Source organism: Anaerotignum sp. (assembly GCF_051877975.1).
Taxonomy (GTDB): domain Bacteria; phylum Bacillota; class Clostridia; order Lachnospirales; family Anaerotignaceae; genus Anaerotignum_A.
Window position 1 is genome coordinate 1 of the sequence record NZ_JBJEJK010000057.1, and the last position, 57,671, is coordinate 57,671.

Genomic DNA, 57,671 nt, shown 5'->3' on the forward strand with positions numbered 1-57,671 from the left:
TGAATAAGGCAAAGCCTTACGAATCCTTTTCACCCAAGGTGATATCTTCTTGAGCAGGATTGGTGATGCATCTTCCATGAAAATCGAAACGAGAGCCATGGCAAGGACAATCCCAGCTTTTTTCATCGGGATTCCATTCTAGCTGACAGCCCAGGTGAGGACAGCGGATATCAACCAAATGCAGTGTGCCATTTTCTTCTTTGTATACACCGATTTTATCACCGTCCAGTTCAACGATTCCTCCATGCCCCACGGGCAGTTCTTTCGCTGTGGCTTCGGGCAGCTTGAATAGGCGTTTCGCAAAGGTTTTCACAGCCTGCCTGCTTTCACAGGCAATTCCGCCGGCGGCTTCGGCGGAAAAACGTTGAGGAGCGAATACAGCGGCATAGGGATTTTCTTTGCCACAGACAATGTCTCTGATAATCATGGCAGAAACCATAGAGGTGGTCATGCCCCATTTTTGGAAGCCGGTCGCCACATACCAATAGGGCTTTCCGCTGGCGTATTGTCCGATATAGGGAATACCATCGGCAGGGATACAGTCCTGGGCAGACCAATGGGCAGCCTCGAGGGATTGGGGAAACAGCTCTTTTGCTTTTTTCCGCAGAGCATCATATTTCCCTCCTTGGCGATTTTCCCCGGTACGGTGGCCTTCGCCGCCAAACAGAAGATATTTGTCGTAAATGCGGAAGGAATAGGCATTTTCGCCATCACCAATGAACATACCCTCTGCCAAAGAGGCGTTTTCTAATGCCAGCACATAGGAGCGTTCCTGGTGCATGCGGGCGAAATAAAGGCCGGGAAAATTTATAAAAGGGTAATGGGTGGCAAAAACAATATGCTCCGCTGTAACCGTTGCTTTTGGCGTGTGCAGTACATGCTCGTCTACTGTGCGGACAGGGGTTTTTTCGTAGATTTCCAATTTTTCTGCCAAAGTCTTGATAAATTTCAGGGGATGGAATTGGGCCTGCCCATCGAAACGCAGGGCGGGAGAAACACCGCCGGGAAAGGCCATATGGCTCAGAAAGGATGCCTGTATTCCGAGGGATGCAGCAGTATTTGTCTCCTGCATCAGTTTTTCTATATCCTGAGAATAGACATAGGCAGAAGTTTCCTGAAAATCGCAGTGGATGTTTTCTTCCTTGATCATACGGCGATATTCTGCAATTGCCGCTTCATTTGCCATGGCATATTGACGGGCTTTTTCTTCTCCTTGGGTTTGTATCAAATTGGTATAGATCAAATCATGCTGGGATGTGATTTTTGCTGTAGTATTTTTGGTCTGCCCGCTGGCAATGCGGTCTGCTTCTAATAGAACAACTTGCTTTCCTACTTTTTGCAGCTGATAAGCAATGAGAATGCCTGCCATGCCTGCGCCGATGACGGCGACTTCTGTTTTGATATCTTTCCGCAGAGGTTCCCTTTTGGGGATGCTGCAGGTTTTTGTCCAAATTGATTCCATAGATGCCTCCTGATGTGTTTTTTCTTAACATATCAGGATTTTTTTGTTTTTTGTGTGGAAAATGCAGGAATGAAAAAACAATTTTGCAGGAAACTAGGAAAAATGAGAGGAGGAAAAATATGAATCATTTGCAATATGAAAAATCACCTTATCTGCTGCAGCATAAAAATAACCCTGTGGATTGGTTTGCATGGAAGGAAGAGGCTTTTGAGAAAGCAAAACGGGAGGATAAGCCTATATTTCTGAGTATTGGCTATTCCACCTGCCATTGGTGCCATGTAATGGAGGGGGAATCCTTTGAAGATGAAGAAGTGGCGGAAATTTTGAACAGAGGATTCATTGCCATCAAGGTAGACCGGGAGGAGAGACCGGATATCGACTCTGTTTACATGGGCGTTTGCCAGATGATGACAGGCTCCGGCGGCTGGCCTTTGACAATTTTGATGACACCGGAACAAAAGCCTTTTTTTGCGGGAACGTATTTTCCAAAATGGAGCAAATATGGTATGCCGGGGCTGATGGAACTGCTGGCACAGGTGGAAAAGCTATGGAAAACGGACAGAGAAAAGCTCCTGGAAACTGGCGAGAAGATTACAGATTTCCTGCAAAAGGAACCGATGGTTCTGCAGGCTATGCCAACACCGGAATTGCTGAAGCAGGGGACGGCAGAATTGATGCAGCGGTTCGACCGGGAATGGGGCGGCTTTGGGGTGGCACCGAAATTCCCCACCCCCCACAATTTACTGTTTTTGCTGCGCTACGGCAGGGCAGAGAGAAACGAAATTGCCCTCTCAGCGGTGGAGAAAACACTGGATGCCATGGCTATGGGCGGGATGTTTGACCATATCGGCGGCGGCTTTTCCCGTTATTCCACAGATGAAAAATGGCTGGTGCCCCATTTTGAGAAAATGCTCTATGATAATGCCTTGCTGGCTTATACCTATTTGGAAGGATATCGGCAGACAGGGCGGAGCTTTTATCGGATTGTGGCAGAGAAAACGCTGGATTATGTTTTGCGGGAATTGACCCATGAAGAAGGCGGCTTTTTTTGCGGACAGGATGCGGACAGCGAAGGGATCGAGGGGAAATACTATGTTTTTACACCGACAGAGCTGCGCCCCATATTGGAAGGGGATACAGAGGTATTTTGCAGTTATTTCCACATCATAGAGGAGGGCAACTTCCATGGGAAATCCATTCCCAACCGTTTGAGGGAAGAACTTCCGGCGGAAAGAAACGAAAAAATAGATGGCCTTTGCAGGAAGGTATACGAATACCGAAAACAACGCACATTCCTGCATCTGGATGATAAGATTTTAACCGCATGGAATGGGTTGATGATAGGAGCTTTCGCAAAAGCTGGTTTTCTTTTGGAAAATGCGGCGTATCTGGCTGCGGCCCAAAAAGCAGCAGATTTTATCGATGGAAAGCTGACCGATGAGAAAGGGCGGCTGTATTTGCGGTATCGGGATGGAGATGCAGCCCATAAGGGGCAGCTGGACGACTATGCCTTTTATGCCTTTGGGCTGTTGGAATTATATGCAGCCACCTTCGACCTGCATTATCTGGAACGGGCAGTGCAATTAGCAGAAATGATGCTGGAATGGTTCGGCGGGGAACAGGGGGGCCTGTATCTCTATGCCAAGGATGGGGAGCAGCTCATCCAGCGGCCCAAGGAAACTTATGATGGGGCATTGCCTTCGGGCAATTCCGCAGCCGGGTATGTATTTGCCAAGCTTGCAGCCTTGACAGGAGAACCCAAATGGAGGGAGGAAAGAGACAAACAGCTTTCTTTTCTGGCAGGGGCCATGGAAGGGATGCCTTCGGGGCATTGCTTCGGGCTTTTTGCCATGGGGGAGGTGCTGTATCCTTCCACGGAACTGATCTGTGTTTCTGCGGAGGAAAAACCATCGACGGCATTTCTGGCTTTTCTGGGAGAAAATCGGGAGATGGGGCTTTCTGCCTTATGCAAAACAAAAGAAAACCAGGAGCGGCTGGCAAAAATTGCTCCCTTTATCAAGGAATATCCTATTCCTGAGAAAGGAGAAAGCTATTACCTCTGCCGGGGGCAGCATTGCTTCGCCCCCCAGAAGAATTTGAAAGAATTGCACCGGCTGATGGAAGAGAACGTATAAAGCGAATAGGCTTTCCAATTTCGCCCATACTAAAGAAGAAAAGGAGGGAATGGGATGAAATTGCCTGTAACCAATGAAAATGGATATTTTGAGATTCGTCTGGAAAGCATTGGCGGCTTGGGAGCCAACCTTTGCGGGAAAATGCTGGGGGAATTGGGAGCTGTGACCTTGGGGCTGAATGCGGCAAGCTTTTCCAGCTATGGTTCGGAAAAGAGAGGCTCCCCGGTGAAGGCTTATATCCGCTGGGCGGAGGAAAACCGGGAAATCGGCATCAACAGCCCCGTGGAAACGCCCCATATTTTAGGGTTGTTCCATGAAGCGCTGGCAGGAAAACTGCCTGTGACAGCAGGGGTGACGGAGGAAACGAAGATCGTTATCAATACAGATGCTTCCCCGGAGGAAATGCGAAAGCGGCTGAAGCTTTGCGGCGGAGAAATTTTCTGCATCGATGCTCTGCATATTGCCATGGAAGAAAAGACAAGGGTGAATATGGTCATGCTGGGGGCGATTGCCAAGGCCAGCGGCTTTGTCCCTTTGGAAGCGGCGGAGAAGATCGCCAAGGAAACCATTGGGAAGAAATATCCCGCTTTACTGGAAGCAAATCTGAAAGGACTGCGGCGGGGATATCAGGAAACGAAATCCGCTTTTTTCAAAGAGGATGGGACTTATGAAAGCGTGCCCTATCAGGAAGCAAAAAATAAATGGGGCTATGAAAATGCCCCCATCGGCGGCACAAATCCCCGCTTCGGCAGTACTGTCTCCAATGATCTTTCTGCCTCCAGGGAAGGGTATATTCCTCTGTTTATACAGGAAAATTGTATCAACTGCGGGCTTTGCGACAGCACTTGCCCCGATATGGTATTCCAATTTGAAAAAGGGGAATACAAAGGAAGGCCTGCCATGGTGAATCGTGGGTTAGATTATCACCATTGTAAGGGCTGCCTGCGCTGTGTGGATGTTTGCCCCACCAATGCTCTTGTCATGGGTGTGGAACGGGAGCATCCACAGCCAAAATGGTTCGTACGAAATAAAGATTTGATCGTGGACAAGATGGAATTCGAGGATGCAGGCCCCAATTCCTGGATCACAAGCGAATCTTTCCTGACAGAAAAACGTGTGGATGGAGGTGTGGTTTGATGGAACAGCAGAGGATTTTATTTGAAAGCGGCAATGAAGTGGCAGCCTATGCGGCAAAACAGATCAACTATCATGTCATGGGCTATTATCCCATCACGCCTTCCACACAAATCGCCGAATTTCTGGACCAGATGAAGGCCGATGGGGAACATGAGATCTGTATGATTCCGGCGGAAGGGGAGCATAGTGCGGCGGGCATCTGCTATGGCGCATCCACCGGCGGCGGGCGGGTGTTCAATGCCACCAGTGCCAATGGGCTGCTGTATGCCCTGGAACAGCTGCCTGTCCAGTCGGGGACGCGGTTCCCTATGGTAATGAATGTGGCCTGCCGTACGGTTTCCGGGCCTTTGTGCATCAAAGGTGACCACAGTGATATCATGTACTGCCTGAATACGGGGTGGATTATTTTATTCGCCAATACCCCCCAGGCGGTTTATGACATGAATATCTGTGCTTTGAAGATTGCGGAGCAGGTGAAGCTGCCTGTTATTGTGGCCTTTGATGGCTTTTTCACCAGCCACCAGAAGCGGCGGTGTATGGTGTTTGAAAAAGATGAAACAGTACAGGGTTTCATCGGAAAATATGAGGCAGAATATTCTGCCTTGGATTTGGCTCATCCTGTTTCCATCGGTTCTTATATGAATGAGCCAGATGTGCTGAACAATAAATTCCAGCTCCATGAAGCCATGGAAGGGGCAAAGGAAGTAATCCCTTCTGTTTTTGATGCGTATTTTCAGCTTTCTGGGCGGCAGTATACCTCGGCGGAAGGGTATCGCACGGAGGATGCGGAGGTGGTGCTGCATCTGTTGGGCTCTGCATACCACACGGCGAAGGTGGCCGTGGATAAGCTGCGGGAACAGGGGAAAAAAGTGGGGGTTTTTACAACGAACCTTCTGCGGCCCTATCCAGCAGAGGAATTATTCGAATTCTGCAAAAATGCCAAAACGATTTTGGTTGGCGACAGGCAGGACAGCTATGGCGCACAGGGAGGCAATCTTTCCATGGAATTGAAAGCCATGCTCCAGGAAAAAAACTCCACAGCTAAGGTGCTGATCCGTATCTATGGCTTGGGCGGTAAGGATTTTTATGAAAAGGATGCAGAAGAAATGCTGCTGTCCTGTTATGACTCGGATGCGGAACGGTTCGATTATCTGGGAAAATATCCCGGGGAACCGGTGGATGGGGAGCAATACTTTGCACCTCTGACAGAAAAAGAAACGAAGCTAGGCTTGACGAAATGTATCGAGCGGGATGGAAAACTGCAGGTAGAGGGCGGTAGGCTGAATGAGACAACGGAAGTGCCGAAGCGCATTGCCCCCGGCCATGGAGCCTGCCCCGGATGCGGTATCCCCGTCAATCTGAATCTGCTGCTGCGGGGCATTGAGGGAAATGTGGTGCTGTTGTTTCAGACGGGCTGCGGCATGGTGGTGACGACGGGGTATCCCAAAACGGCCTTTAAAGTACCTTATGTGCATAACCTGTTTCAGAATGGTGCGGCGACCCTGACAGGTTTGGCAGAGATGTTCCGGGAACGGCAGAGAAGGGGAGAATATCCCGAAGGTGAGATTACTTTTATCATGGTCAGCGGGGACGGCGGTATGGATATCGGCATGGGCTCTGCTTTGGGGACAGCTATCCGCAACAATCGTTTGATTCTCTTTGAATATGATAACGGCGGTTATATGAACACGGGCTATCAGCTTTCCTATTCCACACCTATGGGAGCGAAAAGCAGCACCTCCCATGTGGGACAGAGCCAATATGGCAAGACCTTTTTCAATAAGGATATGCCTCAGATCATGGCGGCTACGGGTATCCCCTACGTTGCCACAGCGGCGGAATCCAATCCTGTGGATTTTATCAAAAAGGCGGCAAAAGCCCAGCATTACGCCCGGTATCACGGCATGGCCTATATCAAAGCCATTTCCGCCTGCCCCCTGAATTGGGGCGATAAGCCAAACTTGGAACGGAAGGTCATCGGGGCGGCAGTAGATAGCTGTTATTTCCCTTTGTATGAAGTGGAGCAGGGCATCACCACCATCAGCTATGACCCGGGGCAGAGAAAGATCCCTGTAACGGATTGGCTGAAAATGATGGGGCGGACAAAGCACCTGAGCCATGAAAAATATCGGGATATCACCGATGAGATACAAAAGGAAATTGACCGAAGATGGAAAATTTTGCAGGCGAAAGCAGCACACGATTTGCTTTAATCACAAGGAGGAGATCAAATGGATTTTAAAAACAGTGAAACAAAGGAAAACCTGATGCGGGCATTTGCAGGGGAAAGCCAGGCCAGAAACCGTTATACCTTTGCGGCAGCCCAGGCGAAGCAGCAGAACATGCATGTGGTGGAGGCAGTATTTACCTTCACCGCAAATCAGGAAAAGGAACATGCGGAAATTTTTTATAACCATTTGAAGGAGCTGGCAGGGGAAACGATTCACATCGACGGCGGCTATCCTGTGGATATTTATGAATCGGTATTGCAAGTTTTACGGGCGGCACAGCATAATGAATATGAAGAATTCGACCCTGTATACAAAGCCTTCGGCGATAAAGCTATGGAAGAAGGCTTCCCCAAGGTGGCGGCATCCTTCCACCATATCGCAGGCATCGAAAAAATTCACGGCGACCGTTTCGGACAGCTGGCAGACCTGCTGGAGCAGAATAAGCTGTTTATCAGCGATGTGGAATGTAAATGGATGTGTTTAAACTGCGGTTTTGTTTATGAGGGGAAGGAAGCGCCCCAGAAATGCCCTGTCTGCGACCATGACAGAGGATTTTTCATTCGGCTGGAATTAGCACCTTATACGGCTGAGGTATAAAAGAAAACAGAGAAAACCAACAAGCTGCTGTGGATGTCTGCGCATCTGCGGCAGCCCTTTTGTATATAGGGCAGAAAAGATTTGCTGAGCAAACCATGAGCAAGACTGTCTTTGCTTGCTTCACCCCAAAATGTGAGATATACTTTTTGTGGATGCTACACAGAACAATTGAGCCTAAAAGAAACAGAGCAAATAAAATCAAGTAATTTTCGTTCCTATGCAGTATAGTAACAGCAGAGCAGCTGAAACGAGGTGAAAGGATATATGTATCAATGGCAGAAGCAGATTCAGGTCATGATAGAAGAAATTGATGCGTGCATCAAAAAGCAGGAGGATGCGGCATTGACTTTGCGCGGGCTTTCCCATAGGCTGGGGTATTCGGAATTTTATCTTTCCAGAAAGTTTAAAGAAATTTCTGGAATGCAGTTTCGAGACTATTTGCGGTACAGAAAACTGGCCTTTGCGTTAAAAGAGGTGCGGGATACGGAAACGGGCATTTTGGAGATTGCTTTGAAATATGGATTTTCTTCCCATGAAGCCTTTACCCGTGCCTTTAAAGAAGCCTATGGAATCACGCCGCGGGAATATCGGCGAAAGCCTGTACCCGTAATGCTGCGGACGATCCTGAAGCCCTTTGACTGCTACTTATTAGGAATCGGAGGAACTGGTATGATGCAGTCTTCAGAAGATGTAAAGATTTATTTTGTGACGATTCCCGCCCATAAATTTTTACATATCAAAAATTATGAAAGCATTGGGTATTATGATTTCTGGCAAAAACAAAGCCTGATTCCGGGGCAGGACTGTGAAACGATCTGCGGTTTGCTGGACAGCATCAAAGGAAAACTGGATGATGCGGGGGGAAGCGAAGCGGACAGCGGCAACGGCCAGATCATAGCATATATCAATGAGCCTGCCGGCAGGATTTGCAGCTGGGGCATTCCTTTGGCAGAGTGCTATGGTGTGCGCCTGCCCATGGAATATGATTGGGAGATTCCTACCCAAATGCAGATGATCCATGTGCCGGAAGGGGAATATATCGTTTTTGAGCATGGCCCCTTTGATTTTGAGCAGGAATGCGGCAGTGTGGAGGAAAAGATGGAAGCGGCAATGAAAGCCTTTGATTTTTCGGAATCGGAGTATTGTTTCGATCTTTCCCCCGGCAGAGTGTTTTATTTTTATTTTGACCCCACAAGGTTCTGGAAATATGTCAGACCGGTGCGGAAAAGAAAATAAATGCACCAAAGAAGGGAAATCCTTCTGCCATTGATCTGCAACCTCATAGGAATATGATACAGAATAGAAAATGCAGGGTATGTTTGCACATATCCTGCATTTTTGTATACGGTTATCTAATATTTTTGGGGCATTTCCCTTAGAAGGGTGCTTCATCCAGTTCACTGCCGTTGATAGTGGCGTGTTCATCCTCTTCCAGGGGAATGACGATGCATTTTTTGCCGTGGATGATCTCCGTTTTGATGACAGGCAGTTTTTCCGGAGAAACCTGTAGGATGATCTCCTTCTCAGGGGCTGCAGCGGGGGTAGTTTCCTCCTTTTCTTCCAGCTTTTGCCGCAGGGTTTCTACCTCCTGTGCCAAAACCTCCGCTTTTTTTGCAGCGGCACGGGCATGCAGGGCTTTATTATCAATGAGATTTTCTGCCAGAGGAGGGGCATCGCCGAATTCTTCCTGACAGATATCTTCTACCTTGGCGATCACATCCTCGGAAAGGCCTTTATCTGTCATGGCTTCCCGGATGGCGGGAGCCGTCAGAAGGACAGGCTCGTTTTCAAATACATTCTTATGTTCATCCACCATATCGCTCAGATCCTGCTGGATATCCAAAATCAGGTTGGCAGGGTCTTCCACTTCAACAGAAATGACTTCTTTCAGGATAGAATGGAAGGTTTTCTTTTCCTCTGCGGCGGTACGTTTGGGTTCGCAGCCAAGGGCCTCCCGCATAAAATCTGGCTGGGCTTTTTTGGCATCCTTCACAAAATATCCGATGGCGTTTACATCGCTGCTGCGATCGGAAAAGGCAGGAAAAAGGAAGCCTGTTTCCGGCGCGGAAACCACCCAGTCGCGGATACGGGGCGCAATAATATTTTTCTCCTTATGATAGCCAAGGCCGGCCTTTGTCAGCTCCACAGGGCAGATGGCACAGAGGATATATTCATAGACTTCTTCGGATTCGTCCAGCTTGTTGTTATCCGTTGTTTTTGTCATCACATCATAGGCATCATGGAACAGCAGAATCAGGTAGTTTCCCGCATATTCATATTCCCGGATGATGCGTTCATAGAGTACATCCAGCAGGCCATCCCCCTTCAGGCCGCTATCTCTCAAAGCGAGAAAGAATTTCTGGGCTTCTGTGCCTGCTTCGTCTCTCAGGAAAGAAAGTTCCAGCAGATTGTTGCCGATGGTGCCGGAAAGTGCTTTTTTGGCAATTTCCAGATATTTATAAAATTCCTCTTCTTCCAGATTGAGGAAGGTCTCGTTGATATGTAAAATGATATTTTTCTGGCTGTCCACATAACAGCCCCGGAGTTTTGTAAAAGTGCATGCGTCTTTTTTGAAACGACGCTTCAGTTCAAGGATGTCTTTTTTTTGCATGATGCTCTCCTTTCTTCTGCAAAAATCGTTTACTTGAACATTATAAGAAAAATTTTCTTCTTCTGCAAGTCTGGGAAAGCGTTGTTCTGCGCCGTTTTTTCTTTATAAAAAGGAGAATGCTGTACGGTATATCCTTTGAAGAAAGTAATGAATTTTGAAAACATAGTTTTTTAGAAAGAGACTATTTCAAAGGGATTTTATAGGAGCGGAAAATACAACAGATTCAAGTACTCCTTTTCTTCTAAACTGTTTTTTATAATCATAAAATGACATCTTGATTTGCTGTTTCTTTCCAAAATAAAAACCCTTGATTTCTCAAGGGTTTCCGTAAGCTGATAGCGGGACTCGAACCCGCGACCTATTGATTACGAATCAATTGCTCTACCAACTGAGCCATATCAGCGTAACTGAGAAATATTATAATACACCCTGCAAAAAAATGCAAGTTATTTTCTTTATAGTGTATATCATATATATGGATTATCGAAAAAAATGCAATTGACCATTATGATATTAATAAAATTAATCCATCCAGACGAACGAAAGATATGGATAAACCTTTCAGAGTAAGAGAAAAGAATTTGTTGGCTGGAAAATATGATTATCAAAAATGTGATTTTGACACTGTTACGGGAAAAAGGCATTTATACTAAGATAGCCGCTGGATAGTATCCGGCGGCTATCTTAAGTGTGAAGAATCACGAACAAAACAAAAGAATTGTTAAAAATAACGAACAAATATATTGTATTATTTACAATTGTTTGCTATAATTAAGGAAAAGCGGAGCAGATTTCTGCAGGCATTTCGGCTCAATCCCTGCAATTTTTATATTCCTTCCTCTACTTTTTCTATATCACAATCAGGTTCTTATTTTTAGGAGGAAATACAAATGACAACGAATAAGAAAAAAGTATTTGGTCTGAGCTTTTTGACAGTTTTTCTTTGGGCATCGGCATTCCCTTTGACAAAGGTGGCGCAGGAACAATTTACATCAATTCCTCTGGGTTTTTTGCGCTGTTCTGCAGCGGCAATTTTCCTGATTATCATCGGGAAATTGTGCCATATCCGATTGCCTCAGAAAAAGCATATCCCTTTGTTTTTTGTATCCGGCGGCTTGGGCTTTGCAGGATATATGATTACTTTTAACACCGGAATCCTGACGCTGACCTCTGCCACATCCAGTATTATCATTGCGGTTACGCCCATCTTGACGGCGGTAGTGGCATCCAGGCTTTACGGTGAAAAGATCAAACCCATTGGTTGGGCGGCGATTCTGTCGGCCTTTATTGGCGTGCTGATTCTGTTGCTGTGGGAAGGTGTTTTTTCCATCAACGTTGGGCTGATTTGGACATTGGGCGCATCTATCGTATTCTGCGGCTACAACATTATGAACAGAAAGCTCTCTTCTATGGGCTATAATGCTCTGGAAATCGTAACATACAGCATGATCTGCGGCGCCATCCTATTAGGCTTTTGGGCGGGGGAAGGCTTCCGGCAGCTGGCCGGAGCAAGCACCAGTCATATTGTCGCCTTGCTGTATTTGGGGGCATTCCCTAGTGCCACGGCATATTTTCTGTGGGGGAAGGCCATGAGCTATGCAGAGCGAACCAGCGAAGTAACGAACTTTATGTTTGTAACACCGCTGTTGTCTACGATCATGGGCTTTATCATTCTGAGCGAGATTCCCAATGCAGGTACCTTTATCGGCGGTGCTATTATCATTATCAGTATTGTGGTATTCAATCTGAAGGGAAAATAAAAATGGGAGCTTTACAGCTCCTTTTTTGTTGCATTTTTTGGAAAAAAGGTGTACCTTGTCTAAAGATGAATATAAAAGGGAAGAAGAGAGAAAAAATGACAACACAAAAGAAAAAAGTGATTGGATACAGCCTGCTTACCATATTTCTTTGGGCATCGGCATATCCATTGACGAAAATTGCTCAAGAACATTTTACGGTAGTTCCTCTGGCATTTATCCGCAGTTTTCTTGCAGGCTTTTTTATGCTGGCGGTAGGAAAGCTGCAGAGGATGCAGATGCCCAGAAAAAAAGATATTCCTTTGTTTTTCCTGTCAGGAGCGTTGGGGTATGTAATCTATACAGTGGCAATGAATATTGGTTTGCAGACCTTGCCTTCGGCGACCTGCAGCCTTTTGGTGGCAACATCGCCGATTATGACGGCCATCATTGCGGCAAAGGTTTATGCAGAAAAAATCAATTTCATCAGTTGGTGTGCCATTTTTATTGCTTTCGCAGGGGTAGTGATCCTTCTGCTGTGGAATAGCGGCGGAGCATTTTCCATTGATGCGGCAATGCTGTGGATGCTGCTTTCGGCGGCATCCTGGGCAGGGTATAATATTATGACGAGAAAGCTGGTAGCGATGGGCTATACTTCTATGCAGATCACCTGTTTCAGTATGTTGGGAGCGGCAGTTTGGCTGTGCTTCTGGTCTGCGAAGGGGTTTCAGGAACTGGCAACGGGGGAAGGGAAACATATCCTGTCTCTGTTGTATCTGGCAATCATTTCTAATGCGGTTGGCTGTATCCTTTGGGGGAAAGCCATGGCCTATGCGGAAAAGACCAGCGAGGTGGCGAATTTTATGTTCCTCTCTCCGCTGTTGTCTGCACTGATGAGTTTTTTGTTGCTGCGGGAGGTGCCGGGAATGGGAACCTTTATCGGCGGTGCGGTTATCATCTCAGGGCTGCTGTTATTTAATTTAAAAGGACAGAAAAAATAAAAGGAGGCGTGGAATTCCACGCCTCTTTTGTGTGTCAGGATATTAGTATGCTCTGCCCCAATATACCATGTGTTTTGCTTTTTTGCCGCAGCAAACGCAGACATCGGAAATCTCTTCTTGTTCAAAGGGGATACATCTGCTGGTTGCGGCTGTTTTTTCTTTGATGGCATCTTCGCAGGCCTGATCACCGCACCACATAGCTTTGATGAAGCCGGGGGTTTCGTTGATGGTCTTTTCGAATTCTTCCATGTTTGTTGCTGTGTATGTTCTGGAGTCACGGTGTTCTGTTGCTTTTTTCAGCAGGTTTGCCTGAATTTCATCCAGCAGTTCGGGAATCTTTGTTTCCAGTTCATCCAGAGAAACGAAGATTTTTTCACCTGTGTCTCTTCTTGCCAGTACGCACTGGTTCTGTTCAATATCTTTGGGCCCGATTTCCAGACGGATGGGAACGCCCTTCATTTCATATTCAGAGAATTTCCAGCCGGCGGATTTATCGGAATCATCCAGTTTTACACGACAAACCTTGTTCAGTCTGTTTTTCAGTTCCGCAGCCTTTTCCAGTACGCCTTCTTTTTTCTGGGCGATGGGAACGATGATGACCTGGGTGGGGGCAATTCTGGGAGGCAGCACCAGGCCGCTGTTATCGCCATGAACCATAATGATAGCACCGATCAGGCGGGTTGTCATGCCCCAGCTTGTCTGGTGAACATACTGCAGTTTATTTTCTTTATCTGTATACTGAATTTCAAAAGCCTTTGCAAAGCCATCGCCGAAGTTGTGGCTGGTACCGGACTGAAGGGCTTTGCCATCGTGCATCAGGGATTCGATAGTGAAGGTATGGGCTGCACCGGCGAAACGTTCCTTTTCTGTTTTTTCACCTTTTACTACGGGAATTGCCAATACATCACGGCAGAAGTCTGCATATACATTCAGCATCTGGATAGTTCTTTCCTGGGCTTCTTCTGCTGTTGCATGGGCTGTGTGGCCTTCCTGCCACAGGAATTCCATGGTTCTCAGGAAAGGACGGGTTGTTTTTTCCCAGCGAACAACGGAGCACCACTGATTATACAGCTTCGGCAGGTCTCTGTAGGACTGGATGATGTTTGCGTAATGTTCGCAGAATAATGTTTCGGAAGTAGGGCGAACGCAGATCCGTTCTTCCAATTTCTTTTCGCCGCCGTGGGTAACCCAAGCTACTTCGGGAGCAAAGCCTTCTACATGGTCTTTTTCCTTCTGCAGCAGGCTTTCAGGGATGAACATGGGCATATAAACATTTTCTACGCCGGTTTCTTTGAAGCGGTCATCCAGTTGTCTTTGGATCAATTCCCAGATGGCATAGCCATAGGGGCGGATGATCATGCAGCCCTTCAGGCTGGAATATTCTGTCAGGTCAGCTTTTTTGACAACGTCCGTATACCACTGGGGAAAATCCACTTCCATATCGGTGATGGATTCTACAAATTTCTTTTCTTTTGCCATTTTGTATTCCTCCTAAAAAATTTCTTCTAAAAACAAAAAACCCCTGCTCCCTCCGTAAAACGGAAAAGGGACCAAGGTCATTCGGCGGTGCCACCCTTATTGATGATAGAAGCTATCATCCTCTCGGAATCGTTAACGCCGAACTACGCCGCATTTTCCCTGCGGAACTCGAGGGGCAGGTTCAAAAAGGCTTGCCAAGGCTCGCATCCACCGCCTATTTTCTGGGGGCAAGGGGCTTTTTTACTATTCCCTGTCATCGTTTTTTACAGCTTCTATGATAAACCGAAAAAGTGGTCTATGTCAAGGAGAAAGAGGAGAAAACGAAAGATTTTCCTTGATAATGAAGAGGTACCTCTTTAAAATATTGAGAGGTACCTCTTGAATTTTGAGTGATGAAAGGAAGAGTATTGTACATGAGTTTTAGAGATGAAGAAATTGTAGGATTGTTCTTTGATGTGATGAAAATGAGCAGATATTTTGCCAAAATACATAATGGCAGTTCCAGCCCCTTTTTGGGACAATACCGCTGCATTTATACATTAAATGAGACAGGAAGGATCTCCCAAAAAGAATTAGCTGAGATCCTCCAGATTCGTTCTACATCATTGAGCGAATTACTGTTGAAGCTGGAGAAAAAAGGCCTTGTAGAGCGTATGCCATCGGCGCAGGATAAACGAAAGCTGCTGGTTTCCTTGACACAGGAAGGGCATGAAGAAGCTCTTAAATATCAAAAATTGCGGGTAAATGCCTATTGTGATATGGTGTCTCCTTTATCTGAAGAAGAAAAAAGGCAATTTTATAGTATTCTAAGTAAAATTAAGAATCATTATATGGAAATGGAGGAAGAGGGCCATGAATGAAATCGAGATGATTACGGATAAAAAACGTTTACTTATATTTTTTAATATATTAATCAGCTGTATCGCTTCTTCTATGCTTGCGACGGCTTTGACAACTGCATTGCCTCCGATTATAGAGGATCTGCATGTTAGTGTTACCACAGGGCAGTGGATGACGAGTGCCTATTCTTTGGCCATGGGCATCATGATGCCTCTGACTGCTTTTTTGATTACCAGATTTCCTACCAGAAATTTATATCTGATTTCGATTTTATTATTTATTGCAGGGTTGACGGTCAGCGGGATTGCACCTAATTTTCCTGTCATGATGTTGGGGCGGATGCTGCAAGCATCCGGAGGAGGCATTTTGTCTGCAATGGCACAAGTCATTCTTTTGACGATTTATCCGCCGGAAATGCGGGGGTCCATTATGGGCTGGTATGGCCTTTCTGTAGGGGCGGCGCCGGTTATCGCGCCTACATTGGCCGGGATATTGGTGGATGCATTAGGATGGAGAATGATTTTTTATATTTCTATCGCAATTATGCTGATTGCTCTTATTATGGCATATTTTGTGTTTGGGAATGTATTGCCTACTGTTCGGAAAAAATTTGATATAGCATCTTTTGTAATCAGTGCATTTGCTTTTGGCGGCATTACGTTAGGGATTGGGAATATTGGGGCGTATCCGTTTGTCAGTCTGCAGGTATTGTTTATATTGGCAATCGGCTGTGTTGCGGCGGTGTTGTTTGTATACAGACAGCTGCATCTGGAAGAATCTTTCCTGGAGTTAAGGATATTAAAGAATAAAGAATTACTGTTGAGTGTCATAGGCAGTATGTTGCTGTATTTTGTTATGATGGGCTCTTCTATCATTATGCCCCTTTATGTGCAGTCGATCAGAGGGTATTCTGCAACGGTTTCCGGATTAGTGACATTGCCGGGTTCTCTGGTTATGGCGATTATCAGCCCCTTTGCCGGGAAAATTTATGATAAAGTTGGCATGAAGATACTGTTTGTGACTGGTGCTTTCTGTATGGTAATCAGCAATATTGGGATGTTTTTGATCAATATGGAAACTTCTGTATGGATCGCTTCGTTCTATAATGTGATTCGTTGTACAGCCATTGGTTGTTTGATGATGCCTTTGGTTACATGGGGAACCAGCAAACTGAATTTTGAATCAATGGCACACGCAACAGCGCTTTTAACTTCCTTGAGAACGATTTCGGGGGCTATTGGTTCTGCAATTTTTGTAGGTATTATGACGACGGTAGCACAAAATTCTGTTGTTACATATGGAGAAAATGCCCCGATCCATGGGTTGAATATGACTTTTTTAGCGATGACAGGGGGAAGTGTTGTTTTGCTGTTGGTGGCGGTTTTTGGGGTTAAAAATCCTGCAAAGAAACGGTAACCTGGAGCACACCGCAGAAAAAGGAAAAATCGTAAGAATTTCTTAGGATTTATGTTACTGTCCTGTAACTTTCACGTGCTATGATGGGGAAAAGAAAAAATGGCATGTTTTGGAAGAAAAAAGGAGAAAAGGGTATGAAACGTTTTTTTGCAATGGTATTAGCTATGGCGATGATGGGGACAACGGCTTATGCTGCTGAAGAAAGGGAAATGGCAACGGCAAAATATGTTTCCCAAAAGATTGTTGTAGATGACTATTATGCGAAAATGGAAGGGTATAACATCAATGGCTATAATTATATGCGTCTGCGGGATGTGGCAGAGGTAATGGCAGAAAAAAACCGTGATGATTGTTTTAAATTTGATATTATATACAACGCTGATAAAGATGTGATTTATCTGGAAACGGGAAGAGAATATTCGGGAACAGAAGATGAAAAAGAAACTGTTGTCAATATTGCTGATAAAGAAGCGATCCTTTCGGATGCACAGGTGTTTGTGAATGGAGAAATGCCGGCTGAAGGAATGGAAGGGTATATCATTGATGGATATACTTATTATAAACTGCGTGATATTGGGAATGCCATCGGTTTTCATGTAAGCTGGTTGGAGTCCCAGCAGAAGGTAAGAATTCTGACTGCACCGATGGCAGCCAGAAAACCCGTTATCTATCTCTATCCCGAAGAAACTACAGACATTTCTGTGGAACTGGAATATGATGGCGAGCTGACAGTAACCTATCCTGCCTACAATGATGGCTGGAAGGTAGCGGCTGAACCAGACGGCACCCTGACGAACCACGCCGACGGCAGAGAATATTCCTATCTTTTCTGGGAAGGAGAGGGTTACGGCGAAATGGACTTCTCTGAAGGTTTCGTGGTAAAAGGCGAGGATACCGTTGCTTTCTTGCAGGAAAAACTCTCCGCCATGGGCATGACCCCCAGAGAATACAACGAATTTATCGTGTATTGGCTGCCTTATATGCAGGATAATGCCTATAACCTGATTTCTTTCCAGTGGGAAAACTATGACGAATCCGCAAAGCTGCATATCACTCCTGCCCCCGACAATCTGCTCCGCGTCTTTATGGCATTCAAAGCATTGGAAGAACCTGTGGATATTCCGGAACAGGAACTGCCCACATTGCAGAGAGCGGGCTTTACTGTGGTAGAATGGGGCGGTACAGAAGTGTATTGACAGCTGTATTTACTTGAAAGAAATCCTTCTCTGTGGTACACTGAAATCGTTATGAAGCAATTTCACCTTGCATAGGGAAAGGAAGAAAAAATATGAAAAAGATTTTGATTGTAGTAGATATGCAGAATGATTTTATCGATGGTTCTTTGGGTACAGCCGAGGCAGAAGCCATTGTAGATAATGTGGTTGCGAAAATTAATGAATACCCCAAGGAACAGGTATATGCCACAAGAGATACCCATCAGGATGATTATTTGCAGACCCAGGAGGGGGCCAACCTGCCCGTGGTACACTGCATCGAAGGCACCCATGGCTGGGAAATCAATGACAAAGTAAAAGCAGCTTTAGGCGGTGCTGTTGTTGTGAATAAACCTTCCTTTGGTTCTTTGGAACTGGCGGATATGATGGCTATGGAATTTGCCGGCCTGCCTGCAGAGGAATGCGAGATTGAGCTGGTTGGTCTTTGCACAGATATCTGCGTGGTTTCCAACGCTATGCTTCTGAAAGCAAGACTGCCCGAAGTGAAGATCAGCGTAGATGCTTCCTGCTGTGCAGGAGTAACACCGGAGAGCCATGAAGCGGCACTGAAAACGATGCAGATGTGTCAGGTAGCGGTGCAATAAGGAGCAGAAAATGAAAGACGAAAGATTGGAAAAACTGGCCGATGTGTTGGTGAATTATTCTACAAAAGTGAAAAAAGGTGACCGGGTTGCTATATCCGCAGAGGATGCCGCTTTGCCTTTCATCAAAGCTGTGGCAAGGGCTGCGGTGAAAAAGGGCGCATTGGTGGATTATTATGTGGACATGCCTGATGTAGATGCGGAAATTCTGAAAAACGGTACGGAAGAACAGTATGCCCGGGAAAATATCCGTTTCGGTGCCTGTGCCAGAAGCGATGTATGGCTCAGCGCATGGGGCAGCGAAAATACAAAGACCATGCAGTCCATCGATGGTGAACGGCTGAAGCAAAAACGTTTGGCTAACAGAGAAAACCGCAAAGCCTATTCCGAACGCATGGGCACAGGGGAACTGCGTTGGTGCGGCACCCAGTTTCCTACCAATGGCGATGCGCAAAATGCGGGCATGAGCTTAGAAGAATATGAAGATTTTGTATATGCCGCAGGCTTCCTCAATGAAGCTGACCCTGTGAAAAAATGGGAGGAAATGGCAGCTTGGCAGGAAAAATGGGTAAACTATCTGGATGGGAAAAAGGAACTGCATATCCTTTCTAAGGATACAGATATTCGTGTGAATATTGCCGGCAGAAAATGGATCAACTGCTGCGGCAATGAAAACTTCCCTGATGGGGAAATCTTCACTTCCCCTGTGGAAGATGGCATCAATGGCTGCATTACCTTTTCTTATCCATCCATTATGAATGGCAACGAATTTTATGAAGTGCGTCTGACGGTGGAAAAGGGGCGCATTGTGGAGGTTTCCTGCAAAAATGAGGAAATGCTGGATACCCTTCTTTCCTATATTGATACGGATGAAGGCTCTCGCTATTTCGGCGAGGTAGCCATTGGTACTAATTACGGCATCCAGCGTCATACGAAAAATATCCTGTTTGATGAAAAGATCGGCGGTTCTATGCACATGGCCATCGGTGAAGCCTTTCAGGAGGCTGGCGGCAAAAATGAATCTGCCATTCATTGGGATATGATCAACGATATGACCAAAGAGGGTAAGATCTATGCCGATGGGGAATTGTTCTATGAAAATGGAAAATTCAAGGAAGAATTGCTGGCAAAATAATGAGAAAAAGAAATGGTTCATGGAACAAAGTGTTTTGGCCTTTGTTTCTTTGGCATGCCTGCATCAGGAAAACAAGAAAATCCTGCAGTTTTATCCATAATAGGAAGATAAGACGGGGGCGTCTGTTTTTATGAGAGGCTAAGGCCATGGGAAGTTGTTTTCCTGTGGCTTTTGCATTTTATGAAAAATAAAATAAGAACGAAATACCATTATGTCTTATATTTTGGTTTCAGATTTGACCTTTGCCAAAGAAGGCAGCTATGATAATATTTTTGAGTATGTCAGTTGTGTGAAGGAGCCTATCTATATATCTGGAATGAATCTTTTATTTTTTACAAAAAGGAATTAATGGAAAGTTATGTCAATCGAAAGTCTGAAAAATGTCAAATTTTTGGCTTTTCTATCCTGAAAATGAGAAAAATTAATGTAAACGTGCGCAGAAAGTGATTGACAGGATTATTAATTTTTTATATACTAAATGTAACAGATTTGTAACAATTTCGAATCATACAGTTTGGAGGAGAATCCAATGGGCTTCAATAAAGCAATCAAACAGATTTGCCTGACCGCTGCTTTTGTTGTTCTGGGTACAGTAACAGCGTTTGCTGCTAACGCCGGACAAGCTTCCGGTACGAATGTAAATGTACGTGCAGAAGCGGGCATGAGCGCAAATATTTTGGGTAAGATCAATAAAGGAACAGAATATACAGTGTTGGATAAAACAGGAAACTGGTTTAAGATTTCCTATAACGGTGCAGAGGGTTTTGTTTCCGCCGATTATTTTGAAGTGACAAAAGCAGATGCCAATATTGATGGTTCTGGTGTAAATCTTAGAGAAAAGGCTTCTACATCTTCCGATTCTCTGGGGAAATTTGCCAATGGTGATGCGGTGACAGTCACAGGTCAGAATGACGGCTGGTATCGTATCTCTTATAATGGAAGTTCCGCTTATGTCAGCAAGGATTATGTATCGGGTGCTTATGTAGAATATGTCCCTGAGATTGCCAATGAAACGGTAACAGTACAGGAACTGGAATCTACATATGGTGTTGTTACAGCGCAGACTGGGTTAAAGCTGAGAAAAGAGGCTTCTACCAATTCTATTGTACTGACAGTTTTGCCTTATGGGACAGAAGTAGATGTAAACAGAGTCGGTCAGGAATGGGTTAGAGTGACCACTGAAAGCGGTCAGGAAGGTTACGTCAGTGCAGAGTATCTTTCCATCAGAACAGGTGAGAAAACCACTCGTTCCGCATCTTCTGCCAAAGGTGCAGAAGTAGTTGCATACGGGAAGCAGTTTATTGGTACACCCTATGTTTGGGGCGGTACAAACCTGAATACAGGCGTTGACTGTTCCGGTTTCGTATATGCCGTTTATAAAAACTTCGGTATCACCTTGAACAGATCTTCTGCAACAATGGTAAACAATGGTGTGGAAGTTTCCAAATCCAATCTGCAGGCTGGTGACCTGGTATTTTTCAACAGCGGCGGCGACAGTGGTATCTGCCACGTGGGTATCTACTGCGGAGATGGTACATATGTACATTCTACAGACGGAGCAGCCTATGGCGTAACAGTTACAAATCTGAACAGCGGCTACAGTGCAAATACATACGTAACAGCAAGACGTGTATTAAAATAAAAATGAATTTTTTGAAACCTCTTCGTAACTTGATTTACGGAGAGGTTTTTTCCTTAATGCTTTTCTAATGAAACTTTCAGCAAAAACAAGAATTATTCATGCAGAGTTCACATTTCGTTCAAATTCAAGCAGTATAATGACGGCATAAAGAAAATGAACAATGATAAATGCATTGGAGGAATAAGCATGTATGATTTTGATGATGTAAATCCGAAAAAGAATGAAAATGAATCCCAGGAAGAAGAATTGATTGAAGGGTCCGGAGGTGAAACAAGAGGCGAACACTTTGAAAAAGAAGAATCTATTGAAATGGAAGCAAATGTGATTTCAGTAGAAGAAGAAAAAGCCGAAGAAAAAAAATCAGAAGAACAAACAGAGCAGACCGCAATGCAGGAGGAGAGCAGAGAAGAGTCTCCTCGCCCCTCTGTCAGAGAATACCATTATGAAGAAAAGGTGAAAAAGAGCCCCAGAAAGAGAAAAGGCTGGACAAAATTTATCGCAGGCTGCCTGATCGTCAGCATTGCCGGTGGGGCATCTATTGGTGCGGGCTATGGTGCTGCTGAACATTATTTCCAGAGCCGGAACAGCGTGCAGACCACAGCGGTAACGGATACGGAAAAGACCTCTTTTCTGACGGATGGTCTTTCCACAGTAGATATTGTAAAGAAAGTAAAACCCTCTGTAGTTAGTGTTTCTACAACAGTAACAGGAACAGCCAAATATTTTGGCAAATATACAGTGCCCTATGAAACCGAAGGGGCAGGCAGCGGTGTTATCTTCTATTCGGATGACAGCAAAGTTGCCATTGCAACCAATAATCATGTAATCGAAGGGGCAAGTTCTATCTATGTTACGTTTGAAGGCGATATCAGCGTATCTGCTAAGGTCATCGGTACCAAGAGCGAATCTGACTTGGCAGTATTGTCTGTATCCTGGGATGACCTGAAAGCAGCAGGCATCACCAGCGTGACAACAGCTACCTTCGGTGATTCCGATTCTCTGGAAGTTGGCGAATGTGTCATCGCCATCGGCAATGCCATGGGCATGGGCCTTTCTGCAACAGATGGTATCATCAGCATGAAAGAACAGACCATCAGCGTTGATGGGAATAATCTGACTGTTCTGCAGACCAGCGCAGCCATCAACAGCGGCAACAGCGGCGGTGCCTTGGTAAACAGCAAAGGCGAAGTCATTGGTATCAATACAGCAAAATATAATTCTTCCATGGCAGAAGGCATGGGCTATGCGATTCCCAGTAATGTCATTACTCCTATTGTAGAAGAACTGTTGGATACAGGAACACAGCCGAAGCCTTATATTGGCATTACAGGCACCAGCATCACAGAAGAAAACGCTTCCCTGTATAAACTGCCTGTAGGCGCATTGATCATGGAAGTGACAGAAAACGGCCCTGCGGCAAAAGCAGGCCTGCAGGTAGGCGATGTGATTACGCAGTATGATGGGAAAACCGTTATGGATATGGATACATTGGTGGAAATGGTGAATGACACAGAGATTGGCAAGACAGTGGATATTCATGTAGTGAGAAATGGCCAGGAAGGCGTTGATCTGAAAATCAAGATCGGCGATAAAAATATGTGATATAACGGAGAAAATTTTGCGGAACAGAAAGGCACTTTTTGTTTGCAGGCAAATGGCTTTCTATGACAAGAGATAGTTGCCAAAAATATGCTGCCAAAAATTTCATAAAGAAGCAGACCCCGATTCTATGGAATCGGGGTTTTTATGTTGGAATAGAAGATTGCATTTTTGCAGAAGGTATTGTAAAATATAAGAACGGATGTTCCTATTTTTGCGTATTTTGGAAAAGAAAGAAGGGGGAAAAGCAGGATGGATCGAATTTATGTTTGTATCGATTTGAAAAGTTTTTATGCTTCAGTGGAATGCGTGGAACGGGGGCTGGATCCTATGAAGACAAATCTTGTGGTGGCAGATGCATCCCGTACAGAAAAAACCATTTGCCTTGCCGTTTCTCCTGCCTTGAAATCTTTTGGGATACCGGGGCGGCCGCGGCTGTTTGAAGTGGTGCAGAAGGTGCGGGAACTGAATGATGAAAGAAAACGGAAGATTCCTGCGAAAATATTCCGGGATACTTCTTACGATAAAGAAGCCCTGCAGAAAGATCCATCTTTGGAGATTTCCTATATCACAGCAGTGCCCAGAATGGCCCATTATATGAAGTACAGTGCAGAAATTTATGAGATTTATCTGAAATATATCGCACCGGAAGATATCCATGTATATTCCATTGATGAAGTTTTTATGGATTTGACCTCTTATTTGAATTTCTATAAAATGTCTGCCCGTCAGCTGGCTGCAAAAATCATGGGACATGTGTATGATGCCACCGGCATTACTGCAACGGCCGGCCTGGGTACAAATCTTTACCTCGCAAAAGTAGCCATGGATATCTTGGCAAAACATATGCCGCCGGATGAAAAGGGGATGCGTATTGCAGAATTGGATGAACTGTCCTATCGGCAGCAGTTGTGGAACCATCAGCCAATCTCGGATTTCTGGCGGGTTGGCAGGGGCTATACGAAAAAACTTTATGCCCTTGGGCTGCGTACCATGGGGGATATTGCCAGATATTCCCTGGATCCGCGGGGAGAAGATCATCTATATGCAGTATTTGGTGTGAATGCAGAACTCTTGATTGATCATGCCTGGGGCTGGGAACCTTGCGGCATGGTCAATATCAAAGAATATAAGCCAGAAAGCAATAGTCTGGGTTCGGGTCAGGTATTGCAATGTGCGTATCCTTCGGAACAGGCAAAGATGGTTGTGCGGGAAATGACAGATCTGTTGGCACTTAGCTTGGTAGAAAAGGGAGTGGTGACAGATCAACTGGTGCTGACAATAGGGTTTGATATTGAAAATTTGACTAATCCGGAAATTCGAAAGCAGTATAAAGGTGCTGTTGTAACAGATGCCTATGGCAGAAAGGTTCCAAAGCATGCCCACGGAACAATAAATTTGAAAAAGCATACAAATTCCGCCAGGCAGATTATCGCTGCTGTTATGGAATTATACGACCGCATTATAGAGAAAAAGCTGTTGGTGCGAAGGATCAATATCACAGCAAATCATATCATTGCGGAAAAGGATATCAAAGAAGATATGAAGTATGAGCAGATGGATCTGTTTACAGATGCAGCAGCAGAGGAAGAAAAGCGGAAAGCGGAAGAAGAAGAGCTGGAAAAAGAAAGGCATTTGCAGCAGGCTGTATTGCAGATACAAAAGAAATATGGAAAAAATTCTATTCTGAAAGGTGTAAACCTGATGGAGGGAGCAACGACGATGAGCCGGAATAGACAGATTGGCGGGCATAGAGCCTGAGAAAGGAGCGGTTTTCATGAGCGAAAAATTTCAGGAAATTCATCAATATGATGATATCATTCATCTTCCGCATCATCAGTCTGTTCACCGCCCGCAGATGCCGGTGGCAGACAGGGCGGCGCAATTTGCACCGTTTTCGGCATTATCTGGATATGATGAGATGATAAAGGATGCAGCGGAAGCCAAAAGGCAGGAGAAATAGCTGGGAGAACTGCGAAAAAATTGAAAAAATACCAAAACAGTGCATTGCGGGGGAGGATTTCTGGGATATTTCCCCGCAAGAGCCTGTTGTTTGACGTTTTATTGCATACTGTGATATACTAAAACGAACTACAGCGGATTGTAAGGTGTAGCTGCAAGAAACGTAAATTTTATTTTTTGAAGTATTTGTGCGTTATACGATAATATTTGTTTAATAAAACGGCTAAAAATGGTTGACAAAGGCTATATTGAATGCTAAATTAAACTTAAGAATGCGTTATAGCGTACGCATTTGGAACCAAGGAGGAAACTTATGGATGCAATGAGCAGTATGATTTCTGCAAATCTGAAGCGAATTCGTAAAGAGAAAAAATTAAGCCTCGACGCGGTGGCTGAAATGACAGGTGTCAGCAAAAGCATGCTGGGGCAGATCGAAAGAGGAGAATCCAGCCCAACGGTTGCGACCCTTTGGAAGATCGCTACAGGCCTTCATATTTCTTTTACGGCACTGTTGGAAGGAGAAGCGGAGGAGACAAATTTCATTCCCAGAGAGGACCTGCAGGCTCTTCTGAGTGATGAAGGCCGTTTCCGGTTGTATCCCTTTTTCCCTTATGATGACAGCAAAAGATTTGAGATGCTGTCCATTGAAATGGAACCGGGCTGTCGTTCGGAATCCGTTCCCCATGAGGAAGGAACAGAAGAATATGTACTTGTTTTTGAAGGGGCATTAAAGCTGACGGTCGGAGAAAATGAATATCTGATCCAAGCGGGAGATGGAATCCGTTATGGTGCATCAAAACCCCATGTCTATGAAAATCCCGGCAATGTCCCTTCCAAGTTATGTATGGTTATTTACTACAAAAAATAAATATGACTAGATTGGGAGGTCAGGTGAGTTTATGAGCGTTACACCCAGAGTAGAAAAAATCCGTCAAAATTATCTGAATGAAAAACCCCATATTTCTTGTGAAAGAGCAAGAATCTGGACAGAATCTTTTAAAAGAACAGAAGGTCTGCCTCAGCAGATCCGTACAGCACAGGCATTTTACGATGCTTGTAAGGAACTTCCTGTTACCATTTTTGAAGGGGAATTGATCGTTGGCGCCAGCGGCGAATTCCGCAGATGCGGTATTCTGACTCCGGAATATGGCTGGAAATGGGTCGATGATGAAATGGATAATTTCGCGACTCGTCCGCAGGATCCTTATGATATGACAGATGAACAGAGAGAATTCTGCCGGAAGGAAATTTTCCCTTATTGGGCAGGAAAATCAGTAGAAGATACATTCCTGGCGCGGGCTTCTGAAGAAACAAAGAAAATCGGCGTGGATACAGGTTTCTTGGATACTGACTCCAAATGGCGCGGCGGGATTGGCGAAATTTCTCCCGACTATGTTGACCAGCTGTTCCCCAAGGGCTTTGGCGGCATCAAAAAAGAAGCCATGGCATATATGGCAGACCTGAGCGAAACAGACCCTGCCGATATGAAGAAAAGAGATTTCTATAAATCTATTATTCTTGTCTGCGATGGTATTATCACACTGGCAAATCGTTACAGCCAGAAGGCAAAAGAAATGGCGGCTGCAGAAACAGATGCTGTCAGAAAGGCTGAATTGGAGGAAATCGCCGCAGTTTGTGCTGCTGTTCCTGAAAATCCTCCCACTTCCTTCCGTGAAGCAATCCAGTTTGCATGGTTTGTAGAATTGGGCGGCATCATTGCGGAAAATCCTTTGGCATTGAATGTTGGCCGTTTCGACCAGTTTATGTATCCTTACTATAAAGCCGATGAAGATGCTGGCAAGATCGATTATGATACAGCTCTGGAATTGGTAGAATGCCTGTGGCTGAAATATTCCGAATGGGTATGGGTAATTTCTTCCAATACTGCTGGTTTCTTCGCTGGCTATACAAACTTTGAAAATCTGACAGTTGGCGGTACTAAGGCAGACGGTACCAACGGCATCAATACCGTATCTTATATGGCACTTCAGGCTACCAAAGAAATCAAGACCCACCAGCCCACTTTGAGCTGCCGGATTCAGCCCGATTGTCCTCCTGAATTTATGGAAGCAGTTACAGAATTGGTATCCACAGGCTGCGGCTTCCCTGCAATCCACAGCGACCGTGTAGGCTATCAGATGCTGAGAAACCTGGGCTGTGAACCGGAGGACGCAAAGGATTGGAACAACTGCGGCTGCGTAGTGCCCCATTCCAGAAAGACATTTGAATGGACTTCTTCCTGCAACATCAGCTTTACCGCTGCACTGGAATTTGCCCTGAATGAAGGCAAGAGCAGATTGACCGGCAAACAGGTGGCTCTGCCTGAAAAGGATCCCAAAACCTTTACATCTTATGAAGAAATCAAAGAGGCTTACTTCAAACAGTTCTCTTATATGGTAAAACATGGCGTTATCAGCCTGATTACTGCCCAGGAAATCAATCAGAAGAAGGCACCTCGTCCTTTCCTGTCCGCATGTAATGAATTCTGTCTGAAAAACGGCGCAGACCTGGTTGATGGTGGTGCAAAATACAATATCGGTCCTGTATTCACAGGCTGCGGCCTTGCGGTAACAGCAAACTGCTTCGCTGTTATCAAGAAGCTGGTATTTGAAGATAAAGTAACAACTATGAGCGAGCTGATCGATGCTTTGAATGCAAACTGGGAAGGCTATGAAGAACTGCGTGCAAAAGCCCAGGCTGTACCCAAATATGGCAATGACATCGACTATGTAGACAGCATCGCAAAAGAACTGGCAGATTATTACTATCATGATGTAACCTCTTACACAGACTACTATGGTCATAAATTTACAACTGCTTTCATGGGCATCTCCAACTATCTGCCTACAGGTAAGGTGCTGGGTGCAACACCCGATGGCAGAAAGGCAACAGAACCCATTACAGAAGGTGTATCTCCTTACACAGGTTCCGATACATCCAGCTGCCTGGCGGCGCTGCGTTCTTCTGCAAAGATGGGACATGATATCCATGCCGGCGGTACCCTTTTGAATCTGCGTCTGAACCATGATCTGGTGGCAACACCCCGTGGACGGGCAAACCTGGGCGCAATGCTGCAGTCCTACTTTGCTCTGGGCGGCTTCCACGTACAGTTCAATACAGTTTCCAATGAAGTACTGAGAGATGCACAGGCACATCCTGAAAATTATAAGGATCTGCTGGTTCGTGTGGCAGGCTACAGCACACAGTTTGTAAATCTGTCCAAGTCCATGCAGGAATCTATCATGGCAAGAAATGCCCATGAATCCTTCTAATTCATAGGTTGGGATAATAGGCTTCGTATTGTAAGCAGAAAAACATGGAATGTGATACAGGAAAGAGAGCAAATGCTCTCTTTCTTGTGTATCATTGGAATTTGCAGGAAAAGCTGACATTTTTCTTTCAAGAAAAAACGGCAGACCTGCTTTGCTTGAAAAATGGAAGGTGGATGGATTATGTCTGTGAAAGGGTATTTGATGCAGCTGCAGCCTTTTTCTGTTAATGATGGAGATGGAATCAGGACGACGATTTTTTTGCCGGGCTGCCCCTTACACTGCAAATGGTGTGCCAATCCGGAAGGCGCTCAGCAAACGCCTCTGGTTGGATTTTATCACAGGCTCTGCATTGGCTGTGGCGCTTGTGTGAAGGCCTGTCCGAAAGGAATTGGTATCGATCTGAATCAGGAAAGAGAAAAATGTATCAGCTGTGGTGCTTGTGTAAAGGCTTGCCCGAAAGGAGCCAGAAAACAGCTGGTCGCCTATGCAGACGCAGATCAGATCATTGCCGAGGCAGAGAAGCATCGTATTTTTTATCAGTCATCCGGCGGAGGCATCACATTTTCCGGCGGGGAGGCAACCTCTCAGCTGGAGCTTTTGGATTATCTGAGCAAACATCTGTATGATCGGGGATATAGCCTTGCGATTGAAACCTGTGGATTTTTTGATTTTGATGCCGTATTGCCTGTTTTAAAACGTATGGACTTGATTTTCATGGATTTGAAACATATGGACAGCGAAGTGCATCAGCATTTTACAGGTGTACCCAATGAAAAAATTCTGGAAAATATAAAGCGGCTGGGAGAAACAGGCGCTGAAATCGTGATTCGCATTCCTGTGATTGAAGGAGTCAATGCGACAGAAGATAATATCCGAAAAAGTGCAATGTTCGTAAAAGAACATTTGCCGAAGGCGAAAATGGAACTTTTGCCCTACCATAAATTTGGTTTTGGGAAATATGAAGCATTGGGCCTGCCTTTGCCTTCGGAGGAATTTGAGACACCATCGAAAGAACGAATGAAAAAATTTTATGAGATTCTTTCGGATGTCGGTGTAGAAAAAATTGAATATCGTTAAATGAATGGATGGAAACCACCGGAACAGAATGTTCGGGTGGTTTTTTCTATGGAAGTCCATATTTGCGGATCATGGAGTATGTTGCTCCCATGAAGTCGAAGGGCTGATGAGCTGGAAACAGGCGCAAAAATGATTGTCTGTAGAGGAATATCGGAAAGAAATGGATGGAATTTACAGCACATGTGTGACTGCTGATACTTTGGATGAATCCCCTATGGCATATAAAAATCTGAAAGAGATTACAAATCAAATCGGACTGACGGTAGATATTATAGAACAAATAAGATCTGTGTATAATTTCAAGGCAGTGGATGGAATGTTTACCTCATCTGTTTCTGGAAATACAGAGTGTTATATTTGCAGAAAGCGTTTTTTAACGGCGACTGTACATTTATTTGTACAGCCACTGCTTTTATGCTATACTATAGAAAACGCTGAATGGGAAGGGGGAGTTATCATGGCAATTCAACCGCAGAAAATGAAAACTTTATACTTGATGGAAATTTTATTGCAGAGAACCGATGAAAAACATATCCTGTCTGCAAATGATTTGGCAGCTGCATTGCAGGAATATGGCATCAAAGCGGAACGAAAGAGCATCTATGCAGATATTGAGGCACTGCAGCAATTTGGAATGGATATTGTACAGCAGAAGGGCGCCCATCCGGGGTATTACGTTGCCAGCCGCAATTTTGAGCTTCCTGAGCTGAAGCTTTTGGTGGATGCAGTACAATCATCGAAGTTTATCACAACCAAAAAATCTGATGAGTTGATTCGTAAGCTGGAGGGAATGACCAGTAAATACGAGGCGCAGCAGCTGCAGCGGGATGTATTTATTTATAATCGCCTGAAGACAATAAATGAAACGATTTATTATAACGTTGACCAGATTCATAATGCACTGCATTCCAATGCACAAATTTCTTTTCAGTATGCTGAGTGGACGACAAAAAAAGAACTCCAGCTAAAGAAGAATGGTGCATTATATTTTGTCAGCCCCTGGGCACTTACGTGGGATGATGAAAACTATTATTTGATTGCTTATGATGCAGCTGCAGATATCATAAAACATTATCGTGTAGATAAAATGAAGCATATTCATATTTTGGATGAAGTGCGCGTCGGCAAGGAGAGATTTTTAGATTTTGATTTGGCCGCTTTTGCTAAGAAAACATTTGGTATGTATGGCGGTTATGATACGAATGTGACTTTGCTTTGCCATAATAGCTTGGTAGGCGTTATGTTGGATCGGTTTGGGCAGGATGTTCCGTTGGTGCCGGTAGATGAGGAGCATTTTTATGTAAAACCATTAGTCGCTGTCAGTCCGCAGTTTTTTGGCTGGGTTACAGGAATTGGAAGCCTGATTAAAATTGACGGCCCTGAAAATGTGAAGCGGGAATATCAGGAATATCTGAAAAAAATCATAGAGAATTATGTATAAAAGAATGGCTGTTCAAATCGATGAACAGCCATTTTGCTATTTTTATGACGAAAGAATAAATCTATCATAGTTCCTTTTTTATATTTTTCAGCGAAATCGGGAAAGATCAGGCTTTGATCGCTTCGCAAATCAGTCTGCCCATTTCCTTTGTGCCAACTTTTGTTGTTCCTTCGCTGTAGATATCGGGGGTTCTGTAGCCGGCATCCAGCACCTTCGTTACAGCATCTTCAATGGCTTTGGATTCCTCCACCAAACCGAAGGAGAATTTCAGCATCATGGCTGCGGAAAGGATAGTAGCAATGGGGTTTGCCATATCTTTGCCTGCGATATCCGGTGCAGAGCCGTGGATAGGTTCATACATGCCGAAGGCACCGTCTGCCAGGCTGGCAGAGGGCAGCATGCCGATGGAGCCTGTAATCTGGCTGGCTTCATCAGAGATGATATCGCCAAAGATATTAGAGGTTACGATGACATCGAAATGCTTGGGATTGCGTACCAGCTGCATAGCCGCGTTATCTACGTACATGTGATCCAGTTCCACTTCGGGGTAGTCTTTTGCCACTTCTGTAACGGTTCTGCGCCACAGTTTGCTGCTTTCCAGCACGTTTGCCTTATCGATGCTTGTTACTCGCTTATTACGCTTCATAGCGGCTTCAAAGGCCTGTACAGCGATACGTTTTACTTCAAATTCACTGTAAGCTTCCATATCATAGGCTTCCTGCCCATATTTGCCTTCGCGGTAACCTCTTTCGCCGAAATAAATACCGCCTGTCAGTTCTCGTACAACAAGAATGTCTAAGCTGTCGCCAATGATTTCAGCCTTGATGGGGCTGGCTGCGCTCAGGGCCTGATGGATGATGGCGGGGCGCAGATTTGCATACAAGCCTAAGCTGCTTCTCAGTTTCAGCAGAGCGCCTGCTTCGGGGCGCAGATTTGCAGGCAGATGATCCCATTTAGGGCCGCCAACGGCACCCAGGAGGATGGCATCGCTGTTTTTGCATGCTTCCAATGTTTCATCGGGCAGGGGTTCTCCGTATACATCATACGCACAGCCGCCGGCCAGTTTTTCGTTGAATTGAAAGCTGTGGCCGTATTTTGCACCAACGCATTCCAATACACCCATAGCTTCGGTAACGACATCGGGGCCGATGCCGTCGCCCTTTAATACTGTTATATTATAGGTTCCCATTGTTTCTCACCTTATCCTTCGATTTTTTCTTTTGTATAGGTTACCAGACCGCCGGCTGCCATGATCTTCTGCATAAATTCGGGGAAGGGCGCTGCCTGATAGGTCTTGCCTTTTGTTTCGTTTGTGATAACGCCTGTGTTGAAGTCTACAGAAACGGTTTCACCTGCTTCGATATCGTTGGCTGCTTCTTCACATTCCAGAATAGGCAAACCGATGTTGATGGCATTGCGGTAGAAAATACGGGCAAAAGTGGAGGCAATGACGCAGGAAACGCCTGCGCATTTGATTGCCAGAGGTGCATGTTCCCGAGAGGAACCGCAGCCGAAGTTCTTTGTGGCAACGATGATGTCGCCTTCCTTTACATTATTTACAAAATCTGCGTCAATATCGATCATGCAGTATTTTGCCAGTTCTTCGCCGCTGGATACATTCAGGTATCTTGCGGGAATGATAACGTCTGTATCGACGTTGTCGCCATATTTGAATACTTTACCTTTTGCTGTTTCCATTATTTGTTCCCTCCTGCGATTTTTTCGGGGTCAGCGATGTAGCCTGCGATAGCGGAAGCCGCTGCAACGGCGGGACTAGCCAAATATACTTCGCTTTCTACGTGACCCATTCTGCCTACAAAGTTTCTGTTTGTTGTGGAAACACAACGTTCGCCTGCTGCCAGGATACCCATATGACCGCCCAGGCAGGGACCGCAGGTAGGGGTGCTGAAAATGGCACCGGCTTTTACGATATCTTCCACGTAGCCGAGGCGGATGCAGTCCAGATAGATCTGCTGGGTAGCGGGGATCACGATGGTGCGCACTTTGGGATTTACCTGTTTGCCCCGCAGGATGTCTGCGGCGATTTTCATATCGTTCAGTCTGCCGTTGGTACAGGAACCAATGACAACCTGATCGATGGGGATATTTCCCGCTTCATCGATGGTTTTTGTATTTTCAGGCAGGTGGGGGAAGGAAACGGTAGGTCTCAGTGTGCTCAGGTCGATGGTATAAACTTCATCGTATTCTGCATCCTCATCTGCTTCGTAAACAACAGGTTCTTTCACAGAATGTTCTTTTACATATTCCAGTGTTTTTTCGTCAACGGGGAAAATACCGTTTTTCGCGCCGGCTTCAATGGCCATGTTTGCCATAGAGAAGCGGTCATCCATTGTCAGGTACTGGATACCATCGCCGACAAATTCCATGCTGCGGTACAATGCACCGTCAACACCGATCAAACCAATGATATGCAGGATGATATCTTTCCCGCTGATCCATTTGGCGGGTTTGCCTGTCAGTACAAATTTGATGGCACTGGGCACTTTGAACCATGCCTCGCCTGTTGCCATACCAATGGCCATATCTGTGCTGCCAATACCTGTGGAGAAAGCACCCAATGCGCCATAAGTACAAGTATGAGAGTCGGCACCGATGATGACCTGTCCGGGCACAACAATCCCTTTTTCGGGCAGAAGGGCATGTTCAATCCCCATCTGACCTACGTCGAAAAAGTTCTTTACTTCCATATCATAAGCAAAGGTGCGGCAGGCTTTGCACTGTTCTGCCGCCTTGATGTCTTTGTTGGGGGTGAAGTGATCCAAAACGATGACTACCTTGTCCTTATCAAAGACTTCCTTTGCGCCTGTTTTCTTGAATTCTTTCAGAGCAACGGCTGTTGTAATGTCGTTGCCCATAACTACATCCAGTTTTGCCTGGATGAGCTGTCCTGCTTTTACGCTTGCTTCCCCTGCATGGGCAGCAAGGATCTTTTGTGTCATTGTCATTCCCATGATGTTATCCTCCGTATCTTATTTGATGATTTTGTTTGTTGTGCTGACAACGGCGCGCAGAGAAGATTTTGTTACGTTGCTGGATGTGCCTGCGCCGAAATACATGCCGCCTTCATTATCAGCAATTTGGATATAGGAGATCGCTCTGGATTTTGTACCATGGGACATAGAGTGTTCCCGATAATCTACAACTTCCATGACGATGTTGAATCTATCTTCGATAGCGTGGCAGAGAGCGGAAATGATACCGTTTCCTGTGCCGGTCAAAGTGATGGGTTCTCCATGATAGTTGCACTGAGCTTCGATGGCAACGTCTTCATGGTTTTTCATAACGATTTCTTTATAGCCTACCAGTTCCAGAGGTGCTCTGTTGTCTACATAATGATCTACGAATGCTTCATAGATATCGGCAGGTGTCAGGTCTTTATGCCGCTTGTCGCTCATGCTGGTGGTAACAGTGCTGAAATCCTGCTGGAATGCCTTAGGCAGATACAGACCGAAATTCTGTTCCAGAATGAAAGCTACGCCGCCTTTGCCGCTCTGGCTGTTGATACGAACGATAGGGTCATAGTTTCTGCCAACATCCACAGGGTCAATAGGCAGATAAGGTACTTCCCATCTGTCGGGGTGTTTCTTCATAGCTTCCATGCCTTTGCGGATAGCATCCTGATGGGAGCCGGAGAAAGCTGTGTAAACCAGAGAGCCTGCATAAGGATGTCTGGGGGAGATCTGCATTCTTGTGGATTCTTCATAAATTCTGACAGCATCATCGATATGGCTGAAATCCAGTTCGGGGTCGATGCCCTGAGAGAAGAGGTTCATGGCTACATTCATGACATCTGTGTTGCCTGTTCTTTCGCCGTTGCCAAACAGTGTGCCTTCCACACGGTCAGCCCCTGCCAGCATAGCCAGTTCTGTTGCCGCCACGGCTGTGCCGCGGTCATTGTGGGCGTGCAGGCTGACATAGATGCTGTCTCTGTATTTCAGGTTTTCGCAGCAGTATTCGATCTGGTCTGCGTAAACATTGGGCGTTGCCATTTCTACGGTAGAGGGCAGGTTGATGATGGCCTTATGATCGGGTGTGGGCTGCCAAATATCCAGAACCGCGTTGCAGATTTCCACAGCAAAGGGCATTTCTGTACCGGTAAAGCTTTCGGGAGAATATTCAAAGAAGAATTCTGTTTCAGGCATTTTTGCTGCTTCTTCTTTCAGCAGGACAGCACCTGATACCGCCAAGTCGATGGTTTCCTGCATGGAATTGCCGAAAACAACATCTCTCTGCAGAGTAGAAGTAGAATTGTACAGATGGACGATAGCCTTTTTTGCGCCTTTCAGAGATTCGAATGTTTTTTTGATGATGTGGGGTCTGCTTTGTGTCAGAACCTGTACGGTAACATCATCGGGGATCAGGTTATTTTCGATCAGTGTTCTTGCAAACTCAAATTCTGTATCACTGGCAGCAGGAAAGCCGATCTCGATTTCCTTAAATCCTGTATCTACTAAGAACTGGAAGAATTTCAGTTTTTCAGGCAGATTCATAGGAATTTCCAGAGACTGGTTGCCATCTCTCATATCAACGCTGCACCATACAGGCGCTTTTGTAATCGTATTGCTGGGCCATTTGCGGTTGGGCATATCCATGGGGGGATAAGGTCTGTACTTTGTGTAATTCATCATTTGTTTTTCCTCCTTGGTTTTCGTGTTTTCAATCTCTAATGTGTTTCCGTTTGCTTTTATCTTTGGTTCGTGATTTTCGTTCAGTTTGGGAGCGGGGAAAATAAAAAAGCCCATCATCTCTTTAATCATTTAAGAGACGAAAGGCCATAAACTTCCGCGGTACCACTCTTTTTTATCCCCAAAAGGGGATACACTTTCTCAGATACGGGCTTAAAAAGCCGATATCCTGTCGGGGTAACGGTCGACTGCCGGTTGCACCTACTGAAACATTCCTCTTTCAGCGAACCACTCCGAGGCCAGTTCAATTTTCCGTTTGTTACCTGCTCGCACCGCCCGCAGACTCTCTGAGAACATCTGGAAAATCTACTATTCCTCTTCTTCGTGTTTTTTCTGTATCAGAATAAATACAATTTAAACACTAAATTGTATTTTTGTCAATACAATTTTTGAATTTTTAAAAAAATTTTTTCTAAAAGGGAAAATGGAAATATCGTTGTCTGTCTCTATGCTTTTATGATATAATATCTCTATAGAAGCGGAGACAAGGCAGAAAAGAAGTCGTTCAGCTGCTTGCAGACAGAACGGCTTGTTTTTTTGACTTGAAGGAGAAGTTTATTAAATGAAAGATATGAAGGCTTCAAGGCTTTCCGTTTTATCATAATGATACAGCAAAATGAAATCAAATCTCCAAAACAGGAGGGATAATATGAAAGTAAAAAAACAGCTTGCCTCCATTTTGGCCTGCGCGATGCTCTTGGGCGCAGCCCCGGTGGAAGCAATGGCGTATGATGTGCCTGATACTGTCCGTGTCGGGTTGGAATCTATTTGTAAAAATGTTTCTTCTGCCACTATCGGCGTATGGGAACTTTCCATTGGCACGGAAAATAACGGTGATTTTGAAGAAGGCGGAAAAATCACTTCCAACGGTATTTTTACAGCAAAGCCCGCAACAGGGGAATTTATCGCTATCGATCGAAAAATGGGCTGCAAAGATGCCTTAAATCTGGCGAAAAATCTGTCCAATATGGGTCTGGATGCGTATGCGGCCTATTTAGAGGAGCAGGATTGGACTGTTTATGTGAAAGGATCCTCTGTTTCCGCAGTGGAAACGGCATCCAGGGAAACTGCAAAGAAAATATCCGGTTTTGAGGGGTATAGCATCACCGGCGGTGAAGCACCCGTCATTGTATCGGAAAATGATGTATTGATGGGCGGAAATACAGAGAATACTTTTAAGGTGAATAGTATGCCTTACCGGGGAATGCTGACGTTCGCTGTGAATGGTACAACAATGACAGCGGTAAATATTGTTGGCCTGGAAGAGTATCTTTATGGAGTCGTGCCTTCCGAAATGCCCCAGAGCTACGAAAAAGAAGCTTTGAAAGCCCAGGCGGTGGCAGCAAGAACCTATGCTATGACAAAATTGGGCGCCCATACCGGCAGCGGCTATCAGCTTTGTGATACGACAGCCTGTCAGGTATACAAGGGCTACAGCAACGAAGCTGCCTCCACCACAGCGGCAGTCGATGCCACGGCGGGGGAAGTTGCCTGCTACAATGGCTCTCCTATTGAAGCGGTATTTTCCGCATCCACAGGCGGCTATACAGAAAATAGTGAAAATGTCTGGAGTGCGGCAGTGCCATATCTCCGTGCTGTGCCTGAATTGGGCGAATATGGGGATAATAGCTGGACAAAAGAGCTGACTCTGGATGAACTGACAGATTTGCTGAATGCGAAAGGCGCAGGCATTGGCTCTGCCAAGGATATCGTGATCACAAAACTTTCTACTGGCGGCCGGGTGCAGGAACTGCAGATCGTTGGCACCAACGGCACAAAGACATTAAATAAAGAAACGATCCGTACGTATTTCTCCTCTGCCTGCGGTAGCCTGCCCAGCAAGATGTTTACCATCAATGGCAAAGGGGGAGAGATTGGCCAGTATGGCAGCGCAGGAACAACAGCGCCGCAGATGACAGCCGCAAAGGGCGGCCTGATGGCAGCAGCGGCAAATCAGGGCATCATTGCGAAAACAGAAGGAGCCCTTTCCTATCTGAACGGCAAAAAACTGTCTGTAGATGTGGAAGTGAGAGAAGCAGCAGAGAACCCTTCCATTTCTGTAAATACGGATGCGTATGAAGTATATTCTGTGAATATCAGTACTGTGAAAAATGGTAAATTCGTATTCGAAGGCATTGGCAGCGGCCATGGCGTAGGGCTGAGCCAGAAGGGTGCCCAGGCGATGGCACAGATGGGCTACGATTATGAAGAGATTTTACATCATTATTATACCGGCATCACCATTGAAGATTGATGAGCGGAGATGAGAAGAATGAAAAATTGGAGAGGATTCCTGCTTTCTTGTAAAGGCTGGCAGGATCAAAAGGGAAATACAGTTGTTTTTTCCGACAGGGGTCTCGTTGGAGAGACAAAAGAAGATGAGTTTTGGATTTATTTGGACGAAGGGCTGCGCTGCGGCGGTATGCACAGGCCCATTGCCCCTACCCGGGAAGCGGTTCGGGAAGCCCTGCTGGGCTTAGGGAAAAAAGAACTCTGGGAAGCCATTGAAACTGATTGGAACAAGGAGGAATGAGAAATGTTTTGTGAAAAGCTGACAGAAGAACAAATCAGAGAAGTCATGAATGTGATCTCCGATGATGGAGAACTGACGATTTTAAAGATCCGTACCTATGACAGCAGCTTCGAGGATGCTGTTGCGGTTTCTAACGTGCCTGAAGTAACAGCAAAATTTCAGGAAGATATTGAAACGTATCAGCTGCATGATTATCATATCAAAGGGAAAAACCGTGCCGGTGCCGGTTCTGACTATGTTTACAGAACCCTGATGCACAAATGGTTTGGCGATGAATATGCAATCAACTATCTGCTGGAATACTAAGGGGAGGGAAAGAAATGTTTGTAAAAAGACTGAAAGACCATGAAATCGCACAGATCATGCGGGCTGTTTCCGATGACCCCGAATGTGAAGTGGTAGATATCGTTCGGAAACTGACAGACCCTGAAGTTACGATCAATTCTCAGGATATGGAAGAACATTATGTATTGCATGATTACGATATTGAGGGGTTTGATTACCTGCCCGATGACGCAACGATTACCTATCGGAAGGAAATGCTGAAAATTATCGGTATTAAATACGCCGAGACATATTTAATGAGAGGAACAAGATGAAAACAAGTGATTTTTACTTTGATCTGCCGGAAGAGCTCATTGCCCAGGAACCTTTGCAGGATAGAGCATCCAGCCGCTTGATGGTGGTGCATAAGGACAGCGGCAAAAAGGAACATCGGCATTTCAGAGATATCAAAGAATATCTGAAGGCGGGAGATTGCCTTGTCATCAATAATACGAAAGTACTGCCTGCCAGGTTGTATGGCGAGAGAGTCGGCACAGGTGCAGCGATAGAGATTCTTCTTCTTGTCAGAAAAGATATGGATACCTGGGAAGTGTTGGTGCGCCCCGGCAAAAAGGCAAGACCGGGGGATAAAATTTCCTTCGGCGGCGGCAAGCTGGTGGCGGAAGTGTTGGAGGTTATCGAAGGCGGCAACCGTATCATCAAATTTGAATATGAAGGCGTGTTTGAAGCTATTCTGGATGAATTGGGCGAAATGCCATTGCCTCCTTATATTACCCATAAACTGGAGGATAAGAATCGGTATCAGACCGTTTATGCGGAGCATGAAGGCTCTGCGGCGGCGCCAACAGCGGGGCTGCATTTTACGCCTGAATTATTGCAGGAAATCGAGGCAATGGGCGTGAAAATTGCCCATGTGACGCTGCATGTGGGCCTGGGGACGTTCCGCCCTGTCAAGGTGGATAATGTGCTGGATCATGAAATGCACTCCGAATATTATGTGGTAGAGCCGGAACAGGCGGCTATCATGAATGAAGTGAAGAAAAACGGCGGCAGAATCATTGCTGTTGGTACCACAAGCACCAGAACTTTGGAATCTGTAACGGATGAAAACGGTATCATTCAACCCAAAAGTGGTTGGACGAAAATTTTTATCTATCCCGGATATCAATTTAAAGCAGTGGATTGTCTGGTAACCAATTTCCATCTGCCTGAATCCACCCTTATCATGCTGGTTTCTGCATTGATGGGGAAGGAATTGGTGATGGAATCTTATGCCGAGGCTGTGCGGGAGCGTTACCGTTTTTTCAGCTTTGGGGATGCCTGTCTTTTTTTGGCAAAGGAATAAAAGAGAACATGAAAAAATCCTTACTGTGATGATGACAGTAAGGATTTTTTTGTAATGATATCAGCCGATGCCGCCGTTCAATGCACCTAAGAGCAGTACAAGGAAGCAGATGGGGCAGAATACATATTTGCAAAGGGGATAATACCAGCCGAACATAGGCTGATTCCGTCCTTTGTTTACCTGTTCCTCTACATACTGCTTTTTGCAGAACCAGAAGAACATAATGCCGGCAAGTCCCGCCCCCAAAGGGCAGATATAGATAGAAAGCACATCCATCCAGCCGGACACGATCCCTTGGATACAGAGGGAAACCACTGCGCCAATTACGCCGATGATGATGCAGGCGGGGACACGACCCATGTTAAATTTCTCCTGCAATGTGGCGATAGGTGTTTCATAGAGATTCAGCAGGGAAGTCATACCTGCGAACAGCACCGCCACAAAGAAAATGATGGCGAAAAGAGAACCGCCGGGCATAGTGTGGAACAGATGGGGCAGGAAAATGAACATCAGCCCTGGGCCGCCTTGGTCCAACTGGGAACCGGTGGTCGCCATGGCAGGAATGATGACCAGTGCCGCAAGGCAGGCTGCCAGTGTGTCGAAAAAGGCAACGCGGGCCGCCGATGCGGGGATATTTTCTTCATCTGGCAGATAAGAGCCATAGATGATGGTGCCGTTGCCTGCGATGGACAGGGAGAAAAATGCCTGCCCCAATGCATAGATCCATGTCATAGGGTCTGCCAGTGCCACGGGGTCTACACGGAAAAAATAGCGATAGCCTTCTGCCGCGCCGGGCTGGAAAGCGATATAGATGCCCAGCCCCACAAAGAGCAGGAAGAACAGGGGCATCATAATCTTGTTGGCCTTTTCAATGCCCTTGCCAATGCCCATCATCGTGATGACCATACAGATTGCCAATGCCGCAATCTGCCAGCCATTGTTGCCGAAGGCGCTGGCTGTGCTGCCAAAGGCGGCAGCATACCCGTCCACATCCGCAGACGCCAGTGTGGCTCCGGTGAATGTGCCAACGGCATATTTGAGGATCCAGCCCACAACAATCGTATAGCCGATGGCCATAGCCAGCGCACCGATGGAGGGAATGAGCCCCAAAGCTTCTCCCAGCCTGCGGCTGCCCTTGTTTTCTGCCGCCATGCCAAAGGCATTTACCGGCCCCGAACGTGCGGCACGGCCAAAGGCCATTTCCCCGATCACCCCAGTGGATGCAATCAATACAACAAAAATAAAATAAGGAATCAGGAAGGAACCGCCGCCATAGAGGGATACTCTGGTGGGAAACATCCATAAGTTCCCCATTCCAACGGCAGAACCGATGCAGGCCAGAACAAACCCCAGCCTGGTTGCAAAAGAATCACGTTTTTTCATAAGTTTCTCCTTCAATTTTTCAAAATGCTTGAGTAGTATACCATTTTTTTCGGAGAAATGACATAGGAAACTGTGAAATTTTTCCGTATTTTCTGGTCTTTTGGAAGTACAAGTCCTGTTTATTTTATATTGAAATAAAAGAAAATCTACTATAAAATAGATAATATTGTTTGAAAGGAATGCTTTGGAGAGAGTTTTAAGGGAAAGTCGGTGAATCAAATGGATTTATTTGAATATAATCGCAGCCTGCAAGGGGGAAAAGATGCGCCTCTGGCGGCTCGGATGCGTCCTACCACATTAGAGGAATTTGTGGGGCAGGAGCATATTGTCGGCAAGGGGAAATTGCTCTATCGTGCCATCAAAAGCGACCGCCTCAGCTCCGTCATTTTCTATGGCCCCCCCGGAACAGGCAAAACAACCTTGGCCAAAATCATTGCCAATACTACAAAAAGCAGATTTTGCCAGCTGAACGCTACTACTGCCGGTATAAAAGAAATCAAGGAGACGGTGGAGGATGCCAAGGCAGAGCTGGGCATGTATGGCAAAAAAACGATTTTGTTCATCGACGAGATCCATCGATTCAATAAAAGTCAGCAGGATGCACTGCTGCCCCATGTGGAGGATGGTACCATTGTTTTAATCGGTGCTACCACGGAAAATCCTTATTTTGAGGTGAATAAAGCCTTGGTTTCCCGTTCCATTGTATTTGAACTGCGCCAGTTGGAGGATAAGGATATCAAGATACTTCTGCAAAGAGCACTGACAGATGAAAAGAAGGGCATGGGCATTTACCATGCCAAACTGGACGAGGATGCCCTGTCTTTCCTTGCCAATACTGCCAATGGTGATGCCAGAACAGCCTTAAATGCACTGGAACTTGCAGTTTTGACCACAGACCCCGGGAAAGATGGCATGATTCATATTACCTTGGAAGAGGCTCAGGAATGTATCCAGAAGCGGGCATTGAACTATGATAAGGATGGAGATAATCATTACGATACCATCTCTGCCTTTATCAAAAGTATGCGCGGTTCTGACCCCGATGCGGCATTATATTATCTGGCGAAGATGATCTATGCAGGGGAAGACCCGAAATTTATTGCCCGCAGAATTGTCATTTGTGCTTCGGAGGATGTGGGCAATGCAGACCCCCATGCTCTGCAAGTGGCAGTGGCAGCCATGGAGGCAGTGAATTTCGTCGGCATGCCGGAGGGGCGTATCCCTCTGGCTCAGGCGGTGACTTACGTTGCCTGTGCGCCCAAGAGCAATGCGGCATATCTGGGGATTGACAAAGCCCTTTCCGATGTGCGAAATATCCGTATCCGTACCGTTCCGCCCCATCTGAAGGATGCCCATTACAGCGGTTCGTCTGATTTAGGGCATGGAATTGGCTATAAATATGCCCATGATTATCCCGGTCATTATGTGGAGCAGCAGTATTTGCCCGATGAATTGGTGGGTACTGTATACTATGCGCCCACGGATAATGGCATTGAACGTCGTATCAAGGAACATCTGCGCCGCCTAAAGGGGGAATAAGGCGATATTTCCCTTTTATCCCCTTGACTTTCGGGGTGGGTGTGATAAAATATTTTTGTTATGAATATCTAACGACTGTGAAGATGAAAAGTATGCAGTGAAACTGCGACAGAGAGAAAACCTTCGGAACGAAGTTCCAGAGCTGTAAGGGTTTTTCGTATGAGAAGCTGCAGAAGTTCCCATCGGAGTCGGCTTCCTGAAAAAAGAGTAGGGAAGTCCGTTTCATGCACGTTACGCATTAGAGTGCCTGTGATAGCAGGAATTTGGGTGGTACCGCGAGCCTTCGTCCCTTTGTGTGACGAAGGCCTTTTTATTTTTGGGGCACTGCCCCAAACCCCGACAGGGGAAAGGGTCAAGCATCTTTCCTCCGGAAAGATGGCTTCGCCGCCGCCTAATTTTGGCGGTGCTCAAATCCCCTGTACCCCCATTTGCATCAACATGAATATGTTGATGCGGTATCAGGTTCCAAGGGGATGATCCCCTTGGTGGGAGTTTGAGGGTGAAACCCTCAAGAAAGAGAGGAGAAGAAATAATGAAGGATAAGTTGAAACTGATCCAGGAAAAGGCACTGGCAGCGTTCCAGGAAGCCAAAGAAATCAAAGATGTTGACGAACTGAAGGTAAAATTCCTCGGGAAAAAGGGGGAATTGACAGCCATCCTGAAAGAAATGGGCAAGCTTTCCGCAGAAGAAAGACCTGTCATCGGTCAGATGGCCAATGAAGTAAGACAAGATATCGAAAAAATGCTGGAAGAAAGCAAAAAACGTCTGGAAGCAGCAGAGATGGCATACCGTCTGGAAAAGGAAAAAATCGACGTAACGATGCCCGGTAAAGAAAGACCCGAAGGCCATAAGCATCCCATGAGCATTGTTATCGATGAAATCTGCGATATTTTCAAAGGCATGGGTTACGAAGTGGCGGATGGCCCCGAAATCGAAAAAGACTACTATAACTTTGAAGCACTGAATATCCCTGCAAACCATCCTGCAAAGGATGAACAGGATACTTTCTATATTAATGGAGATATTCTGCTGAGAACACAGACATCCCCTGTACAGGTTCGTACCATGGAAAAAGGCAAACTGCCCATCCGTATGGTTTGCCCCGGTGCCGTTTATCGTTCCGATGAGGTGGATGCGACCCATTCCCCTGTATTCCACCAGCTGGAAGGCATGGTAATCGATAAAAACGTTACTATGGGCGACCTGAAAGGCGCACTGGCAGTTTTCGCAAAGGAACTGTTCGGTGAAGATACAAAGGTGCGTTTCCGTCCTCACCATTTCCCCTTCACAGAACCCAGTGCGGAAATGGACGTAACCTGCTTCGCTTGCGGTGGGGAAGGCTGCCGTGTATGCAAAGGGGAAGGCTATATCGAACTGCTGGGCTGCGGTATGGTACATCCTAAGGTTTTGAAAATGAGCGGCATCGACCCAGAAGAATACAGTGGTTTCGCTTTTGGTATGGGTCTGGAACGTGTAGCCATGCAGAGATACGGTATCACAGACCTGCGTCTGTTGTTTGAAAACGACGCTAAGTTCTTAAAACAGTTCTAAGAGTAAAATAGGGAGAGAAAGGGGAAACTTTCTTTTCTTGGGAAAAGTTTTCCTCTGAACCCCCTTCAAAAACCCGCTGGAAAGGCAATTCGCAGGGCTTTGCCCCTGCGCGCCCCACAAGCCTTTGAAAAGGCTTGACCGAAACTTTTATTTGCCTTCGGTGTGGAAATATATTATTTTCTGGCAAAAGCGTATGCTTTTGCGTGTAGGGTCAAGGGGGTTACCCCCTTGCAGGAGTTTGAGGTACGCACCGCCGAACAGATGCGGCGGTTACTCCGAAGGAGCAAGGTTTGCGAAGCAAATCCTGCTTGAACAAGAGTCCTCAAGGTTTTATCATTTTATATTTGAGAGGAGAGTTAATTTCATGGACGTACCTATGTCTTGGATGAAAGAATATGCACCCGTAACAGCGGATATCAAGGATTTTATTGAAGATATCACACTGTCCGGTTCTAAAGTAGAAGGCTATACAACGGTAGCCGGCGAAATCAAAAACGTAGTCACAGGCTATATCAAAGAAATCGTAAAACACCCCGATGCCGATAAACTGGTCATCTGCACCATCGATGCAGGCCAGGGCAAAGACCTGACCATCGTAACAGGCGCACCCAATGTAAAGGTTGGCGATTATGTACCCGTTGCGCTGGATAATTCCGTCATCGCAGGCGGCAAAGAAATCCACACAGGGGAACTGCGCGGCGTTGTTTCCGAAGGGATGCTTTGCTCCGTAGAAGAACTGGGCTGCGACAAACACGATTTCCCTGAAGCACCTGAATACGGTATCTATATCTTCCCCGAACCCGTTGAACTGGGCAAGGATGTTGTGGAAGTGATGGATTTGAAGGATGAAGTGGTAGAATACGAAATCACATCCAACAGACCCGATTGCTTCAGCATTTTGGGGATTGCCAGAGAAGCTGCCGCAACTTATGATATTCCTTTCCATTACCCCGAAATCGCAGTAAAGGAAGAAGCAGAAGGCAAAGCAGAGGATTATGTAAAAGTTACCATTGAAAATGCCGAACTGTGCCCCAGATATGTGGCAAGAGTCGTAAAAAATGTAAAAATCGGTCCTTCTCCCAGATGGATGAGAAAGAGACTGCGTATGGCAGGCGTTCGCCCCATCAATAATATCGTTGACATCACAAACTATGTGATGGTTGAAATGGGTCAGCCCATGCATGCCTTCTCCATCGAAACCATCAAAGACAGCCATATTATCGTTAGAAACGCAAAAGAAGGCGAAACGATCACAACACTGGATGGTCAGGTAAGAAATCTGGATCCCTCTATGCTGGTGATTTCCGACCCTGAAAAAGCCGTTGCCATTGCGGGTGTTATGGGTGGTGAAAACTCCATGATCGTGGAAGGTTCTCAGGCTGTTCTCTTTGAATCTGCTTGCTTCGATGGCCCTAACGTTCGTATCACAGCGAAAAAGGTTGGTCTGCGTACAGATGCATCCAGCAAATTTGAAAAAGGTCTGGATCCCAACTTGGCTCTGGAAGCAGTAAACCGTGCCGTACAGCTGGTAGAACTGCTGGGTGCTGGTGATGTTGTTCCCGGCGTGGTAGATGAATACCCCAACAAGAGAGAGCCTTGGGAACTGTCCTACAATCCCGCTTGGATCAATAAATTCCTGGGTACAGATATTTCCGAAGAAGAAATGCAGAAGATCTTCGAAAAGATCGAACTGAAAGTAGATCCCGTGAACCATATCGTAACAGTACCTACCTTCCGTCCCGACTTGGAAGCACAGGCTGACCTGGCAGAAGAAATTGCTCGTTTCTATGGTTACAATAAGATCGAAGCAACTCTGGCCAGCGGTACACCTACAGTAGGGAAAAAGACCTACGAACAGACCATTACCTCTCTGGTAAAGGATACTGTGATTGCGGATGGTCTGTGCGAAGCAATGACATACAGCTTCGAAAGCCCTAAGGTATTCGATAAGCTGCTGATTCCTGCTGACAGCGATCTGAGAAAAGCAATCGTGATCTCCAACCCCTTGGGGGAAGATTTCAGCATTATGAGAACAGTATCCTTCAATGGCATTCTGTCCTCTCTGGCAACAAACTACAACAGAAGAAACGAGAGCGCAGGGCTGTTTGAAGTGGCAAAGGTTTATATTCCAAAGGCACTGCCTTTGACAGAGCTGCCCCATGAAATTCCCACACTGACCATGGGTATGTATGGCAATATGGATTTCTATGACCTGAAAGGTATCGTAGAACATCTGATGAATGTACTGGGCATGGGCAAAGTGGCAGAATATGTTACAGAAAAAGCTCTGCCTTGGATGCACCCCGGCAGAACGGCTTCTGTCATTGTAAATGGAGAAAATATCGGTTATCTGGGCGAGGTTCATCCTGTTGTACTGAAAAACTATGGCATTGGTACAAGAGCATATCTGGCTGTTCTGGATATGGAAAAGATCGTGGCAAATGCCAACAGAGAAGTGGTTTATCAGGCACTGCCTAAATATCCTGCCATCACAAGAGATATCGCTATGCTGGTAAAAGAAGATGTGACAGTAAAAGAAATTGCCGATATCATCAAGAAAAACGGCGGCGCATATCTGGAAGAAGCAAAACTTTTCGATGTATATCAGGGAGAACAGATTGAAGCAGGCTATAAATCTGTAGCATATTCCATCGTATTCCGCAGCGCAGAAAAGACACTGGCAGATACAGATATCGCAGATGCAATGGATGCGATCCTGAAAGGTCTGGCAGAAGAACTGGGCGCACAGCTGAGAGATAAATAAAAAATACAAGAACGGCGGGGCAACCTCAAATCCTGCGGATTTTCGGTGTTTGCTCCGCAAATGAATAAAAAAAGATGTCCGATTGAGCAAGCTTATCGAACATCTTTTTTTTCTTTCTTTTTCTCCGCCGTTATACAAATTCATATTTTTTGATGTAACAAATGCCGATAGGAGTAGGGCCGGTATGGGTACCGATCGTGATGCCAACAGGCCAGATATCTTCCATAACATCATAGCCTTCTGCCAGCAGTTCTTTCTGCAGTTCCTCTGCCATAGCCTGGCGTTCTTTTTCCCCGCGGACGAAAAGAACCCGATATTTTTCTTTTTCTGCACCGATTTCATTTCGTGTCATATCCATAATGGTCTTCAGGGCTTTTTTATGCCCGCGTACCTTGCTTTCCGGGTGGAGTTCTCCATCTTTCATGATAATGATAGGCTTGATATTCAGGATTGTACCGGCCAGAGCGGAAGCTTTGCCGATTCTGCCGCCTTTCTGCAGATAATCCAGAGAATCTACGGTAAAGTTGATTTTTGTGGTATCCTTCTGCTTGTCCAAAATTTCTGCCATTTTTTCCATAGAAAAGCCGGCATCCCTCATACGGCAGGCTTCATAGACCAACAGCCCCTGGGAACCGGTCACACAGGCGGTATCCATCACCATGATCTTACATTCGGGATAAGATTCGGAAAGGATATTTGCCGCATTGACAGCACTTTGATAAGAGCCGCTGAATTTTGAGGTAAGGCACATGCAAAAAACATCATTACCTTCTTTCAGGACGGGCTCCATGGCATCCATATAATCCTGTACGGAAGGCAGAGAAGTTTTGGGAAACAGTTTTTCGGCATTGATTTTATCATAGAAATCATCGGGGGTGATATCACGCAGTTCTTTCAGATAATGTTCCCTGTCGAAGGAAACATGAAAGGGAACATAGATTACATCCAGCTTTTCCAGCACTGCTGCAGGAATATCGCAGGATGTATCAGAAAGAATCTTATATGTTCGCATAGGAATACCTCCTTGTAATACATTCATTTTAACCAATATATTGTATATAAATTTTGAGGGGATGTCAATATTTCCGATAAGAGCCCAGTCCTGATGGATTTGATTTTGCGATGAAGAAATGCTATACTCATATATTAGTGAATCGGAAAGGAGGAAAAAATGGGAAAAATACTAGTGATTGCAGAAAAACCATCTGTAGCAAGGGATATTGCCAAGGTGCTGAAAGCCAACCAAAAGGGAGAAGGATGCCTGATCGGAGAAAAATATGTTGTTTCCTGGGCAGTCGGGCATCTGGTCACATTGGCAGAACCTGAAGAATATGATCCAAAATACAAAAAATGGAATTTTTCCACATTGCCTATCCTTCCGGAAGAAATGAAGCTGAAGGCCATTGCTCAGACTCGTTCTCAGCTCAAGGTATTACATAAATGGATGCACAGCAAGGAAATTGATAGCCTGATCTGTGCCACCGACAGCGGGCGGGAAGGCGAGCTGATTTTCCGTTATATCTACGAAATTACAAAATGTACCAAGCCCTTTGAACGCCTCTGGATCAGCAGTATGACAGAGGAAGCTATCAAGGAAGGCTTTGCCAATCTGAAAAATGGCAGGGAATATGATCTGCTCTATACCTCTGCCAAATGCCGCTCTGTAGCCGATTGGCTGGTGGGAATGAACGCCACCAGAGCCTATACCCTGCGCTATGATGCTCTCCTGAGCATTGGCCGTGTCCAGACGCCGACCCTTGCCATCATTGTAGACCGGCAGAAAGAAATCGACGCTTTTGTGGCGGAAGATTATTTTGAAGTCCAGGCGGATTTTGGCGGCTATACGGGCATGTGGATCGACAAGGAAGAACATACTCGCATCGAAAAAGAAGAAACAGCAAAGGCTATTGTGGAGAAAGTTTCTGGTAAAATGGCCCGCATTACGCAAGTAGAAAAGGAAGAAAAGAAAATGCCGCCGCCTTTGCTTTATGACCTGACGGAGCTGCAAAGGGACTGCAATAAAAAATTCGGTTTTTCCGCGAAAAAGACACTGGATATTGCACAAAGCCTTTATGAAAAGCGAAAAATGATTACCTATCCCAGAACGGACAGCCGCTACCTGAGCGACGATATGAAAGGGAAGGTGCGGAATACTATCAAACGGCTGTGCGAGCTGGAGGCATATGTCCCTTATGCTCATCCCTTGACAGAGAATATTTCTTTTACGAAACGTATCATCGATAATACGAAAGTGACAGACCATCATGCGATCATTCCTACGGATGCAAAACTAAGAGTGGATAGCCTGACGGAGGAGGAAAGAAAAGTATTCTCTCTGGTGGCGGCAAGGTTTTTGGCGGTGTTCTATCCTTATTATAGATATGAGACCACAAAGGTCTATGCTGAAGCGGAACAGGAACGGTTTCTTTCCAAAGGGACGGTGGTTCTGGAGGAAGGCTGGCAGGTAGTGGAAAAAGCCCTGACCCCTGCAGCGGCAGCGAAAAAGAAGAAAAAAGACGAGGAAGACCAAAAACTTCCTGCCCTCAGCGAAGGGGAAGAGCGCAAGATTGAAAAAGCCACAGTGCAGAAAAAGAAAACAAAACCGCCCACTCCATATACAGAAAGTTCTCTCCTTTCTGCTATGGAAAATGCCGGCAGATTTGTAGAAGATGAGGCTTTGAAAGAACAGATGAAGGACAGCGGTTTGGGTACCCCTGCCACAAGAGCCGCCATCATTGAGCGCCTGCTGACAGTAGGCTATATCGTCCGCAAAGGCAAAACCCTTGTACCTACGGAAAAAGGGCGAAAGCTCATCGAGGTGGTTCCCAATGAGATGCGTTCTCCCCAGACCACAGGAAAATGGGAAAAGGGACTATCCTCCATTGCCAAAGGGAATATGACAGAAGAACGTTTTATGGCCAGTATCCGCCGATACGTGCAGTTTCTGATTCAGGATGCAGCGTCGGGCCGACGGGCGGATGTGGTTTTCCCAGAGGAACAGATCAGAGGGAAGAAACGGAAAAATAATGCTTTTGGGAAATGCCCTCTCTGCGGACGAGATATTTTGGAAAATACTAAGTCCTTCTACTGTGCAGGCTGGAAAAGCGGCTGCAAATTCTCCCTTTGGAAGGATAACCTGAAGCCCTATGGTTTGGAATTGGATGGAGGTATGGTGAAGCTGCTTCTGAAAAACGGCAAGACCGAACCTGTGGCGGTAACTTTGCCCCAGACAGGAGAAAAGGGGACAGCAGTGCTGATTCTGAATCGGGAAAAGGGCGGTCAGATCGAATTGATGGATTTCACCAGAAATGGCTGAAACTTCTTGAAGGAACAGCATAGATTTGATACAATCTAAAAATTAGGAGTAAATATATTTTTAAACAGATGGGAGAGATAAAATGGAAAATGTGTATGGTATGCTGGGGATTTCCCCCGAGGTAGAAGCCTTTGGCAATGAGATTCTGAAGGATTTAAAAGACAGATTCGAACAGATCGACGCAGTGGCGGAATATAATCAGGCAAAAGTTCTGAAAGCCATGCGGGAGGAACGGGTAGATGCTGCCTGTTTCGCAGGCTCTACCGGGTATGGCTATAACGACGATGGTCGTGATAAGCTGGAACGGGTATATGCAAGATGCTTCAACACAGAAGCAGCACTGGTACGCCCCCAGATTACCTGCGGCACCCATGCTCTGGCAATTGCTCTGAGCGCGAACCTTCTTCCGGGGGATGAATTGCTTTCTCCCGTAGGCAAGCCTTATGATACATTGGAAAAGGTGATTGGCATTGCGCCTTCTCCTTGTTCCCTGAAAGAATATGGCGTTGTCTACAGACAGGTGGATTTGCTGAAGGATGGCACATTTGACTATGAAAATATTAAAAAAGCCATCAATGAAAAAACAAAGCTGGTGACCATTCAGCGTTCCAAGGGCTATGCCATGCGGCCCACCTTTTCTGTAAAGCAGATTGGGGAACTGATTTCCTTTATAAAGGGCATCAAACCCGATGTGATTTGTATGGTAGATAACTGCTATGGTGAATTTGTTGATATTATCGAGCCTTCTAATGTAGGGGCAGATATGATCGTTGGTTCTTTGATCAAAAACCCTGGCGGCGGTCTTGCCCCCATCGGCGGCTATATCTGTGGCAAGCAGGCATGTATCGACCGTTGTGCTTATCGTTTGAGTGCCCCTGGCCTAGGGCAGGAAGTGGGTGCTTCTCTGGATGTAAACCGTGCGCTGTATCAGGGCTTTTTCCTGGCACCCACGGTAACAGCAGGCGCACTGAAGGGGGCTGTTTTTGCGGCAAATATCTATGAAAAACTGGGATTCCGTGTGATTCCCAACAGCACAGAGCCCCGCAACGATATCATCCAGGCGGTGGAACTGGGCAGTGCCGATGCCATGAAGGCCTTTTGTCAGGGCATTCAGGCGGCAGCGCCTGTAGACAGCTACCTGACCCCTGTACCTTATGCTATGCCCGGCTATACCTGCGATGTTATTATGGCAGCTGGTGCGTTCATACAGGGTTCTTCTATCGAACTGAGCGCCGATGGCCCCATCAGAGAACCTTACTCCGTTTATTTCCAAGGCGGCTTGACATGGTTCCATGCAAAAACAGGTATCCTGATGAGCTTGCAGAAACTTTACGAAGCCGGTTTGGTCAAACTGAAAAATTAAGAAAAATAGGTCAGTCGTGAGACTGACTTATTTTTTGCCCCAAAAGAAAAAATCATTGTCAAAAGATTTCCTTTGTATAAATATTTGGGACTATGTAAGCGCCTTTCCGAAGAGTTGCTTCAGCATAGAGCGGTTCAAGCATCCCAACGCCAGCAGGAATAAAAGATACAGTATGCCCATTCCGCAGAGGGAACCCAAAAACAGCAGTTTGGATGGTTCGGAGATGCGGATGAAATATTTTACCAGAAGCCCGGCTGCCGCTCCTGCCAGCAGGGGCTTCAAGAAGCAATTATATAAGGAAGGAAAAACCCCTGTTCTCTGATAAAGCCGCCCCAAAGAAAGCCCAACATTGCAAAGCAGGCTCAGAAACCATCCTGCAAGAAAAGCAGGCACACCATAATAGGGCATAAAAAACCAGATGACCGCAATGGTAATCAGAGAGGACAATACATTGCTCCAAAAAAGAAAAAATTGCTCTCCCAAACCATTGAGCAGCCCATGCAGAGTGGTCTGCGCATAGAGCAAAGGACAGAGAAAGGCAAGGGGAAACAAAACCTGCCCCAAGGCGGCACGATTATAAACGATGTAGCAGATTTCCTTGGGAAATACTGCAAATAACGCTGCCGCACCGAATCCAATGATAGAGGTAAATAAAAATGTGGCGGAAACCGTTTTGCTGATGCGGGTATCCTGTTTTATGGCACAGGCTTCTGAAATTTCCGGCACAAGGGAAACGGAAGCCGCCATCAGGCAGGCGGAGGGCAGCAGGATCAGGGGCATTGCCATCCCTGTCAGTTCGCCATAGGTAGAAAGCGCCTGCACAGTATCCTGCCCGTGAAGCTGCAGCTGGCGGGGAATCAGGATATTTTCCACCGTAGAAAGTAGGGAAGTGGCGATGCGCGTAGCAGAAAGGGGAACTGCCATCGTCAGAATCATTGTCAGGACAGCGGAAGAGGACAAGGTTGGTTTTCGGATCAGCTTGTGTTTTCTTTTGAAACGGAAGTAATTCCATACTGTAAAGCCGCAGGAGAGAAATTCCCCCAGCAGGATGCCGCTGACGGCGGCGCAGCAGGCATAGGTCAGCCCCAAGGGAACAAAGATACCTGCCAGAAAATAAATCGTTGCAATACGGGCGGTTTGTTCCAAAACCTGGGAAACCGCAGGGATAAGGGTTTCCTGCATGCCCAGAAAAAAGCCGCGGAAGCAGGAGCCTGCAGCCATAAAAGGCACAGCAAAAGCCAGCAGGCGCAGGGAAAGGCTGGTCCGGCTGTCATCCAGAAGGGCAGAACCTATTTTTTCCGCACCAAAAAAAAGAACCCCGCTAACGAATAGGCTGATACCAAAAGAAAGACAGACGGCTTGTTTGACAATACGCCCGATATTTCCGTTTTGTCCGCGGATGTGTTCCTGGGCTGTCAGGCGGGAAATGGTTGTGGTAAAGCCTGCGGAAGTGATGCTCCATGTAAGAGAATAGATCGGTAAAATCAGCTGATACAGCCCCATGCCTTCTGCCCCAATGATATTTGACATGAAAACACGGTAGAAAAACCCCATACATTTGGTGATGAGGTTGGCCGCAGTCAGGATAAGAGTTCCGGTGATGATGGTCTTTCGGCTCATAGACATACCTCTGGAATCTGTTCCCTCCATTTATATGACAAGAAAGGGGGAAATAGACGGGCGTTTTGTTCGTTTTGGCAAAATGGAAGCAATAAAAACACAGAGGAAAAAGAAGAAAATGCTTTTGTAGAAGCTCCAGAAAGCAGGAAGATTCCGGCCTTTTCCTGTTATATCAGACATAATGAAATTTTATAATGCCACGATAAAAAAATTTACCGAAATATATTGACAACATTTTATCGCCGCGCTATAATCTAACCACAAAGTGCATAAAGCCAGAAGAAGTGAAAGGGAGATTTCTTTCGTTTTGTACAAATCTTGTACAGATGCAGGGAAAACCGATGAAGCAATTCAGAAAAAGAGCCGTTTTCTGAAGAAACTTTCAGGTACAAATACCTTTTGCGGATGGAACTCTGGAAAGTGCTTGGTTTTGCCAAAGCCGCCGTAGAAGTAATGCTTTCAGGTAGAAATACAGAGGATATACAGGCAGACCAGTATAAAATTGGTATTTACTGTATATTCTTTTTTTATATCTAACGGTTGGCGTTTTTTGGTAAAAATGTTAAAAAGGAGGAAGGAAAATGAGTAACAACACAGAAATGAAGAAGGAACTGGGCGTATTCACAGCCATGACAACCGTAGTAGGTTGTGTAATCGGTTCCGGTGTATTCTTCAAACCCACAGCTATGTACACAGCTACAGGCGGTGCACCTGGTCTGGCAATTGTTGCATGGATTATCACATCCCTGATGTGCCTGTGCGCAGCTATGACATTTGCGGAAATTGCAATCCTGATGCCTGAAACAGGCGGTATGCCCGTATACCTGAAAAGAGTATTCGGTGACAAAGTTGGTTACCTGTGCGGTTGGATGCAGACAGTAGTATTCTATCCCGGTCTGGTAGCTGCTCTGGGCGTAGCTGTTGCAAACCAGGCAAAACTGTTCTTGGGCGACGGCATGGTAGTTCCTGTAGCGATCGCTTGTATTGTTATTATGGTTATTCTGAACTGCATGGGTTCCAAAGTTGGCGGCGCAGCTCAGAACATTTTTACAGTAGCAAAATTGGTTCCCCTGGTACTGATTATGATTTTCGGTTTCATCAGAGGGAATGGTAACCCCATCTTCGATCCTATGCTGGCTGATGGCCTGAGCTATGGTTCCGTTCTTGGTCAGCTGATGATCGCCGTACTGTTCGCTTTCGAAGGCTGGACAAACGTAGGTGCTATCGCTGGTGAAATGAAAGACCCTGGTAAAGACCTGCCTAAAGCTATCGTTGGTGGTGTAGCACTGATCATGGCTGTTTACATCATCGTTAACCTGGCTTACCTGTGGGTACTGCCTGCTGATGTTATGATGAATCTGGAATCTCCCGCATCTGCAGTAGCTATGGAAATCTTTGGCGATATGGGCGGTAAGCTGGTATCTGTTGGTATCATGATCTCCGCTGGTGGTGCATGTAACGGCTTTATTCTGTCCGGTTCTCGTACAGCTCTGTACATGGCAGAACAAGGCGACCTGCCCGGCAGCAAAGCTCTGTCCAAAATCTCCGGCACAGGCGTTCCTGTTAACTGTATCTTCCTGATCGGTATCCTGGGTGCTATCTATGCGCTGACAGGTCAGTTCGACCTGCTGACAAACTTGGGTACATTCGTAGGCTGGGTATTCTACACACTGACATTTGCAGCAGTTATGGTTTATAGAAAACAGGCTCCTGATGTAGAACGTACATATAAAGTACCTGCATACCCTGTAATTCCTATCATCGCTATCGTATCTGGTGCGTATGTTCTGCTGAATCAGCTGTTCATGGCTGGCAAATCTTCCACAATGATCGCTGTTGGCGGTATCATTCTGGTATTGATCGGTCTGCCTGTACGTGCAATCTTCGCTAAGAAGAAATAATTGAATAAAAAATATATTGCATTACAGTGATAGAAACGTTTGCTTTATATATATTTCCCTGAAAAGGCGTACCTTATGGTACGCCTTTTCTTGTCATAGAAGGTACTGTCAATGGGAAATCGTTGGAAAAACGGGATGGAAGATAGAAATTCTTCTTTTTGTATAAAAGAAAATGGCTAGAATTTTGTATGATATCACATAAAATTCTCTTTTTTCAAGAAGTAGATTGCATTAATTGCACAAAGAAAATTGAAACGTTAAGAAAATGTTAGGAAATAAATCGTTAGAAAGCACTACTAGTCTTGACAATTTTATGATATTCATTGATAATATATTATGTTAGCTATATGGAAAATACCTCATACAGTGTAAATTTTTGACAAAAACCAAGAATATTTGATATCTGCGGTCTTGAATTTATGCACATGGATGGCATTCTCATAAAAGCTGATGGGAAATAAATGCTTGCACGGGAAGGGTGGTTCAATGTATTTATTATTATTACTGCTGTGGATAATCTTCAACGGCAGAGTAACACTGGAAGTGTTCCTCTTTGGTGTTGTGATCTGTGGCTGGCTGTATTGGTTCATTTGCAAATATATGGACTATAGCTTTCAGAGAGAGCTGAGGTTGGCGAAAAAACTGCCGCTCTATCTGAAATATGCGATCGTTTTGATCTGGGAGATTTTCAAGGCAAATGTTGATGTAATCAAGATTGTGCTTTCTCCCAATAAAAAGGAAATCGAACCGGCGATCGTTCATTTTCATACAGATCTGAAGAGCGAATCCTCTCAGGTTGCGCTGGCAAACTCTATCACACTGACACCGGGTACCTATACAGTGCAGCTGGAAAATGGCGATTACGCTGTTCAGGCACTGGATAAGGATAAATTCGGGGAAGGGCTGGATGAGTCCGTTTTTGTAAAACAGCTTAGAAAGTTGGAGGGATAAGAGTATGAGTGATACGATGCGCTTTATTTTAGAGATTGCCATGTTTGTGCTGGCCTGCGGCATGATCCTGGCATTTATCCGCGCGGTAAAGGGTCCTCGTTACACAGACCGTATTGTGGCAATCAATATGATTGGTACCATGACAACGACAACGATCGGTATCCTTTCCGCTTATCTGGGTGAAACAGCATTGGTAGACGTATCTTTGGTTTATGCTCTTCTGAGTTTCCTGGCAGTTGTGATCATGTGTCATGTGGTTACACTGCATCATAAAGGACGTCTGCAGTTCCTGAGCAGAAAAGAAAAGGAGGCGAAGGAAGAATGTCAGTAAGAGAAATCGTTGCAGCAGTCTGTATCATCATCGGGCTGTTCGTGTTCCTTTGCTCCGTTTTGGGTGTATATCGCTTCAAATATGTGATGAATCGAATGCATGCGGCGGCTTTGGGCGATACCATGGGTATCTTTTTTGTAGTATTAGGTCTTTTGATTTTAGGGCAGGATATTTTCCATATGGCAAAATATGTTCTGATCATTCTGTTCTTCTGGCTGTCCAGCCCTATTGCGACGCACATGATCGCAAAGGTAGAACTTTTGACCAATAAAGATTGTGAAGAAAGGATGAAGGACAGATGAGTGAGTTTAGCATTCTGATCCAGATGATTCTGGTCGTATTTTTGATTGCCAGTGCCATTGGGGTATCTGTAACAAGGAATCTTTTCATGGCCGTTATAGTTTTTATGGGTTACAGTTCTGTTATGGCGATTGTTTGGCTTTTCCTGGAATCTCCTGACTTGGCGATCACAGAAGCAGCCGTTGGTGCAGGTATTGATACAGTACTTTTCTTCCTGACGCTGAAGAAAGTACATGCACTGAAAGGCACAAGGGAGGGATAATGGAATGAGCGAAAATAAATCTTTCTGGGAAAAATTGAAAGGCTGGATCGATGGCGATGAAATTCTCATTGATGCGGATAAGTATATTTCCACCAGAGAAAGAAAAGAAAGAGTGTCTTTCGAAAAGACAGTTTCCATGGAACGGCTGCGTTCCAATTCCACGCTGTATCGCATTCTGTGCGTTGCAATCACAGTGGTATTTATTGTGGTTATGCTGCGGGTAGTCATTGATCTGTCTATGTTTGGCGACCCCAGCAGTGTTACAAACAATGAAGTGGCACAGAGATATCTGGAGCAGGGGATTGAAGAAACCGGCGCCATCAACTTTGTAGCTGGTATGATTTTGGACTATCGTGCATTCGATACCTTTGGGGAATCCAATGTATTATTCATGGCAGTGATCGCTGTGTTGATGCTGCTGCAAAGAGATAAGAAAAATATCAGCGCGGCAGAAGATCAGGAAATGGCGGAGGATGAAGTATTTGACTCTCAGGATTCCAAGCTGATTTTGAAAAAAGGCGCAAAATGCCTGGCTCCCGTTGTAATCCTGTATGGGATTTATGTGGTATTGAATGGTCATCTGTCTCCCGGCGGCGGTTTTTCCGGCGGTTCCATCATTGGTGCCGGCCTGATTCTGTATTCTGCGGCAAACGGGCAGAAAAAAATGCAGACATTCTTTACGATTAAAACACTGACAAAGATCAGCGTTGCGTGTCTGCTGACCTATTGCGGCTGTAAGAGCTATTCCTTCTTTACAGGTGCAAACCATGTTGGCTGGGAAATCCCGAAGGGTACCCCCGGCGCAATCTTGAGCTCCGGCTTTATCCTGCCTCTGAATATTTGTGTTGGTTTGGTCGTTGCTTGTACAATGTATGGATTCTATGCGTTATTTACAAAAGGAGAAGTCTGATTATGAGTCATCTGTTGACAA

At 45.6% G+C, this 57,671-nt stretch carries 47 protein-coding genes, 1 tRNA gene, 2 riboswitches and 3 other annotated features (1 of these 53 running past the window's edge); of the genes, 37 read left to right on the top strand and 11 right to left on the bottom strand.

The features are described 5' to 3' along the window. Nucleotides 1–16: 16 nt before the first annotated feature. Entirely contained in the window at nt 17–1,462 is a 1,446-nt protein-coding gene (locus ACI39P_RS08915) for an FAD-dependent oxidoreductase (protein ID WP_439720315.1), read from the bottom strand. Between the two features lie 119 nt (nt 1,463–1,581). Between ACI39P_RS08915 and ACI39P_RS08920 the strand changes: the two genes are divergently transcribed. From ACI39P_RS08920 to ACI39P_RS08940, 5 genes are all read left to right on the top strand, one after another. Further along, nucleotides 1,582–3,597: a thioredoxin domain-containing protein gene (locus ACI39P_RS08920; RefSeq protein WP_439720316.1), complete on the top strand. Its 2,016-nt coding sequence runs from the start codon at nt 1,582–1,584 to the stop codon at nt 3,595–3,597. A 54-nt stretch (nt 3,598–3,651) separates the two neighbouring features. Continuing rightward, on the top strand, nt 3,652–4,734 hold the full coding sequence (locus ACI39P_RS08925; RefSeq protein ID WP_439720317.1) for a 2-oxoacid:acceptor oxidoreductase family protein: 1,083 nt from the start codon (nt 3,652–3,654) through the stop codon (nt 4,732–4,734). Beyond that, nucleotides 4,734–6,947 carry a thiamine pyrophosphate-dependent enzyme gene (locus ACI39P_RS08930; protein WP_439720318.1) on the top strand — a complete coding sequence of 738 codons (2,214 nt, stop codon included), beginning with the start codon at nt 4,734–4,736 and terminating at the stop codon, nt 6,945–6,947. Before ACI39P_RS08925 ends, ACI39P_RS08930 begins: the two co-directional genes overlap by 1 nt. Before the next feature lie 18 nt (nt 6,948–6,965). Next, on the top strand, nt 6,966–7,562 hold the full coding sequence (gene rbr, locus ACI39P_RS08935; protein ID WP_439720319.1) for a rubrerythrin: 597 nt from the start codon (nt 6,966–6,968) through the stop codon (nt 7,560–7,562). 264 nt (nt 7,563–7,826) lie between these two features. Further along, on the top strand, nt 7,827–8,798 hold the full coding sequence (locus ACI39P_RS08940; protein WP_439720320.1) for a helix-turn-helix domain-containing protein: 972 nt from the start codon (nt 7,827–7,829) through the stop codon (nt 8,796–8,798). Nucleotides 8,799–8,937: 139 nt separating this feature from the next. Here the strand turns inward: ACI39P_RS08940 and ACI39P_RS08945 are convergent, their stop codons facing one another. After that, nucleotides 8,938–10,173 carry a DUF4317 domain-containing protein gene (locus ACI39P_RS08945; RefSeq protein ID WP_439720321.1) on the bottom strand — a complete coding sequence of 412 codons (1,236 nt, stop codon included), beginning with the start codon at nt 10,171–10,173 and terminating at the stop codon, nt 8,938–8,940. A 330-nt stretch (nt 10,174–10,503) separates the two neighbouring features. After that, nucleotides 10,504–10,576, bottom strand: a tRNA-Thr gene (locus tag ACI39P_RS08950). 487 nt (nt 10,577–11,063) lie between these two features. On the opposite strand from ACI39P_RS08950, the gene ACI39P_RS08955 reads away from it, so the two are divergent. Beyond that, on the top strand, nt 11,064–11,933 hold the full coding sequence (locus ACI39P_RS08955) for an EamA family transporter (protein WP_439720322.1): 870 nt from the start codon (nt 11,064–11,066) through the stop codon (nt 11,931–11,933). Nucleotides 11,934–12,028: 95 nt separating this feature from the next. Then, nucleotides 12,029–12,910, top strand: a complete 882-nt coding sequence (locus tag ACI39P_RS08960; protein ID WP_439720323.1) for an EamA family transporter — start codon at nt 12,029–12,031, stop codon at nt 12,908–12,910. Between the two features lie 42 nt (nt 12,911–12,952). Here the strand turns inward: ACI39P_RS08960 and proS are convergent, their stop codons facing one another. Next, nucleotides 12,953–14,389 (bottom strand): proline--tRNA ligase, encoded by a 1,437-nt coding sequence (gene proS, locus ACI39P_RS08965; protein ID WP_439720324.1) that lies wholly within the window; start codon nt 14,387–14,389, stop codon nt 12,953–12,955. 63 nt (nt 14,390–14,452) lie between these two features. Then, nucleotides 14,453–14,655 (bottom strand) — a binding site (T-box leader). Nucleotides 14,656–14,802: 147 nt separating this feature from the next. On the opposite strand from proS, the gene ACI39P_RS08970 reads away from it, so the two are divergent. From ACI39P_RS08970 to ACI39P_RS09030, 13 genes are all read left to right on the top strand, one after another. Beyond that, on the top strand, nt 14,803–15,249 hold the full coding sequence (locus ACI39P_RS08970; RefSeq protein ID WP_439720325.1) for a MarR family transcriptional regulator: 447 nt from the start codon (nt 14,803–14,805) through the stop codon (nt 15,247–15,249). Further along, nucleotides 15,242–16,645 (top strand): DHA2 family efflux MFS transporter permease subunit, encoded by a 1,404-nt coding sequence (locus ACI39P_RS08975; protein ID WP_439720326.1) that lies wholly within the window; start codon nt 15,242–15,244, stop codon nt 16,643–16,645. Before ACI39P_RS08970 ends, ACI39P_RS08975 begins: the two co-directional genes overlap by 8 nt. 134 nt (nt 16,646–16,779) lie before the next feature. Further along, nucleotides 16,780–17,841 carry a hypothetical protein gene (locus ACI39P_RS08980; protein ID WP_439720327.1) on the top strand — a complete coding sequence of 354 codons (1,062 nt, stop codon included), beginning with the start codon at nt 16,780–16,782 and terminating at the stop codon, nt 17,839–17,841. A 92-nt stretch (nt 17,842–17,933) separates the two neighbouring features. Then, complete coding sequence (locus tag ACI39P_RS08985) at nt 17,934–18,464, top strand: isochorismatase family protein (protein WP_439720328.1); 531 nt, start codon at nt 17,934–17,936, stop codon at nt 18,462–18,464. 10 nt (nt 18,465–18,474) lie between these two features. Beyond that, on the top strand, nt 18,475–19,596 hold the full coding sequence (locus ACI39P_RS08990; RefSeq protein ID WP_439720329.1) for an aminopeptidase: 1,122 nt from the start codon (nt 18,475–18,477) through the stop codon (nt 19,594–19,596). A gap of 529 nt (nt 19,597–20,125) precedes the next feature. Next, complete coding sequence (locus tag ACI39P_RS08995) at nt 20,126–21,238, top strand: SH3 domain-containing protein (RefSeq protein ID WP_439720330.1); 1,113 nt, start codon at nt 20,126–20,128, stop codon at nt 21,236–21,238. Nucleotides 21,239–21,424: 186 nt separating this feature from the next. Beyond that, a complete protein-coding gene (locus ACI39P_RS09000) occupies nt 21,425–22,840 on the top strand; it encodes a trypsin-like peptidase domain-containing protein (RefSeq protein ID WP_439720331.1) in 1,416 nt (471 codons plus the stop codon). Between the two features lie 249 nt (nt 22,841–23,089). Beyond that, complete coding sequence (locus ACI39P_RS09005; protein WP_439720332.1) at nt 23,090–24,598, top strand: Y-family DNA polymerase; 1,509 nt, start codon at nt 23,090–23,092, stop codon at nt 24,596–24,598. A 16-nt stretch (nt 24,599–24,614) separates the two neighbouring features. Continuing rightward, nucleotides 24,615–24,800 carry a hypothetical protein gene (locus ACI39P_RS09010; RefSeq protein ID WP_439720333.1) on the top strand — a complete coding sequence of 62 codons (186 nt, stop codon included), beginning with the start codon at nt 24,615–24,617 and terminating at the stop codon, nt 24,798–24,800. Between the two features lie 312 nt (nt 24,801–25,112). Further along, complete coding sequence (locus tag ACI39P_RS09015; RefSeq protein WP_439720334.1) at nt 25,113–25,667, top strand: helix-turn-helix domain-containing protein; 555 nt, start codon at nt 25,113–25,115, stop codon at nt 25,665–25,667. Nucleotides 25,668–25,698: 31 nt separating this feature from the next. Continuing rightward, complete coding sequence (locus ACI39P_RS09020) at nt 25,699–28,071, top strand: glycyl radical protein (RefSeq protein ID WP_439720336.1); 2,373 nt, start codon at nt 25,699–25,701, stop codon at nt 28,069–28,071. A gap of 180 nt (nt 28,072–28,251) precedes the next feature. Then, the gene (locus ACI39P_RS09025) at nt 28,252–29,148 is read left to right on the top strand and encodes a glycyl-radical enzyme activating protein (RefSeq protein ID WP_439720337.1); all 897 of its coding nucleotides are present in this window, start codon (nt 28,252–28,254) and stop codon (nt 29,146–29,148) included. Between the two features lie 457 nt (nt 29,149–29,605). After that, the gene (locus ACI39P_RS09030; protein WP_439720407.1) at nt 29,606–30,589 is read left to right on the top strand and encodes a WYL domain-containing protein; all 984 of its coding nucleotides are present in this window, start codon (nt 29,606–29,608) and stop codon (nt 30,587–30,589) included. 106 nt (nt 30,590–30,695) lie between these two features. Here the strand turns inward: ACI39P_RS09030 and leuB are convergent, their stop codons facing one another. The 4 genes from leuB to leuA are packed head-to-tail and all read right to left on the bottom strand — an operon-like array spanning nt 30,696 to nt 35,238. Continuing rightward, nucleotides 30,696–31,778: a 3-isopropylmalate dehydrogenase gene (gene leuB, locus ACI39P_RS09035; RefSeq protein ID WP_439720338.1), complete on the bottom strand. Its 1,083-nt coding sequence runs from the start codon at nt 31,776–31,778 to the stop codon at nt 30,696–30,698. Between the two features lie 11 nt (nt 31,779–31,789). Then, the gene (gene leuD / locus ACI39P_RS09040) at nt 31,790–32,287 is read right to left on the bottom strand and encodes a 3-isopropylmalate dehydratase small subunit (protein ID WP_439720339.1); all 498 of its coding nucleotides are present in this window, start codon (nt 32,285–32,287) and stop codon (nt 31,790–31,792) included. After that, nucleotides 32,287–33,561 carry a 3-isopropylmalate dehydratase large subunit gene (gene leuC / locus ACI39P_RS09045; RefSeq protein WP_439720340.1) on the bottom strand — a complete coding sequence of 425 codons (1,275 nt, stop codon included), beginning with the start codon at nt 33,559–33,561 and terminating at the stop codon, nt 32,287–32,289. Before leuC ends, leuD begins: the two co-directional genes overlap by 1 nt. 18 nt (nt 33,562–33,579) lie before the next feature. Beyond that, nucleotides 33,580–35,238 carry a 2-isopropylmalate synthase gene (gene leuA / locus ACI39P_RS09050; protein ID WP_439720341.1) on the bottom strand — a complete coding sequence of 553 codons (1,659 nt, stop codon included), beginning with the start codon at nt 35,236–35,238 and terminating at the stop codon, nt 33,580–33,582. Between the two features lie 129 nt (nt 35,239–35,367). After that, nucleotides 35,368–35,627: a binding site (T-box leader), on the bottom strand. A 317-nt stretch (nt 35,628–35,944) separates the two neighbouring features. Here leuA and ACI39P_RS09055 point away from each other — a divergent pair. Genes ACI39P_RS09055 through queA form a run of 5 tightly spaced genes read left to right on the top strand, consistent with a single transcriptional unit; the run spans nt 35,945 to nt 39,458 of the window. Beyond that, entirely contained in the window at nt 35,945–37,549 is a 1,605-nt protein-coding gene (locus tag ACI39P_RS09055) for a SpoIID/LytB domain-containing protein (protein ID WP_439720342.1), read from the top strand. 18 nt (nt 37,550–37,567) lie between these two features. Further along, complete coding sequence (locus tag ACI39P_RS09060; RefSeq protein ID WP_439720343.1) at nt 37,568–37,828, top strand: hypothetical protein; 261 nt, start codon at nt 37,568–37,570, stop codon at nt 37,826–37,828. Nucleotides 37,829–37,831: 3 nt separating this feature from the next. Next, the gene (locus ACI39P_RS09065; protein WP_439720344.1) at nt 37,832–38,134 is read left to right on the top strand and encodes a hypothetical protein; all 303 of its coding nucleotides are present in this window, start codon (nt 37,832–37,834) and stop codon (nt 38,132–38,134) included. A 14-nt stretch (nt 38,135–38,148) separates the two neighbouring features. Continuing rightward, entirely contained in the window at nt 38,149–38,427 is a 279-nt protein-coding gene (locus ACI39P_RS09070; protein WP_439720345.1) for a hypothetical protein, read from the top strand. Then, a complete protein-coding gene (gene queA / locus ACI39P_RS09075) occupies nt 38,424–39,458 on the top strand; it encodes a tRNA preQ1(34) S-adenosylmethionine ribosyltransferase-isomerase QueA (RefSeq protein WP_439720346.1) in 1,035 nt (344 codons plus the stop codon). The genes ACI39P_RS09070 and queA overlap by 4 nt, the downstream gene beginning before the upstream one ends. 60 nt (nt 39,459–39,518) lie before the next feature. On the opposite strand, the gene ACI39P_RS09080 is transcribed toward queA, so the two are convergent. Then, a complete protein-coding gene (locus ACI39P_RS09080; protein ID WP_439720347.1) occupies nt 39,519–40,841 on the bottom strand; it encodes a sodium-dependent transporter in 1,323 nt (440 codons plus the stop codon). Nucleotides 40,842–41,060: 219 nt separating this feature from the next. Between ACI39P_RS09080 and ACI39P_RS09085 the strand changes: the two genes are divergently transcribed. From ACI39P_RS09085 to pheT, 3 genes are all read left to right on the top strand, one after another. Further along, nucleotides 41,061–42,380, top strand: a complete 1,320-nt coding sequence (locus tag ACI39P_RS09085; protein ID WP_439720348.1) for an AAA family ATPase — start codon at nt 41,061–41,063, stop codon at nt 42,378–42,380. 68 nt (nt 42,381–42,448) lie between these two features. Next, nucleotides 42,449–42,674, top strand: a binding site (T-box leader). 238 nt (nt 42,675–42,912) lie between these two features. After that, the gene (pheS, locus tag ACI39P_RS09090; protein WP_439720349.1) at nt 42,913–43,932 is read left to right on the top strand and encodes a phenylalanine--tRNA ligase subunit alpha; all 1,020 of its coding nucleotides are present in this window, start codon (nt 42,913–42,915) and stop codon (nt 43,930–43,932) included. Nucleotides 43,933–44,296: 364 nt separating this feature from the next. Next, complete coding sequence (pheT, locus tag ACI39P_RS09095; protein ID WP_439720350.1) at nt 44,297–46,696, top strand: phenylalanine--tRNA ligase subunit beta; 2,400 nt, start codon at nt 44,297–44,299, stop codon at nt 46,694–46,696. 130 nt (nt 46,697–46,826) lie between these two features. Here the strand turns inward: pheT and ACI39P_RS09100 are convergent, their stop codons facing one another. Next, the gene (locus ACI39P_RS09100) at nt 46,827–47,708 is read right to left on the bottom strand and encodes a DegV family protein (protein WP_439720351.1); all 882 of its coding nucleotides are present in this window, start codon (nt 47,706–47,708) and stop codon (nt 46,827–46,829) included. A 159-nt stretch (nt 47,709–47,867) separates the two neighbouring features. On the opposite strand from ACI39P_RS09100, the gene ACI39P_RS09105 reads away from it, so the two are divergent. Together ACI39P_RS09105 and ACI39P_RS09110 are read left to right on the top strand one after the other, a co-directional pair. Then, a complete protein-coding gene (locus ACI39P_RS09105; protein WP_439720352.1) occupies nt 47,868–50,012 on the top strand; it encodes a DNA topoisomerase 3 in 2,145 nt (714 codons plus the stop codon). Nucleotides 50,013–50,094: 82 nt separating this feature from the next. Continuing rightward, on the top strand, nt 50,095–51,375 hold the full coding sequence (locus ACI39P_RS09110) for a methionine gamma-lyase family protein (RefSeq protein WP_439720353.1): 1,281 nt from the start codon (nt 50,095–50,097) through the stop codon (nt 51,373–51,375). A 90-nt stretch (nt 51,376–51,465) separates the two neighbouring features. On the opposite strand, the gene ACI39P_RS09115 is transcribed toward ACI39P_RS09110, so the two are convergent. Further along, nucleotides 51,466–52,995: an oligosaccharide flippase family protein gene (locus ACI39P_RS09115; protein WP_439720354.1), complete on the bottom strand. Its 1,530-nt coding sequence runs from the start codon at nt 52,993–52,995 to the stop codon at nt 51,466–51,468. A 279-nt stretch (nt 52,996–53,274) separates the two neighbouring features. Next, nucleotides 53,275–53,403, top strand: a riboswitch (glycine riboswitch). Nucleotides 53,404–53,406: 3 nt separating this feature from the next. Continuing rightward, nucleotides 53,407–53,472, top strand: a riboswitch (glycine riboswitch). A gap of 104 nt (nt 53,473–53,576) precedes the next feature. Here ACI39P_RS09115 and ACI39P_RS09120 point away from each other — a divergent pair. From ACI39P_RS09120 to ACI39P_RS09150, 7 genes are all read left to right on the top strand, one after another. Next, on the top strand, nt 53,577–54,896 hold the full coding sequence (locus tag ACI39P_RS09120) for an amino acid permease (protein WP_439720355.1): 1,320 nt from the start codon (nt 53,577–53,579) through the stop codon (nt 54,894–54,896). Between the two features lie 486 nt (nt 54,897–55,382). Then, a complete protein-coding gene (locus ACI39P_RS09125) occupies nt 55,383–55,847 on the top strand; it encodes a Na+/H+ antiporter subunit E (RefSeq protein ID WP_439720356.1) in 465 nt (154 codons plus the stop codon). Between the two features lie 4 nt (nt 55,848–55,851). Next, entirely contained in the window at nt 55,852–56,178 is a 327-nt protein-coding gene (locus tag ACI39P_RS09130; RefSeq protein ID WP_439720357.1) for a monovalent cation/H+ antiporter complex subunit F, read from the top strand. Then, nucleotides 56,169–56,480 (top strand): monovalent cation/H(+) antiporter subunit G, encoded by a 312-nt coding sequence (gene mnhG, locus ACI39P_RS09135; protein WP_439720358.1) that lies wholly within the window; start codon nt 56,169–56,171, stop codon nt 56,478–56,480. Before ACI39P_RS09130 ends, mnhG begins: the two co-directional genes overlap by 10 nt. Continuing rightward, on the top strand, nt 56,477–56,740 hold the full coding sequence (locus ACI39P_RS09140; protein WP_439720359.1) for a hydrogenase subunit MbhD domain-containing protein: 264 nt from the start codon (nt 56,477–56,479) through the stop codon (nt 56,738–56,740). Before mnhG ends, ACI39P_RS09140 begins: the two co-directional genes overlap by 4 nt. A gap of 4 nt (nt 56,741–56,744) precedes the next feature. Further along, nucleotides 56,745–57,650 (top strand): hydrogen gas-evolving membrane-bound hydrogenase subunit E, encoded by a 906-nt coding sequence (gene mbhE, locus ACI39P_RS09145; RefSeq protein WP_439720360.1) that lies wholly within the window; start codon nt 56,745–56,747, stop codon nt 57,648–57,650. 2 nt (nt 57,651–57,652) lie between these two features. Continuing rightward, on the top strand, nt 57,653–57,671 hold the start of the coding sequence (locus ACI39P_RS09150; protein WP_439720361.1) for a sodium:proton antiporter. 356 nt of this gene lie beyond the right edge of the window; the window shows 19 of its 375 coding nt (coding positions 1–19); the start codon lies at nt 57,653–57,655; its stop codon lies beyond the right edge, outside the window.

What these genes read in the sequence shown, in the direction of transcription:
- ACI39P_RS08915 (WP_439720315.1), bottom strand. Translation starts at nt 1,462, where the DNA reads ATGGAATCAATTTGGACAAAAACCTGCAGCATCCCCAAAAGGGAACCT.
- ACI39P_RS08920 (WP_439720316.1), top strand. Translation starts at nt 1,582, where the DNA reads ATGAATCATTTGCAATATGAAAAATCACCTTATCTGCTGCAGCATAAA.
- ACI39P_RS08925 (WP_439720317.1), top strand. Translation starts at nt 3,652, where the DNA reads ATGAAATTGCCTGTAACCAATGAAAATGGATATTTTGAGATTCGTCTG.
- ACI39P_RS08930 (WP_439720318.1), top strand. Translation starts at nt 4,734, where the DNA reads ATGGAACAGCAGAGGATTTTATTTGAAAGCGGCAATGAAGTGGCAGCC.
- rbr (WP_439720319.1), top strand. Translation starts at nt 6,966, where the DNA reads ATGGATTTTAAAAACAGTGAAACAAAGGAAAACCTGATGCGGGCATTT.
- ACI39P_RS08940 (WP_439720320.1), top strand. Translation starts at nt 7,827, where the DNA reads ATGTATCAATGGCAGAAGCAGATTCAGGTCATGATAGAAGAAATTGAT.
- ACI39P_RS08945 (WP_439720321.1), bottom strand. Translation starts at nt 10,173, where the DNA reads ATGCAAAAAAAAGACATCCTTGAACTGAAGCGTCGTTTCAAAAAAGAC.
- ACI39P_RS08955 (WP_439720322.1), top strand. Translation starts at nt 11,064, where the DNA reads ATGACAACGAATAAGAAAAAAGTATTTGGTCTGAGCTTTTTGACAGTT.
- ACI39P_RS08960 (WP_439720323.1), top strand. Translation starts at nt 12,029, where the DNA reads ATGACAACACAAAAGAAAAAAGTGATTGGATACAGCCTGCTTACCATA.
- proS (WP_439720324.1), bottom strand. Translation starts at nt 14,389, where the DNA reads ATGGCAAAAGAAAAGAAATTTGTAGAATCCATCACCGATATGGAAGTG.
- ACI39P_RS08970 (WP_439720325.1), top strand. Translation starts at nt 14,803, where the DNA reads ATGAGTTTTAGAGATGAAGAAATTGTAGGATTGTTCTTTGATGTGATG.
- ACI39P_RS08975 (WP_439720326.1), top strand. Translation starts at nt 15,242, where the DNA reads ATGAATGAAATCGAGATGATTACGGATAAAAAACGTTTACTTATATTT.
- ACI39P_RS08980 (WP_439720327.1), top strand. Translation starts at nt 16,780, where the DNA reads ATGAAACGTTTTTTTGCAATGGTATTAGCTATGGCGATGATGGGGACA.
- ACI39P_RS08985 (WP_439720328.1), top strand. Translation starts at nt 17,934, where the DNA reads ATGAAAAAGATTTTGATTGTAGTAGATATGCAGAATGATTTTATCGAT.
- ACI39P_RS08990 (WP_439720329.1), top strand. Translation starts at nt 18,475, where the DNA reads ATGAAAGACGAAAGATTGGAAAAACTGGCCGATGTGTTGGTGAATTAT.
- ACI39P_RS08995 (WP_439720330.1), top strand. Translation starts at nt 20,126, where the DNA reads ATGGGCTTCAATAAAGCAATCAAACAGATTTGCCTGACCGCTGCTTTT.
- ACI39P_RS09000 (WP_439720331.1), top strand. Translation starts at nt 21,425, where the DNA reads ATGTATGATTTTGATGATGTAAATCCGAAAAAGAATGAAAATGAATCC.
- ACI39P_RS09005 (WP_439720332.1), top strand. Translation starts at nt 23,090, where the DNA reads ATGGATCGAATTTATGTTTGTATCGATTTGAAAAGTTTTTATGCTTCA.
- ACI39P_RS09010 (WP_439720333.1), top strand. Translation starts at nt 24,615, where the DNA reads ATGAGCGAAAAATTTCAGGAAATTCATCAATATGATGATATCATTCAT.
- ACI39P_RS09015 (WP_439720334.1), top strand. Translation starts at nt 25,113, where the DNA reads ATGGATGCAATGAGCAGTATGATTTCTGCAAATCTGAAGCGAATTCGT.
- ACI39P_RS09020 (WP_439720336.1), top strand. Translation starts at nt 25,699, where the DNA reads ATGAGCGTTACACCCAGAGTAGAAAAAATCCGTCAAAATTATCTGAAT.
- ACI39P_RS09025 (WP_439720337.1), top strand. Translation starts at nt 28,252, where the DNA reads ATGTCTGTGAAAGGGTATTTGATGCAGCTGCAGCCTTTTTCTGTTAAT.
- ACI39P_RS09030 (WP_439720407.1), top strand. Translation starts at nt 29,606, where the DNA reads ATGGCAATTCAACCGCAGAAAATGAAAACTTTATACTTGATGGAAATT.
- leuB (WP_439720338.1), bottom strand. Translation starts at nt 31,778, where the DNA reads ATGGGAACCTATAATATAACAGTATTAAAGGGCGACGGCATCGGCCCC.
- leuD (WP_439720339.1), bottom strand. Translation starts at nt 32,287, where the DNA reads ATGGAAACAGCAAAAGGTAAAGTATTCAAATATGGCGACAACGTCGAT.
- leuC (WP_439720340.1), bottom strand. Translation starts at nt 33,561, where the DNA reads ATGGGAATGACAATGACACAAAAGATCCTTGCTGCCCATGCAGGGGAA.
- leuA (WP_439720341.1), bottom strand. Translation starts at nt 35,238, where the DNA reads ATGATGAATTACACAAAGTACAGACCTTATCCCCCCATGGATATGCCC.
- ACI39P_RS09055 (WP_439720342.1), top strand. Translation starts at nt 35,945, where the DNA reads ATGAAAGTAAAAAAACAGCTTGCCTCCATTTTGGCCTGCGCGATGCTC.
- ACI39P_RS09060 (WP_439720343.1), top strand. Translation starts at nt 37,568, where the DNA reads ATGAAAAATTGGAGAGGATTCCTGCTTTCTTGTAAAGGCTGGCAGGAT.
- ACI39P_RS09065 (WP_439720344.1), top strand. Translation starts at nt 37,832, where the DNA reads ATGTTTTGTGAAAAGCTGACAGAAGAACAAATCAGAGAAGTCATGAAT.
- ACI39P_RS09070 (WP_439720345.1), top strand. Translation starts at nt 38,149, where the DNA reads ATGTTTGTAAAAAGACTGAAAGACCATGAAATCGCACAGATCATGCGG.
- queA (WP_439720346.1), top strand. Translation starts at nt 38,424, where the DNA reads ATGAAAACAAGTGATTTTTACTTTGATCTGCCGGAAGAGCTCATTGCC.
- ACI39P_RS09080 (WP_439720347.1), bottom strand. Translation starts at nt 40,841, where the DNA reads ATGAAAAAACGTGATTCTTTTGCAACCAGGCTGGGGTTTGTTCTGGCC.
- ACI39P_RS09085 (WP_439720348.1), top strand. Translation starts at nt 41,061, where the DNA reads ATGGATTTATTTGAATATAATCGCAGCCTGCAAGGGGGAAAAGATGCG.
- pheS (WP_439720349.1), top strand. Translation starts at nt 42,913, where the DNA reads ATGAAGGATAAGTTGAAACTGATCCAGGAAAAGGCACTGGCAGCGTTC.
- pheT (WP_439720350.1), top strand. Translation starts at nt 44,297, where the DNA reads ATGGACGTACCTATGTCTTGGATGAAAGAATATGCACCCGTAACAGCG.
- ACI39P_RS09100 (WP_439720351.1), bottom strand. Translation starts at nt 47,708, where the DNA reads ATGCGAACATATAAGATTCTTTCTGATACATCCTGCGATATTCCTGCA.
- ACI39P_RS09105 (WP_439720352.1), top strand. Translation starts at nt 47,868, where the DNA reads ATGGGAAAAATACTAGTGATTGCAGAAAAACCATCTGTAGCAAGGGAT.
- ACI39P_RS09110 (WP_439720353.1), top strand. Translation starts at nt 50,095, where the DNA reads ATGGAAAATGTGTATGGTATGCTGGGGATTTCCCCCGAGGTAGAAGCC.
- ACI39P_RS09115 (WP_439720354.1), bottom strand. Translation starts at nt 52,995, where the DNA reads ATGAGCCGAAAGACCATCATCACCGGAACTCTTATCCTGACTGCGGCC.
- ACI39P_RS09120 (WP_439720355.1), top strand. Translation starts at nt 53,577, where the DNA reads ATGAGTAACAACACAGAAATGAAGAAGGAACTGGGCGTATTCACAGCC.
- ACI39P_RS09125 (WP_439720356.1), top strand. Translation starts at nt 55,383, where the DNA reads ATGTATTTATTATTATTACTGCTGTGGATAATCTTCAACGGCAGAGTA.
- ACI39P_RS09130 (WP_439720357.1), top strand. Translation starts at nt 55,852, where the DNA reads ATGAGTGATACGATGCGCTTTATTTTAGAGATTGCCATGTTTGTGCTG.
- mnhG (WP_439720358.1), top strand. Translation starts at nt 56,169, where the DNA reads ATGTCAGTAAGAGAAATCGTTGCAGCAGTCTGTATCATCATCGGGCTG.
- ACI39P_RS09140 (WP_439720359.1), top strand. Translation starts at nt 56,477, where the DNA reads ATGAGTGAGTTTAGCATTCTGATCCAGATGATTCTGGTCGTATTTTTG.
- mbhE (WP_439720360.1), top strand. Translation starts at nt 56,745, where the DNA reads ATGAGCGAAAATAAATCTTTCTGGGAAAAATTGAAAGGCTGGATCGAT.